Annotated in this window: 50 protein-coding genes, 1 tRNA gene and 1 pseudogene (2 of these 52 only partly in view); 19 read left to right on the top strand and 33 right to left on the bottom strand. The window is 63.5% G+C overall.

Annotated features, from left to right (window positions below; translation table 11 throughout):
* Window positions 1-814, bottom strand: the 5' portion of a protein-coding gene (gene hisS / locus AC1VWL_RS01995) for a histidine--tRNA ligase (RefSeq protein ID WP_482985542.1). The gene continues 596 nt to the left of window position 1, outside the view; only the first 814 of its 1,410 coding nucleotides appear in the window; its start codon is at window positions 812-814; its stop codon lies off the left edge, out of view.
* A gap of 112 nt (window positions 815-926) precedes the next feature.
* On the opposite strand from hisS, the gene AC1VWL_RS01990 reads away from it, so the two are divergent.
* Window positions 927-1,685, top strand: a complete 759-nt coding sequence (locus tag AC1VWL_RS01990; protein ID WP_482985541.1) for a Crp/Fnr family transcriptional regulator — start codon at window positions 927-929, stop codon at window positions 1,683-1,685.
* A gap of 152 nt (window positions 1,686-1,837) precedes the next feature.
* Here the strand turns inward: AC1VWL_RS01990 and thrC are convergent, their stop codons facing one another.
* The 13 genes from thrC to kdsA all read right to left on the bottom strand — a co-directional run bounded on the left by thrC (window position 1,838) and on the right by kdsA (window position 15,983).
* Window positions 1,838-3,133 (bottom strand): threonine synthase, encoded by a 1,296-nt coding sequence (gene thrC / locus AC1VWL_RS01985; RefSeq protein WP_482985540.1) that lies wholly within the window; start codon window positions 3,131-3,133, stop codon window positions 1,838-1,840.
* 103 nt (window positions 3,134-3,236) lie between these two features.
* Window positions 3,237-4,172, bottom strand: a complete 936-nt coding sequence (locus tag AC1VWL_RS01980; protein WP_482985539.1) for a homoserine kinase — start codon at window positions 4,170-4,172, stop codon at window positions 3,237-3,239.
* 5 nt (window positions 4,173-4,177) lie between these two features.
* Entirely contained in the window at window positions 4,178-6,682 is a 2,505-nt protein-coding gene (gene thrA / locus AC1VWL_RS01975) for a bifunctional aspartate kinase/homoserine dehydrogenase I (protein WP_296250602.1), read from the bottom strand.
* A 492-nt stretch (window positions 6,683-7,174) separates the two neighbouring features.
* Window positions 7,175-8,119 carry a DMT family transporter gene (locus tag AC1VWL_RS01970; RefSeq protein ID WP_482985538.1) on the bottom strand — a complete coding sequence of 315 codons (945 nt, stop codon included), beginning with the start codon at window positions 8,117-8,119 and terminating at the stop codon, window positions 7,175-7,177.
* A gap of 88 nt (window positions 8,120-8,207) precedes the next feature.
* The gene (locus tag AC1VWL_RS01965; protein WP_482985537.1) at window positions 8,208-8,948 is read right to left on the bottom strand and encodes a helix-turn-helix domain-containing protein; all 741 of its coding nucleotides are present in this window, start codon (window positions 8,946-8,948) and stop codon (window positions 8,208-8,210) included.
* Window positions 8,949-9,001: 53 nt separating this feature from the next.
* Window positions 9,002-9,078 (bottom strand) — tRNA-Arg (locus AC1VWL_RS01960).
* Between the two features lie 89 nt (window positions 9,079-9,167).
* A complete protein-coding gene (locus tag AC1VWL_RS01955; protein ID WP_482985536.1) occupies window positions 9,168-10,148 on the bottom strand; it encodes a Csu type fimbrial protein in 981 nt (326 codons plus the stop codon).
* Window positions 10,145-12,472: a fimbria/pilus outer membrane usher protein gene (locus tag AC1VWL_RS01950; RefSeq protein ID WP_482985535.1), complete on the bottom strand. Its 2,328-nt coding sequence runs from the start codon at window positions 12,470-12,472 to the stop codon at window positions 10,145-10,147. The genes AC1VWL_RS01955 and AC1VWL_RS01950 overlap by 4 nt, the downstream gene beginning before the upstream one ends.
* A 119-nt stretch (window positions 12,473-12,591) precedes the next feature.
* Entirely contained in the window at window positions 12,592-13,362 is a 771-nt protein-coding gene (locus tag AC1VWL_RS01945; protein WP_482985534.1) for a fimbrial biogenesis chaperone, read from the bottom strand.
* A 21-nt stretch (window positions 13,363-13,383) separates the two neighbouring features.
* Window positions 13,384-13,857, bottom strand: a complete 474-nt coding sequence (locus tag AC1VWL_RS01940; RefSeq protein WP_482985533.1) for a Csu type fimbrial protein — start codon at window positions 13,855-13,857, stop codon at window positions 13,384-13,386.
* Window positions 13,858-13,871: 14 nt separating this feature from the next.
* On the bottom strand, window positions 13,872-14,405 hold the full coding sequence (locus AC1VWL_RS01935) for a Csu type fimbrial protein (protein ID WP_482985532.1): 534 nt from the start codon (window positions 14,403-14,405) through the stop codon (window positions 13,872-13,874).
* Between the two features lie 84 nt (window positions 14,406-14,489).
* Window positions 14,490-15,026, bottom strand: coding sequence for a Csu type fimbrial protein (locus AC1VWL_RS01930; RefSeq protein ID WP_482985531.1), 537 nt, complete (start codon window positions 15,024-15,026; stop codon window positions 14,490-14,492).
* 111 nt (window positions 15,027-15,137) lie between these two features.
* Window positions 15,138-15,983 carry a 3-deoxy-8-phosphooctulonate synthase gene (gene kdsA / locus AC1VWL_RS01925; protein ID WP_282269007.1) on the bottom strand — a complete coding sequence of 282 codons (846 nt, stop codon included), beginning with the start codon at window positions 15,981-15,983 and terminating at the stop codon, window positions 15,138-15,140.
* A 265-nt stretch (window positions 15,984-16,248) separates the two neighbouring features.
* Between kdsA and amaB the strand changes: the two genes are divergently transcribed.
* The 6 genes from amaB to AC1VWL_RS01895 all read left to right on the top strand — a co-directional run bounded on the left by amaB (window position 16,249) and on the right by AC1VWL_RS01895 (window position 22,002).
* Window positions 16,249-17,781: an L-piperidine-6-carboxylate dehydrogenase gene (gene amaB, locus AC1VWL_RS01920; RefSeq protein ID WP_482985530.1), complete on the top strand. Its 1,533-nt coding sequence runs from the start codon at window positions 16,249-16,251 to the stop codon at window positions 17,779-17,781.
* A 126-nt stretch (window positions 17,782-17,907) separates the two neighbouring features.
* A complete protein-coding gene (locus AC1VWL_RS01915) occupies window positions 17,908-18,204 on the top strand; it encodes a DUF4190 domain-containing protein (RefSeq protein ID WP_282269011.1) in 297 nt (98 codons plus the stop codon).
* Window positions 18,205-18,211: 7 nt separating this feature from the next.
* Window positions 18,212-18,982 (top strand): class I SAM-dependent methyltransferase, encoded by a 771-nt coding sequence (locus tag AC1VWL_RS01910; RefSeq protein WP_482985529.1) that lies wholly within the window; start codon window positions 18,212-18,214, stop codon window positions 18,980-18,982.
* Window positions 18,983-18,986: 4 nt separating this feature from the next.
* Window positions 18,987-20,042 (top strand): quinone-dependent dihydroorotate dehydrogenase, encoded by a 1,056-nt coding sequence (locus tag AC1VWL_RS01905; protein WP_482985528.1) that lies wholly within the window; start codon window positions 18,987-18,989, stop codon window positions 20,040-20,042.
* Window positions 20,039-21,082, top strand: a complete 1,044-nt coding sequence (gene murB, locus AC1VWL_RS01900; RefSeq protein ID WP_482985527.1) for a UDP-N-acetylmuramate dehydrogenase — start codon at window positions 20,039-20,041, stop codon at window positions 21,080-21,082. Before AC1VWL_RS01905 ends, murB begins: the two co-directional genes overlap by 4 nt.
* Before the next feature lie 32 nt (window positions 21,083-21,114).
* Window positions 21,115-22,002 (top strand): DMT family transporter, encoded by an 888-nt coding sequence (locus AC1VWL_RS01895; protein WP_482985550.1) that lies wholly within the window; start codon window positions 21,115-21,117, stop codon window positions 22,000-22,002.
* A gap of 17 nt (window positions 22,003-22,019) precedes the next feature.
* Here the strand turns inward: AC1VWL_RS01895 and AC1VWL_RS01890 are convergent, their stop codons facing one another.
* Window positions 22,020-22,739 (bottom strand): LrgB family protein, encoded by a 720-nt coding sequence (locus AC1VWL_RS01890; protein WP_296250633.1) that lies wholly within the window; start codon window positions 22,737-22,739, stop codon window positions 22,020-22,022.
* Entirely contained in the window at window positions 22,729-23,136 is a 408-nt protein-coding gene (locus AC1VWL_RS01885) for a CidA/LrgA family protein (protein WP_296250635.1), read from the bottom strand. Before AC1VWL_RS01885 ends, AC1VWL_RS01890 begins: the two co-directional genes overlap by 11 nt.
* Window positions 23,137-23,218: 82 nt before the next feature.
* On the opposite strand from AC1VWL_RS01885, the gene AC1VWL_RS01880 reads away from it, so the two are divergent.
* The gene (locus AC1VWL_RS01880) at window positions 23,219-24,106 is read left to right on the top strand and encodes a LysR family transcriptional regulator (RefSeq protein ID WP_482985526.1); all 888 of its coding nucleotides are present in this window, start codon (window positions 23,219-23,221) and stop codon (window positions 24,104-24,106) included.
* Between the two features lie 3 nt (window positions 24,107-24,109).
* Here the strand turns inward: AC1VWL_RS01880 and AC1VWL_RS01875 are convergent, their stop codons facing one another.
* Window positions 24,110-26,170: a putative bifunctional diguanylate cyclase/phosphodiesterase gene (locus AC1VWL_RS01875; protein WP_482985525.1), complete on the bottom strand. Its 2,061-nt coding sequence runs from the start codon at window positions 26,168-26,170 to the stop codon at window positions 24,110-24,112.
* 832 nt (window positions 26,171-27,002) lie between these two features.
* On the opposite strand from AC1VWL_RS01875, the gene AC1VWL_RS01870 reads away from it, so the two are divergent.
* From AC1VWL_RS01870 to AC1VWL_RS01845, 6 genes and pseudogenes are all read left to right on the top strand, one after another.
* Entirely contained in the window at window positions 27,003-27,167 is a 165-nt protein-coding gene (locus AC1VWL_RS01870) for a hypothetical protein (protein WP_482985524.1), read from the top strand.
* 252 nt (window positions 27,168-27,419) lie between these two features.
* Window positions 27,420-27,962: a fimbrial protein gene (locus AC1VWL_RS01865; protein ID WP_482985523.1), complete on the top strand. Its 543-nt coding sequence runs from the start codon at window positions 27,420-27,422 to the stop codon at window positions 27,960-27,962.
* A 9-nt stretch (window positions 27,963-27,971) separates the two neighbouring features.
* Window positions 27,972-28,772, top strand: a complete 801-nt coding sequence (locus AC1VWL_RS01860) for a fimbrial biogenesis chaperone (RefSeq protein WP_482985522.1) — start codon at window positions 27,972-27,974, stop codon at window positions 28,770-28,772.
* A 73-nt stretch (window positions 28,773-28,845) separates the two neighbouring features.
* Window positions 28,846-31,425 (top strand): fimbria/pilus outer membrane usher protein, encoded by a 2,580-nt coding sequence (locus tag AC1VWL_RS01855; protein WP_482985521.1) that lies wholly within the window; start codon window positions 28,846-28,848, stop codon window positions 31,423-31,425.
* A complete protein-coding gene (locus AC1VWL_RS01850; protein WP_482985520.1) occupies window positions 31,422-32,474 on the top strand; it encodes a fimbrial protein in 1,053 nt (350 codons plus the stop codon). The genes AC1VWL_RS01855 and AC1VWL_RS01850 overlap by 4 nt, the downstream gene beginning before the upstream one ends.
* Window positions 32,475-32,566: 92 nt before the next feature.
* Window positions 32,567-32,680: pseudogene (locus AC1VWL_RS01845) on the top strand (IS5/IS1182 family transposase); the annotation flags it as partial.
* Between the two features lie 183 nt (window positions 32,681-32,863).
* Here AC1VWL_RS01845 and AC1VWL_RS01840 read toward each other — a convergent pair.
* Window positions 32,864-33,307 carry a helix-turn-helix domain-containing protein gene (locus AC1VWL_RS01840; protein ID WP_482985519.1) on the bottom strand — a complete coding sequence of 148 codons (444 nt, stop codon included), beginning with the start codon at window positions 33,305-33,307 and terminating at the stop codon, window positions 32,864-32,866.
* Window positions 33,308-33,385: 78 nt separating this feature from the next.
* Between AC1VWL_RS01840 and AC1VWL_RS01835 the strand changes: the two genes are divergently transcribed.
* Both AC1VWL_RS01835 and AC1VWL_RS01830 read left to right on the top strand, forming a co-directional pair.
* Window positions 33,386-33,877 carry a DUF2938 domain-containing protein gene (locus AC1VWL_RS01835; protein ID WP_482985518.1) on the top strand — a complete coding sequence of 164 codons (492 nt, stop codon included), beginning with the start codon at window positions 33,386-33,388 and terminating at the stop codon, window positions 33,875-33,877.
* A gap of 1 nt (window position 33,878) precedes the next feature.
* Entirely contained in the window at window positions 33,879-34,682 is an 804-nt protein-coding gene (locus AC1VWL_RS01830) for a class I SAM-dependent methyltransferase (protein ID WP_482985517.1), read from the top strand.
* Window positions 34,683-34,960: 278 nt separating this feature from the next.
* On the opposite strand, the gene guaA is transcribed toward AC1VWL_RS01830, so the two are convergent.
* The 12 genes from guaA to ndk all read right to left on the bottom strand — a co-directional run bounded on the left by guaA (window position 34,961) and on the right by ndk (window position 49,537).
* A complete protein-coding gene (gene guaA, locus AC1VWL_RS01825) occupies window positions 34,961-36,526 on the bottom strand; it encodes a glutamine-hydrolyzing GMP synthase (protein WP_482985516.1) in 1,566 nt (521 codons plus the stop codon).
* A 104-nt stretch (window positions 36,527-36,630) separates the two neighbouring features.
* Window positions 36,631-38,088, bottom strand: coding sequence for an IMP dehydrogenase (guaB, locus tag AC1VWL_RS01820; RefSeq protein ID WP_482985515.1), 1,458 nt, complete (start codon window positions 38,086-38,088; stop codon window positions 36,631-36,633).
* A gap of 356 nt (window positions 38,089-38,444) precedes the next feature.
* Window positions 38,445-39,344: a bifunctional methylenetetrahydrofolate dehydrogenase/methenyltetrahydrofolate cyclohydrolase FolD gene (gene folD / locus AC1VWL_RS01815; protein ID WP_482985514.1), complete on the bottom strand. Its 900-nt coding sequence runs from the start codon at window positions 39,342-39,344 to the stop codon at window positions 38,445-38,447.
* 62 nt (window positions 39,345-39,406) lie between these two features.
* Window positions 39,407-41,266 (bottom strand): monovalent cation:proton antiporter-2 (CPA2) family protein, encoded by a 1,860-nt coding sequence (locus AC1VWL_RS01810; protein WP_482985513.1) that lies wholly within the window; start codon window positions 41,264-41,266, stop codon window positions 39,407-39,409.
* 80 nt (window positions 41,267-41,346) lie between these two features.
* On the bottom strand, window positions 41,347-42,504 hold the full coding sequence (moeB, locus tag AC1VWL_RS01805) for a molybdopterin-synthase adenylyltransferase MoeB (RefSeq protein ID WP_482985512.1): 1,158 nt from the start codon (window positions 42,502-42,504) through the stop codon (window positions 41,347-41,349).
* A gap of 453 nt (window positions 42,505-42,957) precedes the next feature.
* The gene (gene der / locus AC1VWL_RS01800; RefSeq protein WP_481614893.1) at window positions 42,958-44,358 is read right to left on the bottom strand and encodes a ribosome biogenesis GTPase Der; all 1,401 of its coding nucleotides are present in this window, start codon (window positions 44,356-44,358) and stop codon (window positions 42,958-42,960) included.
* Window positions 44,359-44,370: 12 nt separating this feature from the next.
* Entirely contained in the window at window positions 44,371-45,567 is a 1,197-nt protein-coding gene (gene bamB / locus AC1VWL_RS01795) for an outer membrane protein assembly factor BamB (RefSeq protein WP_482985511.1), read from the bottom strand.
* Window positions 45,567-46,208 carry a YfgM family protein gene (locus AC1VWL_RS01790; protein ID WP_481614891.1) on the bottom strand — a complete coding sequence of 214 codons (642 nt, stop codon included), beginning with the start codon at window positions 46,206-46,208 and terminating at the stop codon, window positions 45,567-45,569. The genes bamB and AC1VWL_RS01790 overlap by 1 nt, the downstream gene beginning before the upstream one ends.
* Window positions 46,209-46,263: 55 nt before the next feature.
* A complete protein-coding gene (locus AC1VWL_RS01785; RefSeq protein ID WP_481614890.1) occupies window positions 46,264-47,106 on the bottom strand; it encodes a helix-turn-helix domain-containing protein in 843 nt (280 codons plus the stop codon).
* Between the two features lie 6 nt (window positions 47,107-47,112).
* Complete coding sequence (pilW, locus tag AC1VWL_RS01780; RefSeq protein WP_481614897.1) at window positions 47,113-47,880, bottom strand: type IV pilus biogenesis/stability protein PilW; 768 nt, start codon at window positions 47,878-47,880, stop codon at window positions 47,113-47,115.
* A 10-nt stretch (window positions 47,881-47,890) separates the two neighbouring features.
* Window positions 47,891-49,096 (bottom strand): dual-specificity RNA methyltransferase RlmN, encoded by a 1,206-nt coding sequence (rlmN, locus tag AC1VWL_RS01775; protein WP_282267646.1) that lies wholly within the window; start codon window positions 49,094-49,096, stop codon window positions 47,891-47,893.
* A 15-nt stretch (window positions 49,097-49,111) separates the two neighbouring features.
* Window positions 49,112-49,537 (bottom strand): nucleoside-diphosphate kinase, encoded by a 426-nt coding sequence (gene ndk, locus AC1VWL_RS01770; protein ID WP_057628193.1) that lies wholly within the window; start codon window positions 49,535-49,537, stop codon window positions 49,112-49,114.
* Window positions 49,538-49,746: 209 nt separating this feature from the next.
* Here ndk and AC1VWL_RS01765 point away from each other — a divergent pair, with 209 nt between their 5' ends.
* The 3 genes from AC1VWL_RS01765 to AC1VWL_RS01755 all read left to right on the top strand — a co-directional run bounded on the left by AC1VWL_RS01765 (window position 49,747) and on the right by AC1VWL_RS01755 (window position 54,095).
* Complete coding sequence (locus AC1VWL_RS01765; RefSeq protein WP_282267645.1) at window positions 49,747-50,400, top strand: TetR/AcrR family transcriptional regulator; 654 nt, start codon at window positions 49,747-49,749, stop codon at window positions 50,398-50,400.
* Between the two features lie 34 nt (window positions 50,401-50,434).
* Window positions 50,435-52,807, top strand: a complete 2,373-nt coding sequence (locus AC1VWL_RS01760; RefSeq protein ID WP_282267644.1) for a 3-hydroxyacyl-CoA dehydrogenase/enoyl-CoA hydratase family protein — start codon at window positions 50,435-50,437, stop codon at window positions 52,805-52,807.
* A 79-nt stretch (window positions 52,808-52,886) separates the two neighbouring features.
* Window positions 52,887-54,095 (top strand): acetyl-CoA C-acyltransferase, encoded by a 1,209-nt coding sequence (locus tag AC1VWL_RS01755; protein WP_481614889.1) that lies wholly within the window; start codon window positions 52,887-52,889, stop codon window positions 54,093-54,095.
* A gap of 159 nt (window positions 54,096-54,254) precedes the next feature.
* Here AC1VWL_RS01755 and galU read toward each other — a convergent pair whose 3' ends face one another.
* The 3 genes in view from galU to AC1VWL_RS01740 are tightly spaced (at most 14 nt apart) and all read right to left on the bottom strand, a layout consistent with a single transcriptional unit that may run on beyond the window.
* On the bottom strand, window positions 54,255-55,133 hold the full coding sequence (galU, locus tag AC1VWL_RS01750; protein WP_482985510.1) for a UTP--glucose-1-phosphate uridylyltransferase GalU: 879 nt from the start codon (window positions 55,131-55,133) through the stop codon (window positions 54,255-54,257).
* Window positions 55,133-57,049 (bottom strand): polysaccharide biosynthesis protein, encoded by a 1,917-nt coding sequence (locus AC1VWL_RS01745; RefSeq protein ID WP_482985509.1) that lies wholly within the window; start codon window positions 57,047-57,049, stop codon window positions 55,133-55,135. Before AC1VWL_RS01745 ends, galU begins: the two co-directional genes overlap by 1 nt.
* 14 nt (window positions 57,050-57,063) lie before the next feature.
* A protein-coding gene (locus AC1VWL_RS01740; protein ID WP_482985508.1) for an MraY family glycosyltransferase crosses the window boundary here: on the bottom strand, window positions 57,064-57,671 show its 3' portion. It continues 343 nt past the right edge of the window; the window shows 608 of its 951 coding nt (coding positions 344-951); its start codon lies off the right edge, out of view; its stop codon occupies window positions 57,064-57,066.

The raw sequence follows: 57,671 nt of genomic DNA, 5'->3' as shown, positions 1-57,671 counted from the left end.
CGGCTGCACCGGTACGCAGCGATTCGCTGGCCGAGTCGCCTGCAGCAGCCAACACCGCGTCGATCTGCGCCAACGCGTCCGCGTGCGAGTTCGAACGGACCTCGACGAAAGCCAGGATGCGTTCGACTGCCTCGGCGGGCAGGCCGAAATCCGGGCCAACCAGGGTTTCACGCACATAGTCCGGGCCACGCTTGTCGAGCTTGTCGACCTCGCGCAGCACCAGCGCCTGCTGCCCGGCATCCACAACGCCCTGCGCTTCGAAGAAACCACGCATCAGCTTGCGGTTGTTCAGCTGAACGGCGAAGTTGCCGATGCGCAGCTCCGAGAACACTGCATAGATGACTGCCAGCACCTCCGCGTCGTAACGGATGCTCAACGTGTCCTTGCCGATCACATCGACGTCGCACTGGTAGAACTCGCGGAAGCGGCCACGCTGGGCACGTTCGCCACGGTAAACGCGCTGCATCTGGTAGCGACGGAACGGGAAACTCAGGTCGTGTTCGTGCTCGGCCACATAACGGGCCAGCGGAACGGTCAGGTCGAAGCGCAGCGCCATCTCCGGCAGGCCACCCTTGTCGGCCGACTCGGCAGCATTGGCCAGCGCACCGGTGGACTGCACGAAGTACACCTGGCGCTCGGTCTCGCCGCCGGACTTTGTCAGCAGCACATCGGACAGCTCGAACACCGGGGTTTCCACCGGCAGGAACCCGAAGCGCTCGTAGTTGCGGCGGATGACGTCCAGCATGCGCTGGAACGCGATCTGCTCGCGCGGCAACAATTCCATGATGCCGGGCGGGGTACGGGGCTTGATCACGGGCAAAACTCCTGCAACTCAATAGGGGGAACGGTCGCCAATTCTAGCCGCACACCGCCCGTCTGGCCGCATGAAGTACAATTTGGGGCACCCTCCCCCCCCTGCTGTAGACATGTCCCGGCCAGCCCAAGGCACCGAGCAATACCCCGTTTCGTCTATTGCCCCCGAAGGCAATGGCGGGCGCGAGTGCCTGCAGTGCTCGGTCCGCCACCTGTCGGTGTGCTCGGCCCTGTCCTGTGATGAGGTACATGCGCTGGAGCAGATTACCGTCTCCACGCCAGTCGCCATGGGCACTACGCTGGCACGTGCCGGTGAGCCGCGCGCTTATGTCTATACAGTAACCGAGGGTGCGCTGCGTCTGGTGCGCACCCTGGCCGACGGCCGCCGCCAGGTGAACGGCTTCGTACTGCCGGGCGATTATCTGGGCCTGAGCGGTAGCGACCACCATCGCTACGATATCGAGGCGATTGCCGACAGCCGGGTCTGCCGGGTGCCGACCACGCAGATGCGCGATCTGCGCCAGCGTTACCCGCACCTGGAACGCAAGCTGCTGCAACGCGCCTGCCAGGAGCTGGACGCAGCTCAGGACAATGCACTTGCACTGGCCCGCCTGCAGCCGCCGGAGCGGCTGGCTGACTTCCTGCTGCGCCTGGCTGCCCGCGAGGCAACCTTGAATGGCCGCAGCAGCAACCGGGTCTCCTTGCCGATGGGCCGCGGCGATATCGCCGACCATCTTGGCCTGACCATGGAGACGGTGAGCCGTACCTTTACCAAGTTGCGCCAGCAGGGCCTGATCGCCCTGCCCCACCTGAATGTGGTGGAGATCCTGGATTTCGCCGAACTGCAACAGCTGGCCAACGACGAGTTCTGACGCTCCATCTGTAGAGCCGAGCCATGCTCGGCTGAGGCGTTATCAGTGACGCCCTTGCCGAGCGTGGCTCGGCACTACATGAATAGACGCCGCCGCTCCTACAACCGGTTGTATCGGCAGAGCCTCTGCCGAGCATGGCTCGGCACTACCTCTTACAGCAGCTTTTCGCGCAGGGCCGGGTAATCCGGTGCGCAGGGTTCGGCGTGGGCGGGACGCTTCAACAGCTCAGCCAGCGCAGGCGGCACTTCGACTTCACGACCGATCAGCGGTTCGACCACCGATTCAAATTTAGCCGGGTGTGCGGTCGCTGCCACTGCCCAATGTTGATCCGACGCTGCACTGCCATTGGCACGCAGCTGCTCCAGGACCTGCACCGCCGTGGCGGTATGCGGACAGAACACTTCGCCATAGGCGCCATAACGGCGAGCAATGGTCTCGCGGATGGTGGCATCGTCCACCGCCTGTGAGGTAAAGGCAGCGCGCAGTGCTGCATCATCGCCCTTGTACAGCCAGCGCAGTCGTTCAAAATTACTCGGGGCACCCACGTCCATCGCATTGGCAAGCGTGGCGACACTGGCCTTCGGCGCGTAGTCACCGCCATTGAAGTAGTCAGGCAATACACGGTTGGCATTGGTCGCCAGCACGATACGCCCCAACGGCACACCCAGCGCCCGGGCCATCACTGCCGCCATCGCGTTGCCAAGGTTCCCGGTGGGAATGACGAAATTCAGCAGTGAACCATGCGCGGCCTGATGGCTCAGCGCCGCGTGTGCGTAATAGCTCATCTGCGGCAACAAGCGGCCGAGGCTGATGCTGTTGGCCGAGCTCAATGGCACCCGTGCCTGCAGATCGGTATCGCCCAGCGCCTGCTTGGCCATGGCCTGGCAATCGTCGAACGACCCGGCCACGCGCAGTGCGCGGATATTGCCGCCCAGGCAGCCGAGCTGATGCGCCTGACGCGGCGATACGCGCCCATCCGGGTACAGCACCACGACTTGAAGGTTGGGCTGATTGTGGAACGCTGCAGCGACAGCAGCACCGGTGTCGCCAGACGTTGCGACCACGATGGTCAGCGGACGCTCCTGCCCTGCGCGCAAGCGCGACAGGCTCGCAGCAAGGAAGCGCGCACCGAAATCCTTGAACGCCGCAGTGGGACCGTGGAACAGCTCCAGCACATGATCATTGCGGGTCGCCAAGGCCCGCAGTGGCGCCGGGAAGTCGAAGGCTTCGCTGCAGATCTTCGGTAATTCGGATGCCAGGGCGTCGTCCGCGAAGAAGGGTTGCAGCAGCTCGGTAGCGGTCGCGGCGAGGGTATCTCCAGGCTGTAGATTACGTGCCGCTGGCATCTGCCCGGGTACGTAGAGTCCACCATCGGGTGCCAAGCCGGCGGCAATGGCCTGGCTCAATGTGGCGGCGGGAGAAGCATTGCGGGTGGAGATGAAATTCATTCGGAGATCCGGAAAATGGTTGGTGTGGTGCGCTGGACTCAATGACCGCGCAAGCGTCCCCCTCACCCCAACCCCTCTCCCGGCGGGAGAGGGGCTTGAACGCTCAGAGCAGTCTGGCGCCGGGGCTGTTGATCGGGCTTACCCAGCTTTGGCTGTCGAAACCTGCCGCAGCGAAGGCTGCCTGCACCTTGGGCGCGGCAGCCAATGCAGCGTCACGGTCTTCAAACCAGGCAAAGACACTGGGGCCTGCACCGGAGATGCTTGCGCCCATCGCGCCTGCAGCCAGTGCGGCGGCCTTGACCGCGTCGAAGCCGACAATCAGGGGCGCACGCCGCGGCTCGACCAGAACGTCGGCCAAGCCCGCCCGCACCAGGCCCGCATCGCCGGCATGGCAACCGGCCAGTACCAGGGCCAGATTGCTGCTCTGCGCGACAAACTCCTTCAATGCATAGCTGCCCTGCAACGCCTCCCGTGCGCGCCGCGTTTCCAGCAACGCCTCCGGATGCACCAGCAGGCTATGCCAATGCGCAGGCACCGGCACCGGCACCAATCGCTCCAAGGTAGAGAGCACCAAACCACCGAGGAACATCGGGCCAAGGTTGTCGCCGTGGCGGCTGCCACTGGCGACCGCTTCGCCTTCCAATGAGTACCGGTAAAGCTGCTCACGGCTCAGCGGCACATCGAGCAAGGCATTGGCAGCGATCAAGGCCGCCACACAGGACGCAGCCGAGCCGCCCATGCCCGAGCTCAGTGGTATGCCCTTGTCGATCTCCAGTTCGAAACCGAACGGCAGCGCCAGCGCCTCGCGCAAGGCAATCAGCGCCGCACCTGCGGTATTGCTGGGCGCATCCAGGGGCAACTCCACCGCCGAACCGCGAATAGCGACGATGCGCACTTCCGGCGCATCAATGCGACGTACCGTTACCGTGTCGCCAACGTCAGGCACCGCATAGCCCAGCAGATCAAAGCCGACCGCCACATTGGCCACCGACGCCGGCGAGAATGCCCGCGCCTGGCGCGCCACGGAACTGTTCAACACGCCGCTCACAATCGCGCTCCCTCGCCAGCCGCCACTCGCAGCACATCGGCAAACACGCCGGCCGCCGTCACTTCCGGGCCAGCACCCGGGCCCTGCACCACCAGGGGGTTGTCGCAATAACGACGGGTGGTGAACTGCACCACGTTGTCGGTCAGGCGCAGGTTTGCGAAGGCATGCTCACCGGGCAGCTCCACAAGGCCAACGCTGGGCTGCTGCCCCGGTTTGAACTGGGCGACATAGCGCAGCACATTGCCACGCGCACGCGCATCGGCCAGGCGTTGCGCGAAGCCCGCGTCCACTTCATGCAGGCGTGCCATGAAATCGTCGACGCTCGCGCCCTGCAATGCAGCGGGCACCAGGCTTTCCACCGCCACGTCTTCCAGGCTCAACTCATACCCGGCTTCGCGGGCGAGGATCACCAGCTTGCGGGCCACATCCACGCCGGACAGGTCGTCACGCGGATCCGGCTCGGTGTAGCCCATGCCACGCGCCTGCGTTACCAGCTCGGAGAACGGCACGCTGCCATCGTATTTGTTGAACAACCAGGCCAGCGTGCCGGAGAAAATACCGGCGATCGCCGTCACGTCATCACCGGTATCGACCAGATCGCGCAGCGTGGTGATCACCGGCAGACCCGCGCCCACCGTGGCTTCATAGCGGAAGCGTGCGCCGGTAGACGCCGCCGCCTCGCGGATCGCCTGGTAGCGCGCCAGCGGACCGGAGCCAGCCTGCTTGTTCGGGGTGACCACATGGATGCCAGCGGCCAACCAGCCGGCATAGCGATCGGCGACTTCGGCACTGCCACTGCAATCGATGATCAGCGTATGCGGAAGACGCGCCGACAACAGGTGCTCGGTGAACAGATCAAGATCATTCGGCAGCGCTGCCGAGTCGAATGCGGCCTTCCAGTTGCCGTGCATGCCACGCTGGTCGAGCACCATGCGGTTGCGCGAGGCGACCGCACGCAGACGCAGATCCAGCTTGGCCCTGGCCAGCAGCGCCGCTTCGGACGCATACAACTGCTCAAGCAAGGCTGCACCGACATTGCCCGGCCCGATCACGCCGACCGAGAAGGTCTGTGGCGACAACCAGAAGCCGGCGTGCGCGGCGCGCAGCGCCTTGGTCGCATCGCAGGCTTCGATCGCGACCGAGATATTGCGTTCGGACGAGCCCTGCGCGATGGCCAGGATATTGACCTGTGCGCGACCCAGCGATTCGAACAGACGTGCGGCAACGCCCGGCTGGCCGGCCATGCCATCACCCACCGCTGCAAGCACGCTCACCCCGCTGGTGAGCTGCACGCGCTGCACCTGGCCCGCTGCCAACTCGTGCGAGAACGCCTGGGTCAGTGCGTCACGGGCGAACTCCGCCTCGGCCTGTTTCACCACGCAGCAGATCGAATGTTCCGAGGAACCCTGCGAGATCATCACCACCGACACATGCGCGTTGCGCAGCGCCGAGAACACGCGTTCGGCGGTACCTGGCACACCGATCAGGCCGGTACCTTCGACATTCAATACCGCAAGGTCCGCACTCAGGGTCAGGCCCTTGATCGGACCACTGCTGGAGCTGTCGGCAGTGATGCGGGTACCCGGATGATCCGGATGGAAGGTGTTGCGGATGATGATCGGCAGACCGCGCTCGATGGCCGGCGACATGGTCTGCGGATGCACCACCTTGGCACCGAAGTAAGCCAGTTCGCAGGCTTCGTCATAGCTCAGTGCGTCCAGTTGCACTGCTTCCGGAACCACCCGCGGGTCAGCCGAGAGCACGCCATCGACGTCGGTCCAGATATGCAGTTCGTCGGCGGCAAACAAGGCGGCAAAGATGGCGCCGGAGAAATCACTGCCATTGCGCCCCAAGGTGGTGATGTTGCCCTTGCGGTCGCGGGCGACAAAACCGGTAACCACCAGCCGCTGCGCCGGATGCGATTCGCGCCACAACGCCAGCTTGGCAGCGCTGGACTTCCAATCGACATCAACGCCAAGCTCGCCATGGTTGACCACCAGGACGTCGCGCGCATCCAGGATGTCGGCGTCTTCGCCCAAGGCCTGCAGGTGATGACCCAACAGGTGGGCCGAGAACACTTCGCCCAGGCCCTGCACGCGGTCCAGCACTTCCTGCGGCAACTCACCAATCACGGCCAACGCCGCCAGAATCTCGCGCAGACGCTCGAAACGCGCATCCAGCCACTCGATGGTCAGCCCGGAGTGCTCTCCCAGCAGCGCCACGGCGGCACCACGATGGCGCGCCCGCAACTCATGCCAACGGTCGTCCCAAGCCGGATCGGCTGCAGCCGCCGCCTTGGCCAGACCGATCAGCGCGTCGGTCACGCCCTTCATCGCCGACACCACGGTCACCTGCACGGTCTCGTCGCGGGCCAGCAACAGCTGCGCCACATGACGGTAACGTTCGGCATCGGCCACCGAAGTGCCGCCGAATTTGTGCACGACAGTGCGAACGGCAGCGTTCGCGGCGGAATCGGCGGGAGAAGCAGCAACTGACGACATCGGAAGAACCTCGGCTGGAGGCCCCGACACGCATCTTGATGGGGTTCCCCCGCATCCTGATCCGGGTGCGGGGCCGTGGTTTTCGGAAATTACGCGAAGACGACGGGCCGCACCGGGCTAATGGTGACGGTAATAGTGGTGGTGGTAATGGCGCCGCCGAACCCGGGCACGCGCACCTGGCCGCCGGTAGGCGACTGCAGGAGGCTGACGAGGGGCTGCGGGCTGTTCATGGCCTTCAAGAGACAACAGCCGGGATCAGGCTGTCAAGTGCTGCGTTGCAAAAACACAGATAAAGGCAACGTCGCCAAACCTGCAGCTAAAAGTTGCAAATGTCATCAAGCGCGAACGTCGCGCATTTAACTGACAAGCAGCGCGCAACAGCTGGTTCACTGCTGCGGGCGCTGCCTGCGGAACGTGCAGGCCAACTATCGCCCGCAAGCAATCGAAAGCAGCATCTCAGTCCTGCTTTCGCCACCTGACTGCGCAGGATTCTCAGGCCGAAGCTGCCGTTACCGCCTTCGGCCGGTGCGCCGCGGCGCTCCACACCACGCCGACCAGCAGGCACAGCGCAGCAACAATCTCGATTGCCACTGGCCAGCGCTGCTGCCACAGGAAGCCGTAGAGCAGCCCGAACAAGGTCTCGAACACGATCATCTGACCACCCAGGGTCAACGGCAGCGCGCGGCTGGCGCGGTTCCAGCAGGCATTGCCCAGGATCGAGGCAAACACCGCCACCGCAGCGGCCATCGCCCAGAAGCCCGCCCATTCACGTCCCGAATGTCCCGCTGCGCCGTCGGCAAAGGCGACCGGTGCCAGCAGCAAGGCCAGACCGCCGGTTGCCACGCCCGTCAGCAGCGACCAGTCGTGTCCGGATACATCGGGCACCTTGGCCAACCAACGGGTATTGCCCACCGAATAGGCCGTCCACGACAACAGCGCGCCGACCCCGCACAGCAGCCCGATCAAGCGCTGGCCCGGGTTGCCCTGGACATGGGTGGAGCCCATGGCTTCGACTCCCATCAGCACCACCCCCGCCACGCACAGCACCAGTGCCGGGGCCAGCCGGATCAGCGGGACAGCGCCTGGCTCGCGCGCACCAACCACCGCTACCAACACCGGCACCATGCCAACGATCAGCGCCGCCGCCGCGCCGCCACTCCATTGCACGCATAGCGACAGCAGCACGAAATAGATCAGATTGCCGAGCAGGCTCAACCAGGTGAGCGCCGTCCATTCGACCTTGCCAATGTGGGCGCGCAGCGCCGGCCAGCGCGGCACCAGCAATACGATCGCGATCAGCCCATAGACCAGATACCGCGCCGCAGCCAACTGCAACGGGGAGAAATCCGACAATACTGCGGGCGCAAGGAACACCAGGCCCCACAGCGCACCCGAGGCAACACCATTGGCGATACCGCCCGCCATCCGATCTTTCATCAAACCACCCACGTCCTCAGCACCCGCCACAGTTTCCGACCACTGCAGCCCTGTGTATTGACCCAGGCTTCGCCGCTTTTTGCCAAGGCTACGCCTGCAACTGCCGCCGGTAGCGTCCCGGGGTGATGCCAAGTTCGCGGCGCATGGCCCGGGTGAGCGCACTCTGGTCGGAGTAGCCAGCCTGCTGTGCAATCCGTGCCAGTGGTAGTAGACCTTCGGCGATCCGCTGCTGCGCCCATTCCAGGCGTTGGCGGTGCAGCCACTGGACAGGGCTGCAGTCCAGTTCACGACGGAACGCTGCGTGCAGTGCGGTCAGGCCCAACCCCGCCTCATTCGCCATGCGCGCCAGCGACCAGTCCTGCCCTGGGGCGAGACGGATCCGCTCGCACAAGGCCTGCAGTCGCCCATCGCGGCGTTGCCGGCCCTGCGCGAGAACCGCATCCAGCAGCAATGGCAGCACCTGCCGCGTCAAGGCCGGCGCCAACTGCGTCCGCCCCTCCGCCGCCTGCTCCACATAGGCCAGCAGATGCCTCGCCGCCGGCGGCAGGACAAAGAATGGGCGTTGCAGCCCGGCTTCCAGCTGCGCGTCGTCCAGCCGCGATGCATCGCAGTCCACGATCAGGAAACGGTTGCGCCCCTGCGCCTGCTGCACATGCAAGGCACCGGGCGCGACAAACGCCGCACGCTGCAGGTCCAGCCACCCACCGCGACCCTCCACCTCAAGCTCCAGCATGCCGTGCAGCGGCAGGACCAATTGCACGTGCGCATGCCGATGGCCATGACCGGTACAGCCATAGCTGCGGAAGCTCAGGGAATCGTCTGCATGCATAGCGGGCACCGCGGAACAGGCAGTGCGGCGCTGGGCCGTCGGCCATGCGAGGGTGGTGGCCCCGACACGATTCGAACGTGCGACCTGTCCCTTAGGAGGGGACCGCTCTATCCAACTGAGCTACGGAGCCGAATACGCAAGGATACAACCAAGCGTGAACATGGACAAAGTCCTGATATCGTCCTGATCTTCGCAAACGGCACAGTCGACGCTGCCGGTTCAGAAAGCAATGTCGACCAGAACGGTATCCACGTAGCGTCCCACAGGCACCGGGGCCTGATCCGCATAGACCTTCGCGTTGTAGTTGAAGACCTGCCTGCCCACGCCCGCACCGGGGCCCGGATTGACATCAGCGCCGGCGCTGGAGCGCCGCTCGGTGTCCACGCTGCCCCACCGTATACCGCTGACACCCTGGAACAGATCGTAGGCCAGCAGCTCCCCCTGCGCCGAACGCATGTTGCGCCGTGCCGCCGCCAGGTTCTGCCCGTCCCCCAGGCCGACGCTGTAGGCACTGCCTTTGGTGCAGGTAACCGAGATGCTGCCGTTGACCACGGCAAATGCCGAGGGAAGCGCTGCAGTACCGAAATCCAGATCCGGCGCAGCGATACTGCAGTCGTTCTGCACCACCAGGTTGACCGGGACTGTCGTCACGCCACTGCCGGTGTCATATGACGAGCAGACCCCGCCACCCGAGCTGGCCGTACAGTAACGCCACTCCCAGGCCAGGGTCGCGGTGTCCTCGTAATTGCCTGCGGCGACATTGCTGCCGCCGGCTGCCGCCAGATACAACGGCATCGCCTTGCCGCTTGCACTCTGCAACAACCCCAGTGCGTCGATTACACCCTGCCCAACCAGGTCCAATGGCACCGCAGGGATCAATGCTGCGCCGTTGTTCCTGTCCGCCGAGGCGTACAGCTGGTAGCTCAGTAAATCCCCGGTCGGTCCCAGCAAGCCAGCGTTGGCAGAACTGAAGGTCACGCGGAAATAGGTGTCCTGCGCCTCCCAGGGTTGCAGGACCTGGCCGCTGCATTCGATGCCTGCGTCACGCGTGGAGGTCGTCTGCGCCGCGGCACCCAGGGCAACGGAGCCCACTGCCCCGAAATCCGCGGATTTTGCATTACCCGTTGAACACGCCGCCGCGGCCTGCCCCGTTCCCGCACACAGCAGGAACAACCCCACCACACGCGCCAGCCCGCTCATCGGCACACCAGGGGGGCAGGCACCATCACCGCCGCGTCGTCGTCATCGGCCTTGAACATCGCCACGCAACTCTCTCCACTGGCCTGCATCACCTGAAGATGATTGACCTCGTCCAGACGCTCCAGATACACCAGCCCGTCCCAGCCAACCACCGTATGCACCCCGCTTTCCACATGCTGCACGCGCGTGCCCATCGGCAGCACCGCCCCCTGTGCATCGGTGAGGACCACACTGGCGGCGCGGGAACGGACAACCGGGAACTCCAATAGATAGCCACTGCGCGCACGCACCATCACCCGTGCCTCCACCAGCGCACTGCGCACATCCGCTGACGATCCCAGCAGGTCGATCTCGTACTTGCCCGGATAGTAGGCGCTGGTCCATGGCACCAGCAGATGCCCGCTAGCGCCGGTTCGGCCGACCTCCTGGTTTTCGTAGCGCACGGGGATCCCTGCCTGGCCCTTGGTACTGACCACCACGAATGCGTCGTCCACGCGGTTACCGGCAAACATCCGCCCATCCATCCATACCGCCGAGCCGCTGACATCGGCCCAACGGGTTATGTTGGAACGGCTGCCGTAGGTGCCTGCCTGCACCTGCAGCAGGTCACCGCGCCAGGTCGCATCCAGCTGACGGTAGTCCTCGGCACCGCCATGCGCATAGCCAAGGTTGTAACCGAAGCCGCCGCTCGTGGGCGCCTGGCGCCCATAGTTCACGCGTTCAACCCAGTCCCCGTTGTTGTCGCGCTCGGCGGACAACGCCAGCGTGGCCCGCCCGCCCATCGGCACCATCAGCTGCGCCATCGCCGCCCAGCCATGGGCATCAAGATCACGGTTGGCCGACATATACAGGCTCATCCCTGACCGCGACGAACGGGTCCAGGACAGATTGAGCAATCGGCTGCGCGAGTCGTCCGAATTGCGGACATCGAAATAGCCAAGACCCGCGCTGCCCCATGTACCCATACGGAGGCTGGCGGTCGCCTGCTGGCTGCCGCGACTGGTACGCAGCGTCTGGGCATTGATCGCGCCCAGATCCGCATAGCCGGCCTGCCGCTGCATGCGCTGATAACTAAAGCTGTAGCGGGGAGCGTTGAACTGGTAGCCAAACGCGAGCTGGCGGGCCTGTCGTCCATTGAAGTGGCTCTGGCTCACTGCCGCGTTCACAACACCGGCGTTGGCCACGCGCAGGTTGGCACCGGCGCCGGCCAACGATAGCTGCCGTGCGGCTTCGGCGTGCCCTTCCAGAGTCAGCCAGTCCACCACGCCGTAGCGCAGTGTGGCGCTGCCCGCCGCCTTGCCGTAGCTGAAATTGCGGATGCCGTAGTCTTCGCGCAGATTGCCTGCTGCCACCGAGAAATCGACCAGCCCCGGCTGCAGCAGCCGGGTGCTGACGTAGAACGGCAGGGTCGTCGAGACCTGCCGGCCCAATGCGTCAGTAGTGACCACCACCGCTTCGCCGGCGCCGTTGATCAGCGGAATATTGGTCAGCGTATAGGGGCCAGGGCTCAGCTGCGTACTGGAGGACTTATAGCCATTGACGAACAGGTCCAGCGCGGTCGGCACGGCCACCTCGCCGGCAAATTGCGGCAACGGATAGGTCACAAGATCCGGCCGCACGCTGAAATCACGTGAGAACTGCACGCCGCCCAGCCGCACCGAGCTGCTCCACGGCAACGCTGCGGTGATCACATCACCGGCTTCATAGGTCAGCAGCCGGGTCTCGTCGGAGTAGCGCCAGGTGGTGTCGTAGCGCAGATACCCTTCCTGCTGCCCCTTGCCGCCGCTGACGATGTGGCGGAACTGCCCTGTATTGGTCAGGCTGCCAGCAGCACCGAAGACACGCAGCTCGTTCCAGGCTGCAAGGTAGCTGCCGCCAAGGTCGACGTCACTTGCGTAGATGTCGTAGTTGATCATCGCACCCGGGCTTGCCTGCGCCGCCATGCGCGGTGCCGTGGCGCGATAGCTGATGGTCTGCGTGGCCAACCACGCAGGCGGCACCTCCAGCACCAGCCGCAGCAGTGCCCGGTCGTAATGCGCGTGCAGGCCAGGCACATCTTCCAGCGCAATGTCATCTGTGGCCGGATGTGGCAGGTTGATACCGGCACCGGCCAATGCCGCCGCGCTGGCATGGAGTCGCCCACCCCGCTCCTCAACCACAATCTGCCGGCCCGTTTCCACTTGGTTGACCACCAGATCCAGATGCAATGGAAGCGGTGCGGCGTCCTGTGCATCGAACGCTGGCAGCGGCAACCCCACCGCTGCAGCCGGCAATACCGGCACCACGCTCAATGCCAGCAGGTGCATCCACAGACCTTGCCGCACGGCGCGTGACAACCGCCCGCACGGCGGTGCAGCCCGCTGGCAGCCGTTCGTCGCCCCGCCCCCTGTACGCCCAAGCGCCACGCGACTGACGCTTCGCTCATTCAACATCATGCGAACCATCACTCAAGGACAAGGCGTTGCGGCTGCTGCGCGCCATTGACGCGCACCAACAGCACTGCGGGATGGCCTTCTGCTGCTGGCAGTGGCCAGCGCATGCTTGCACCCGGCAACACGTAGCCCATCAAACCGTCGTGCAACAGCTGCTGCCTGCCGCCCTGTTCGATGGAGGCTTCGGTCAACCGCGCGTGTATTGGTCCGTCATTGCGAACCTGCAGGTAAGCCTTGCCGTCCACGCTGACTTGCTGCACCCCGAGCTGCGGACGCACCTGCGCGCCGCTTGCATCGCGTACCCCTTGACCCGCATCGCCGGCTGTCAGGCCCGCACCATAGACAAACAACGGAATGACATAGCGCATATTGAAACGCACCCCGGGTGCGGCAGCGGCATCGGTCGCCACCGTTGTCGGGATCTCGTCGATCATCACCCGGAATGCCTGCTGCTGACCTGCAGGCGTCGGCGTCAGGCGGGTGATACGTACCAACTGCTTCTGCCCGGGCTCGATCTGTGCGATCTGCGGGATGCCGATCACCTGGCGTTGGTTCTGGTACTGGTCATCAAAATCCTGTTGCGACCACGCCAGCACACGCACCTGCAGGCTGATCGGGCTATCGCCCTTGTTCTCCAGCCACAACGCCGTGCTCTGCCGACCCTCTGCCAGCACCGGATCCACCGGCCAGATCAGCACCGAACTTGCGGCACGCGCGCCATCAACCGACAACATCGACGCAGCGAGCACAACGGCCACCGCCAGATACCTAATGAACAACATTCATCCCCCTGAGAACCGCACTTACCAGATCAATTGAACCTGCAACACATCGCTGTAAATACCTGCGGGCGAGTGCGCTGGCACGCTCAACTCCGCATGGATGGGCAGCGTCACCACGCCTGCGCCGCCCAGCGGCACGGGCACGGATTGATCTATCGGCAGCAGCACGCCTCTGGCTGCGTCGCTGAACAATTGATAGGGGATGCGCTCACCACCGCCGTCGCGCTGCAGCTGGCGGCCGTGCTGTCCGCCGTCCACCTGCATCGACAATTGCATGCCCGGTGTACACCTGATCTGCACCGTGCTGGACAAGCTGGCAGCAGCGGGCTCGGTGTTCAGCGCAGCCCGCGTTCCGTAATCAAGTGTCCCCCACTGGCCGGCGGCCACCTCGCAGCCGCCAACGACCTCCGCACTGACCTGCATGTCGGCGCGGGGCGCAGCGATCACCTCACCGGTCAATGCAGCCAGATATGCAACCACCAGAACCGGAAGCATCCACCGCCGCACGATCAAAAGGACAGTTCCACCAAAATGCTGTCCGTGTACGTCCCTGGCGTCAGCCCTGCCTTGCCAACTGCCTTGCCATACAGATTGATTGTCTGAGCAGCACCGGTACTGGTGGGCAAGGTAATCGTGCCATTGATCGGCAGAACAGTGCTTAGACCGGAATCAGTGTAAATGTCATAGGGAACAAAGCTGCCCGCCCCATTCGACAACGCCCGCGTGCCGCCGGAGGACTGCCCATCATTGCTGCCTGCCTGGATCCGCATCACCGGAATGGCACCACTCGAGCACAGTATCGACATGGTGCCACCACCACCTGCAAGCACCTGCGCTCCGGCCTGGGTGAAAAGCGCCGTTTGCGTACCGAAATTCAAGGCACCAAAATTTACATTGGTTGATGCGGTCGAGCCATTCACCTGGCAGGAGCTGATCAGCACCAATGAAGAATTGATCCGGCCGGTGACGGTGCCAGCCTGTGCCATCGAAGCGAACAACAAGCCGCCAGCGAACAGTGCAACGCGGATGTTCCTGTATTTCATTCGAACTCCCCATTTGAGCGGCAATACAGGCAGCCGTGCGCCACCTGCGATCTGCCTACCCTAGCGGACCTGCGTAAGAGCAAATCAGAACGACAGTTCGACAGCTATCGAATCGGTATAGGTGCCTGGCGGCAAGCCCGCTGCCGCCGAGACTTTGCCGTAGAGATTCAAGGTCTGTGCCGCGCCATTGCTGACCGCCAGGTTGATGACTCCTTCTATCGGCAACAGATTGTTGAAACCGGCATCCGTGTACAGGTCATAGCCGACATAGTGACCCGCACCATCGTGCAATGCCCTGCTGCCTGTCGATGCCTGACCGTCATTGCGGCCCGCCCGCATCTTGAGCACCGGAACGAATCCTGCCGCACAGCGGATGCTCATGGCGCCCCCATCAGGTTTCAACACCTGGGTACCGGCCGGCTGCATCAACGCACTGGTGGCCCCGAAGTTCAACGAACCAAAATCGAGGTTGGAACTGGCGGTCGTTCCGTTGACCTCACATGCAGGCACCACCGTCAATGAACTGTGTATCTGCCCACTGACCCCGGGCGCAGCATGACCTGCGGAGCTCAGCAGGAGTCCGCACAGCGCCAAGCCCAAACTGCTTTTCAAATGATGCATCGACCCCTCTTCCATCCGTGTGCCACAAACGTGCCTGCATGAAACACTACGGACGTAAGAGAGGGGCCTGCTTGAGGCCGGGGCTGCGCAGCAGCCACCGGCCCGGGCGGATCACGCGATGTCCAGCACCGGGAACGCCTTGACCATATCGTCCAGCGCCTTGATCTGCGCCAGGAAAGGCTCCAGCACATCCAACGGCAATGCACTTGGACCATCGCAGCGCGCGTTATCCGGGTCCGGATGTGCCTCAAGGAACAGGCCAGCAATTCCTACTGCCATGCCAGCGCGGGCAAGTTCGACGACCTGGCGACGACGGCCACCGGAGGCTTCGCTGCCAGCGTCGCGGCGCTGCAGACTGTGGGTGACGTCGAAGATCGCCGGCAGGCCGCCGGTGGCTTCGATCATCTCGCGGAAGCCAAGCATGTCCACGACCAGGTTGTCGTAGCCGAACTGGGCACCACGTTCGCACAGGATGATCTGCTCGTTGCCCGCCTCGCGGATCTTGCTGACGATGTGCTTGATCTGGGTCGGGCTGAGGAACTGCGGCTTCTTGATGTTGACCGCACGGCCGGTGCGGGCGATGGCCGTGACCAGATCGGTCTGGCGGGCCAGGAAGGCCGGAATCTGCAGCACGTCGACCACTTCTGCGACCGGCGCGGCCTGCGCCACTTCATGCACGTCGGTGATCACCGGCACGCCAAAGCGCTGTTTGACCTGCTCGAAGATGCGCAGCCCCTCTTCCAGGCCAACGCCACGGAAGGAGGTGATCGAGGAGCGGTTAGCCTTGTCGAACGAGGCCTTGAACACGTACGGGATGCCCAGCTTGCGGGTGACCTCCACGTAGCGCTCGGCGGCATAGAGGGTGGAATCCAGGTCCTCCAGCACATTCAGCCCACCAAACAGCACGAAGGGCAGCTTGTTGCCAACCACTACCCCGTCCGAAATCGTCACGTTCATCTGTCTATCCTGTTCAAGCAGGGGAAACCCCTATCAAGGGTGGCGAATATGGCTGAAAACGGCCGCCAGCAACAGGGTTGGCAGCCACGGCCGAGGCAACGCCCATCATCCGCACAGCCCCTGCCGCCGGCACAGCCTGCCCCATCAACCCGACCAAGCCGCACGGGGCCAATCGGTTCACTCTGATACTATGTGGCACTCACTCCGTCGCCCCCACCCGCAGTTTCCGACGGCGCCAAAATAACGTTAAGAAACAGGAGTTTGAATGTCTTCCGAGCTGCTCAAGGCCTTGGCGCTGGATGCCACCAACGCTGGCACCTACATGGGCAACGGGGAATGGTCCGCCGCCACCGGCGCGGGCGTCCTCAAGCCGCAGAACCCGACCACCGGCGAAGTGATCGCCGAGGTCCAGGCGACGACCGAAGTTGACTACGAAACCGTCATCGCCCGCGCGCAGGAAGCCTACAAGGTATGGCGCACCACCCCGGCACCGCGCCGCGGCGAAGCCGTGCGTCTGTGCGGTGAAGCACTGCGCAAGCACAAGGACGCGCTGGGCTCGCTGGTCGCGCTGGAAATGGGCAAGTCCAAGCCGGAAGGCGACGGTGAAGTGCAGGAGATGATCGACATCGCCGACTTCGCACTGGGCCAGAGCCGCATGCTGTACGGCTACACCATGCATTCCGAGCGCCCCGGCCACCGCATGTACGAGCAGTACCACCCGCTGGGTCTGGTCGGCATCATCTCGGCCTTCAACTTCCCGGTGGCGGTGTGGAGCTGGAATGCGTTCCTGGCTGCCATCTGTGGCGACATCTGCATCTGGAAGCCGTCCAACAAGACCCCGCTGACCGCCATTGCAACGATGAAGATCTGCAATGAGGCGCTGAAGGACGGCGGCTTCCCGGACCTGTTCTTCCTGATCAACGATGCCGGCACCGCGCTGTCGGAGAAGATGGTCGACGATCGCCGCGTGCCGCTGATCTCGTTCACCGGTTCCACCCAGGTCGGCCGCACCGTCAACCAGAAGGTTGCCCAGCGTCTGGGCCGCTGCCTGCTGGAACTGGGCGGCAACAACGCCATCATCATGGACGAGACCGCCGACCAGAAGCTGGCCGTGCCGGGCATCGTGTTCGGCGCCGTCGGCACCGCCGGCCAGCGCTGCACCACCACTCGCCGCCTGATCGTGCATGAATCCATCTACGACAACGTGCTGGCCACGCTGATCAAGGCCTACAAGCAGGTCGAAGGCAAGATCGGTGACCCGACCGACGCCGCCAACCTGATGGGCCCGTTGAACAGCCCGGAAGCCGTGCAGCAGTTCCTGGCCTCGATCGCCAAGGCCAAGGCTGCCGGTGGCACCGTCGAGACCGGCGGCACCGCCATCGACCGCGCTGGCAACTTCGTGCTGCCAGCGATTGTCACCGGTCTGAAGAACAGCGATGAAATCGTCCAGCACGAGACCTTCGCGCCGATCCTGTACGTGATGAAGTACAGCACGCTGGACGAAGCCATCGACATGCAGAACGGCGTGCCGCAGGGCCTGTCCTCGTCGATCTTCACCCAGAACCTGAAGACCGCCGAAAAGTTCCTGTCGGCTGCCGGCAGCGACTGCGGCATCGCCAACATCAACATCGGCACGTCCGGTGCGGAGATCGGTGGCGCTTTCGGTGGCGAAAAGGACACCGGCGGTGGTCGCGAGTCCGGTTCGGATGCATGGAAGGTCTATATGCGCCGCCAGACCAACACCATCAACTACTCCGACTCGCTGCCGCTGGCCCAGGGCATCAAGTTCGATCTTTGATGGTGCCTGCCCTGGCTTTGGTCGGGGCGTTGAATCGGGAGAGTTCCCAGCTGTAAAGCTGCCCTCACCCCAACCCCTCTCCCGCGTGCGGGAGAGGGGCTTTCTACAGCTGAAACGGAGTTCCCGATGAGCATTCCTGCACCTCGCCAGACCAGCAGCTACGCCGTGATCAGCCTGGTCGCCGGCATCCTTGGCTGGACCTTGTTGCCCGCCATCGGCAGCATCTGCGCCATCATCTTCGGCCATATGGCACGTGGCGAAATCCGCCGCAGCAACGGTCAACTGGAAGGCGATGGCCTGGCCGTGGCTGGGCTGGTGCTGGGCTGGCTGGCCACCGCGCTGTGGCTGATCGGCATCATCTGTTTCATCGCCATCCTGGTGTTCTTCGGTGGCCTGGCTGGCCTCGCGGCGATGCACTCCTGAGGCCGGCATGGGGCAATCCGATTCAACCCAACGTTTCAGCAGCCGGGTAGCAGACTATGTGCGCTATCGCCCGGGCTATCCGTCCACGCTGCTGGAATGGCTGCACCACGATATCGGCCTGCCCCGCTCTGCCCTGGTCGCCGATATCGGTTCCGGCACCGGTATCTCCAGCGAGCTGTTCCTGGCTGCAGGCCATCCGCTGATCGCGGTTGAGCCCAATGCCGCAATGCGCGCCGCCGCTGAACAATGGCTGCTGCCCGGATATCCGCAGCTGCAGTCCGTCGCCGGCACCGCCGAGGCCACCACCCTGGCCGACCACAGCGTTGATCTGGTCGCGGCCGCGCAGGCATTCCACTGGTTCGATACCAATGCGGTACGCCGCGAATGGATGCGCATCCTGCGTCCGGGCGGACTGGCCCTGGTGTACTGGAACTCACGCCTGCTCGATGCCTCGCCGTTCCTCGCCGGCTACGAGCAGCTGCTGCTGGACTACGGCACCGACTACACCGAGGTCGCCGAGCGCTACCAGGACGACCAGACCATGCGCGACTGGTTCGGCGATGGGCTGCTCGGTCTGGTCCACCTGCCGAATGTGCAGCACCTGGACTACGACGGCCTGCGCGGCCGGTTGCTGTCCTCCTCGTACGCGCCACAAGCCGGCCACGAACGTCACGTCCCGATGCTGGAGGCCCTGCAGCGCCTGTTTGATGCGCATGCGGTCGATGGCAAGGTTGCCTTTGAGTACCAAACCCGCGCCTTTGTTGGCACGCTGAACTGAGCTTATGTATTCCATTGCCCGCCCCTTCCTGTTCACCCTTGATGCCGAGCGCGCGCACGGCTTGGGCCTGTCCGCGCTGGATCTTGCCTGGCGCACCGGCACCACGCCGCTGATTGCCGGCCGCATCAAGCCGCTTCCCACCCCGGCGTTCGGCCTGAGCTTTCCCAACCCGGTTGGTCTGGCCGCTGGCCTGGACAAGAACGGCGAGCACATCGAAGCCCTGTTTGCATTGGGCTTCGGCTATGTCGAGATCGGCACCATCACCCCGCGCCCGCAGGCCGGCAGCCCCAAGCCACGCCTGTTCCGGCTACCTCGGCACAACGCCATCATCAACCGCATGGGTTTCAACAACCTCGGCGTTGATGCACTGGTGAAGAACGTGGAGGCGGTCAAGCACCGTCCCGGCCCGCTCGGCATCAACATCGGCAAGAACAAGGACACGCCCAACGAGGACGCGCTGTCCGATTACCTGACCTGCATGGAAAAGGTCTATCCGCTGGCCGACTACATCACCGTCAACATCTCCTCACCCAATACCGCAGGCCTGCGTGAGCTGCAGGAAGAGCAGGCATTGCGGCGACTGGTTGGCGGCCTGCGCGAGGCGCAGGAGCAACTGGCGGCCAAGCACGGCAAGCGCGTGCCGATGCTGGTCAAGGTGGCGCCGGACCTGAGTGACCGCGACATCGATGCCGCCGCCCGCGTACTCGGCGAGCTGGGCGTGGATGGCGTCATCGCCACCAACACTACCATCGGCCGGCCCACGGTCGAAGCGGATCCACTGTCCAAGGAAATCGGTGGCCTGTCCGGCGCGCCCTTGCTCGGCCAATCCACCCTGGTCTTGCGGCGCCTGCGTGCGCGCCTGCCCGAGTCGGTACCGTTGATCGGCGTCGGCGGCATCAGTTCGGGCGCGGATGCTGTCGCCAAGATGGCAGCTGGCGCGACCCTGGTGCAGTGCTATAGCGGGCTGATCTTCCAGGGCCCAGGCCTGATCGGCGACTGCGTGAATGCCATCCGTCGCCGTCGCGAATCCCCGTCGGGAGGCGCCGTCGCTCCGCTATGACGAATGCCGCCCCAGCTTGGTCGTTGACCGAGAACGCTCCACTGCGCCACCTCAACACCTTCCATGTCGACGCCTGTGCACCGCGCATGTTGCGTATCGCCGATCCCATCGCCCTGCCTGAAGCGTTGGCCGCCATCGGTGCGGCAGACCTGCTGGTGCTTGGCAGCGGCAGCAACGTGCTGCTGGCCGCCAATCCGGAAGATGTGGTGCTGGTGTTCGACAACCGCGAGATCAACGCGCTGGAACACCGCGCCGACCACACCATCGTCCGCGCAGGCGCTGGCGTGATCTGGCACGAACTGGTGATGTGGTCCTTGAACGAAGGCCTGTCCGGCCTTGAGAACCTGGCACTGATCCCCGGCACTGTCGGCGCCGCGCCAATCCAGAACATCGGTGCCTATGGCGCCCAGGTCGGTGAGTTCATCCAGGTCGTCGAGGCCTGGGACCGGCAGGAACAGGTCTGGGTGCGCCTGGACCAGGAAGCCTGCCGCTTCGGCTACCGCGACAGCCTGTTCAAGCATGAGGCTGATCGCTACCTGATCACCGCCGTCGAGTTCCGTCTGCCACTGCTGCACGAGCTGCAGCTGGACTATGCCGGCATCCGCGAGGAGCTGCAGACCATGGGAATTGAATTCCCGGTCTCGGCCGACGTGGCCAATGCCGTCATCGCCATCCGTCAACGCAAGCTGCCTGACCCGGATGTACTCGGCAATGCCGGCAGCTTCTTCAAGAACCCGATCCTGCCGCTGGAACAGATCGACGTGCTGCTGCAGTACTACCCCGAGCTGCCCGTGTTCCCCGGCAACGATGTACGCAATCGCAAGGTATCGGCGGCATGGATGATCGAGCAGGCCGGCTTCAAGGGCCAGCGCGACGGTGATGCCGGCGTTTCGCCCAACCACGCCCTGGTGCTGGTCAACCATGGCAATGCCACCGGCGCCGAGCTGCTGGCGTTTGCGCGGCGCGTATCGGCGGCCGTGCTGGAGATGTTCGGCGTACCGATTGAACCCGAACCAAGGCTGGTTGGCGCCCGCTGGTGAATACTGCCTTGGCTGCACCCCGCTCCACCGCAATGCGCGCTGCCGTGCTGATGTTCGGCAGCGCCATGGCTTTCGGCCTGATGGCCATCGCCATCCGCCTGGCAACCGCCTACGTTCCCACACAGGAAGTGGCGTTCTTCCGCAACAGTTTCGGCCTGCTGGCGCTGTTGCCGATGCTGCTGCGGCCGGGCCACGCGCCGTTGCGCACCCAGCAATTGCCGCGCTACTTCCTGCGCAGCGCGATTGGCCTTGCCTCGATGTTGTGTGGCTTCTGGGCCATCGGCCACCTGCCGCTGTCGCAGGCCATCTCCCTGTCCTACTCCACGCCGTTGTTTGTCACCATCGCCGCCGTGCTGTGGCTGGGTGAGAAGGTCCGCTTCCGCCGCTGGGCGGCGGTGATTGTCGGCTTCATCGGGGTGTTGGTGATCGTCCGTCCAGGCGCCCACAGCTTCGAACTCGGCAGCCTGATCGCGGTGCTGGCCGCCGTGCTCAGCGCGCTGGTCGCGATCCAGATCAAGCAGCTCACCCGCGTCGACAGCCCGGATACCGTGGTGTTCTACACCTATGTGTTCTGGGTGCCGCTGTCGTTGATTCCGGCATTGTTCGTCTGGGTCTGGCCCAGCGGTATCGCCTGGCTGTGGCTGGTGGCGACCGGCGTGATGGGCACACTGGGCCAGTTGCTGTGGACCCGCGCGCTCAAGCTGGGCGAAGTTTCTGCTCTGACCCCGATCAGCTTCACCCAGCTGCCCTTGGTGGTAGTCATGGGCTGGCTGTTGTTCGGTGAAACACTGGACCGCTGGACCGTGATCGGCGCCCTGATCATCCTCGGTGCCAACGCTTACATCGCCCACCGCGAAGCGGTACTGGCGCGTCGGCAAGACACCCTGCAGAACGCCCGGGCCGGCGACACTCCGGCCTGACTTGAGCCCAGCCGTCGTCAGCGCTGCAGCAGCATCACCAGCAAGGGCGCGACGGCCACGTTCAACACACCGGCCATCACCATCACCAGCCCGGCGATTGCCCCCTCGCTCTCGCCCAGCTCGCGCGCCTTGGCCACGCCCATGCCGTGCGCACCCATGCCAAACAGTGCACCACGCGCCATCGCACTGCGCACCGGCAGCAGCTTGAGCAGCGCCTGCCCGCACAGCGAACCGCAGACGCCGGTGATGATCACGAACACCGCAGTCAGCCCTGGGATGCCACCGATGCGCCCGGATACGTCCATCGCAAACGGTGTGGTGACCGAGCGCGGCGCCAGGCTCAGGCGCAGCTCCGGCGACAGGTGCAGAGCCGTGGCCATCGCCCACGCAGCGACGATCGCCACCCCGCTACCGACCAACACACCTGCACCCAGCACCTTCCAATGCCGCGCAATCAACGCCCGCTGCTGATGGATGGGCACCGCGAACGCAACCGTCGCCGGCCCCAGCATTGCCACCAGCCAATGCGTGCCACGCAGGTAGTCGTGGTAGTTGGCGTGCAGCACCAACGCAAGACCCAGCAGGACCAATGGCGCAGTGATCAACGGTGACGCCCACGCCTTGCCGCTGCGCAGATACAACTGCTTGGCCAGCAGGTAGACCGCCACCGTCAGCACGGCCCAGAACACCGGCCACAGCAATTGCCCCGGTTGTTGGATCAGCGCCTCAAGCTTCATGGCGCAGGCTCCACCGCAGCAACAGTTCGACGGTCACCGCCGTGCTTGCCATCACCAGCAAGGTGCCGGCCACCACCACCAGCAACAGTTTCAGTCCAAGCCAACCCAACATCTGCCGGTTATCGAGCAGGATCATCGCCGCCGGCACGAAGAACAACAGCATTTCCGCCAGCAGCCACTGCGCACCACGCGCGAACGAGCGCGGCGACAACCAGCGCATCGCGAAGGCCAGCAGCAGCACCAACAAGCCAACGATGCCGGCGGGTACCGGCACGCCCAGGCGCTGCATCAGCGCCTGCGCCAGCAGCCAGATCACCACCAGCACGCCGATCTGCAAGCCGGCGCTACGGCGCAACCCACGTCGCAGTCCGAGTTGGCCGCGACGCAATGACGACATCAAGGTTTCCATTCCTCCTATGTACGCCGGGCTTATCTATAAATAAAATGAATTGATTGCATCCACGGGATTCCATTTAAGAATGGATATCAGGCAGCTACGCATGTTGGTGGAAGTGGTCCGCCATGACGGTTTTTCAGCGGCCGCCGAAGCGGTATTCGCGACCCAGCCAACCATCAGCAAGGCCATCCGCCAGTTGGAGGATGAGCTGGGTGAAGTGCTGCTGCAGCGCTCCCGCAACGGGGTACGGCTTACCCCGGCCGGGCAGATCGTCTACCGCCGCGCCCTGGCCCTGCTCGGTGAGCGCGAAGACATGTTGCGCGAACTGGAAGAACTGCGCGATCTGCAGCGTGGCGAACTGCACCTGGGCCTGGCCTCGCTGGGCAGCGACATCCTGTTCGCGCCGGTGTTTGCACGCTTCCGCCAGCTCCATCCGCAGATCGAGTTGCGTGTACTCGAACGCGGCAGCGAGGCACTTGAGGAAAGCCTGCGCGCCGGCGAGATCGAGCTGGCCGCCAGCCTGCTGCCGGTCGCCGATGACCTCGACTGGCAACCGGTGCGCACCGAACCGCTGGTCGCGCTGCTGCCGCGCCAGCACCCATTGGCGGGCTCGGCCACCCTGCAACTGCAGGATCTGGCAGAGGTGCCTTTTGTGCTGTTCGAGAAGGGCTTCCTGCTGAACCGCCACATCATCCAGGCCTGCCAGGTTCGCGGCTTCAGCCCGCGCGAAGTCACCCGCAGCGGCCAACCGGACTTCATCGTCGCGCTGGTCGCGGCGGGTCTGGGCGTGGCCCTGCTGCCACGCATGATCGCCAACGCCCGCCCGCGTGCGGACGTCGTGATCGTGCCGCTGGATGAGCCGGAGCTGGACTGGAAAATGGTGCTGGCCTGGCGTCGCGGCGGCTATCTGTCTGCCGCCGCGCAGGCCTGGCTGCGGCTGGTGGAGGCGCAGCACGGCCAGGCCGATTGATACTTACGCCGTCGACAGCTTCGGCGCCCCCTGCAGGCGCTGCGCCACCTGCGCAGCGTCGACCGCACGGTCATACAGGAAACCCTGGCCAATCCGGTAACCGGCCTCGATCAGGATCTGCCGCTGGCTGGCGTTCTCCACCCCCTCGGCAACCAGATCAAGGCGCAAGCTCGGCCCAAGCTTGCCGACCGCTTCGACTATCGCGCGGATCGATGGCTCGGCCACCATGCGGGCGACGAAGCTGCGATCGATCTTGAGCACATCAATCGGGTAGTCGCGCAGGTGCGCCAATGAGGAATGCCCGGTACCAAAATCGTCCAGTGCGATCCGCATGCCGGCGTCCTTCAACAGACCCAGCGCACGGGCGACGAAAGCTGAGCCACGATCGGTCAGTACCTGCTCGGTGATCTCCAGCTCGATCAACACCGGGTCGACGGCAAACCGCTGCAGTTTCTCCAGCAGGATCTCGGCAAAGTCGTCACGGAGGAACTCCACCGGCGCCGCATTGATTGCGATCGGCAACACCTGCAGGCCCTGCGCCTGCCACGCACGGATATCCGCCAGTACCTGCAGATGCATGGCCTCGGCCAGACGGGAAGCGAGCTCATAGTCGCGAAACGCTTCATCAAGCTGGCAGTCTTCGCCGATGCCCTTGTCTTCGACGCAAGGCCAACGCAGCAACGCCTCGTAACCGACGACGCGACCATCCTGCAGGTTCACCTTCGGCTGGTAATGCGGCACCACGCCACCGTCGCGTACCAACTGGCGCGCCATCAACCGCTGATTCGCCGCCTCCTCGGCGATGGCCATCAACCGCCGACTGTACAAACGCACGCCACCGCGCCCGTTGGCCTTGAGATCATTCAACGCGGTGTCGGCTGCTTTCAACAGTTCCGCCGGATCACTGGCATCGCGTGGATACATGGCGCAGCCGATACTCATCCCGGTATTGATCACCTGCCCGGCAAAGGTCACCGAGCTTTCCGCCAGCAAGCTGATGCCTTCGGCAACCTGCAGCAACTCGGCCTCACCGGTAATGTGTTCCAGCACCACCGCAAACTCATCGCCACCCAGGCGCGTGACCAGGGTCGTGTCGGAAACGTGCGCCGCAACCCGCCTGGCCAGCACCCGCAGCAGGTGATCGCCAGCCGAATGCCCCAACGTGTCGTTGACGTGCTTGAAGTGATCCAGGTCGATGATCATCAACCCAAGGGTTCCATTGCACTCACGCTGGCGCTGCAAGCTCAGCCGCAGCCTGCGATTGAACGAGCGCCGATTTGGCAAGCCGGTCAACTCATCGATTTCGCAGGCGATCCGCAGCCGCCGTTCGGCGTGCTGCTGTCGGCTGACATCACGCGAGACACACAGGATGCCGTTCACCTGTCCTTGCCCGTCAAACATCGGGGTGAGGACGTTGTCCCAGAACTGCGTAAGCGCGCCTTCGCTGCCGGTCTGGCCCGCAAAGCGCGCCGCCCGCCCACCCGCGGCCTGCGCCAATGCTCGCCGTCCCTTGTTGCGAAAAGCCGCAGGCAACAGATCGGCCCACTGCATTCCGAACCTGCGCTCGTCCTGCGGCAGCCCGAACGCCACGCAGCCGGAGCGATTCATGTGCCGCACCGTGCCGTCGCTGTTTATCACCTGGATGCAGTCCATGCTGGCATCCAGCATCCGGTCCTGCAGATCCAGGCTCTGCTCCAGAGAATGACGCAGGCGACGCCTGGCACTGATATCCGTCATTGTCACCGCCTGCAACGGAACCTCCGCTGCGGGGCTCCCCAGGCGCACCTCGAACCAGTGTTCGATGCCGGCCTCATCCTGCAGACGACATTCAAATGCGGGCGCATGCCCATGCAGCAGGAACTCGCGCCAGCCCGCTATCGCCAGCGCACGCTCATCGGCATGCACACGCTCAAGCCAATCACGTGAACTTCCCAGCGCCGCATCATTGCCGAAGAACTCACGCCAACGCAGATTGGCCTGCACGGGCACGCCATCGTGAACCATCGCAGCCATCTGCGGCAACGCGTCCAACACTGCCTGCAACTGCACATACAAATCCGTCAATCTCCCCCTCCCTGGTGACGGTTCAACAGCCTCGTCCCAAAGCATTGCACTTCCCCCTGATGCATTGCCTCCACCGATCACGCAGCACCATCATGCAGTACAGCAGGCGTGGTTGAAGTGAAAACCGTGTGTACGCCGTGATGAAGGAAAACGATTACATCGAAGTGACAGATCGCAATCGCAGCCCTCATTCCAGGGGTGGTCGGATACAGCGGACAGTTACGCTCCCGAGATCACAATTCGGCCCGCCGCCGCCCTGGCAGCGAGAGGACAGCTGACAATCGTACGGTTAGTGCGTAAAGCATCGCCCAACCACAACATGGCGGATGAGACCACTTCCGAGCGATGTGTTCATTCCAGAAGACGCCCGCCGCAGCGCCTGTTCATTTCAAACCAGGACCACACTGCGCTCAGGTCTGTTTCACGTTTTCGAGCCTGTCATGACTTGTGCGGCTGGCCGCATTCCCCCTTCAAACAGGGATAGTCGAAGCGATTCCAGGTGCGGTCCCGAAGCAGATCAGCGCAAGCCCTCCGCAGCGTCATCACTTATCGCCGTCCACGCTCTGGGAAATACCTACAGCCTGGATCAGCCGAGAAACATAATATTTTCGGCTCGGTTCGAAGCTTCAGGGCATATCAGCATCATCAATCACAAGCGTTCAATGCACGGCCGGAGAGTCCACTGTCAGCTTCGCTGGCAGCTCCAGGCCCGGCAGATAGCACCCCCCCAAACCACAGCGAAACACTCCGCCAACGCGCGACGCCCGTGCTCGCACACACCGTGCATGCGCTCTGAGCAGCATGCACCACGCAAACCAGATTCCATCGTGAGTTGACGATCAACTCCGCGCAGCCGCTGTTCAACCTGCTGACGTTCCGCCTGCAGAAACTCCACCACGTCGCCACCACCGCGACAGCACGGGTATCTCGGTGCGCGTTGCGCAGCCCCGGCAGCAGCGAAGTCGCCACCGGCACCGGCGTTTTCTCCACCGCATAGTTGTTTCACCACCGCGCTTGCTCGCAGCACCTGGAGTAAGTCCCTCCCAACCACTCATGCAGAAATTCGCATGACCCAACCACCGCGCCTGCGTCAGCGGCGTGCAGGTACTGGCAGCACCGTGTGGCAGTCCTAATCCCGCGTCACTTTGATCATTCATCAACTACGCCGCAGGCATCACAGCGGTCAAGAAGGACGCCGTCGCAGACATACAAACGGCGTTGATACCCCCTCATCAAACAGGAGAGCCAAATGAATTCCACTTACAGCAAGATCGCCACCACCACCGCACTGGCACTGTCCTGCCTGATGGCAACGGCAGCGCAGGCAGCATCGGGCTCGATCACCTTCAAGGGTGAGATCGTGCAGTCCACCTGTGACGTCACTACGGCAAGCATCGACCAGACCGTCACCATCGGCAAGTATCCGACCTCCTTGTTCAAGAAGATCGGCGATGTCTCTGCCCCCAAGAGCTTCAGCATCGGTCTGCAGAACTGCGCCGCCGGCACCTACACCCTGCGCTTTGATGGCATTGCTCCCCCGGGCCATCCGGAGTTGCTGGCGGTCAGTACCGCCACTGGCGTCGGTATCGAAATCCTCGACAACACCGACAAGGTCTTCCCGATCAATCAGGACATCAAGGACCCTGCCGTCGTTTCCGTCGTCACCACCGATCCCTCCGGCAACGACGGTACCGCCACGGTCAACCTGAAGGCACGCTACAAGTCCTTCGCAGACACTGTGGGCGCAGGCGCGGCTGACGCAAGTTCAACGTTCTCCATCGAGTACCGCTAAGCAGACCCAGTGCTGTCGGAAACGCCCGACAGCACTGTTGCCCACTTGTCCTTCTTGGTAGCAAACAGCCTTCCAATGTACTCATACACCCTCCCGCTCCATCGTCATGCCCTGACCCTGCTGGCAGGACTGCTGCTCGTCATTGCCGGCGGCCTTCAAACCGCATCCGCTGCGGTGCACGTGGAGACCACCCGCGTCATCTACAACGGCAGCAATGCATCGGCTGCGCTTGCCCTGACAAATCGCAGCACGCTGCCCTACATGGTGCAAGCATGGATCGACGACGGCGAAACCATGTCTGAGGGCAAAACCCTGCCGCTGCTGTTGACCCCGCCGTTGATGCAGTTGTCTGCAGGCGAACAGGCCGTGCTCCGTGCGATCTATTCGGGTAACGGCCTGCCGCAGGACAGAGAGTCGCTTTTTTGGATCAATGTGCAGGAAATACCACCGCGCACTGAAGCCAGCAACGTACTGCAGGTTGCCATCCGCACCCGTATCAAGCTGTTCTATCGCCCTGCCGCAATCGAAACCAGTCTGGACGAAACAGCGCGTGCGCTGCAATGGCGCCTGGTGGACAACCAGCTGCAGGTGACAAACCCCGGCCCCCTGCATATCACCTTTGCCGACCTGCAAGGCAAGCCAACGGCGGGGCCCGACAAGAAAGTCGATCTGGACATGCTTGCACCAGGCCAGTCGACCAGCATTCCTGCCGCAGCGCTTGATCTGGGCCACAGCAGCCGGCTGCGCTTCTCCTACATCGATGACTTCGGCGGCACGACCGAGCTTGCAGACGTCATCTTGACGCGCTGACGCCCCGTCAGAGAGCCCAACCATGCTTCGCATATTCCGCGCCCCCCTGCGAAGGGACAGTCTTGTCCCTCGATTGGCACCGCTCGCCGTCGCACTCAACACCCTGGGTATGGGCAATGCGGCAGCGGCATCGCAATTCAACCTCGACTTCCTGCGCGGTGCGCAGAGTGAAGACGATGTTGCAATGCTGTCCAACCCGGGCTCGGTGTTGCCCGGCACGTACCTGTTCTCGGTCTATCTCAATGGCGACGAAATCGCGCGCGAAGACATTCCGTTCGAACGCATGCCCAACGGCGAGGTCCAGCCCTGCCTGTCGAGCGCAGACCTGCACTCCTGGAACATCCGCGTACCCAGCCACGATAAGCCGACAGACGCGCAGTCCCACTGTGAAGCGGTACCAGCCCTGCTCCCCGGAAGCAGGCTCAGCTACAACGGCAACCAGCAGCGACTGGACCTGCAAGTACCGCAGGTCCATCTGCGTATCCTGCCGCGCGGCTATATCCGCCGGTCGCTGCGCGACCAAGGCATCAATGCCCTGTTGCTCGAATACGCCATCAACGGTTCACACGACCGGCAGGACCATGCCGGCGCGAGCAACTACCTGTTCGCATCGATCAACAGCGGACTGAACCTGGGCATGTGGCGCGTGCGCCATAGTGCAAACCTCAATCGCAGCGCTATCGGCAGCACGCAATGGCGCTCCCGGAGTCTACGCGCCGAGACCGACCTTGGCTCTCAACGCAGCAGGCTGCTCCTCGGCGACACCTATACGGCGTACGGCATTTTCGACAGCGTGCGTTTCCGTGGCGCAAGGCTCGCCAACGATGACGACATGCTCGCCTTCAGCCAGCGCAGCTACGCACCGGTTGTACGCGGCATGGCGGCAAACGGTGGCCGCGTCGAGGTACGACAGGATGGCCACCTTATCCACACCATCAACGTTGCGCCCGGTCCGTTCGAGATCAAGGACATCGTTCCCAACCGCATGAGTGGGCAGCTGGAAGTGTCGGTGGTTGCTGCTGATGGTTCGGTACAACGCCACCGACAGGCATTCTCCGCCGTTGAGACGATGCTCCGACCAGGCCTGACCCACTATGAAGTCAGCGCAGGCAACCTGCGCAACGGTCAGGAACACTACCAGCCTGGGTTTGTCCAGGCAACGCTCGCGCGCGGCCTGCGCTCGAGTGCAACGCCTTACGGCGGAGTACTGCTGGCCGAGAACTACCAATCCATCGCCTTGGGCGTGGCGTATGACCTGGGCAGTTTCGGCTCTGCATCGATCGACATCAGTCATGCCGGCACGCAACTTGCCGCCGGTGGCAGCCGCAGCGGCCAGAGCTATCGCTTCCTCTACTCCAAGTCCTTGAACACGCATGGCACCGAGTTCCGCCTTGTCGGCCACCGTTACTCAACGTCGGGCTACTACGACTTCAGCGATGCCGCCAACGAGCGCGAGCAATGGCGCAATGACCATTACGAACGCTGGGAGCAGGATCCGGACAACGGCGACAGCCCCTCGCTTGGCACGCCAGATGCGCATCCACCTGCACGGCAACTGATAACCAGTACGCGATACCAGAACAAGCGCAACCACCTTGAGGTCGCCGTGGAGCAACGCATTCTTGACGACTATTCGCTCAACCTCAGCTACAACAGCCAGAACTACTGGGGATCAGACACAAACGAGCGCAATCTTCACCTGGGCTTCAACGGTCGCCTGGGCACGTCCAGCTACAGCCTCTATTTTCGTGACACGCGCAGCCGTCATGGTCGCAGTGACCGCAGTCTCGGACTGTCGGTCACCGTCCCGCTTGGCCGCATGCGCGACGTGCGCGCCAATGCCAGCACAACCTATGGGCACTCCCTTCGCACAGGCGCGAACTACCAGACCGGGATCAACGGCACGGCCCTGCATGACGAGATGCTCAGATACGGCTTCAACCTTGGACGCTCCGATCGCGGCAGCTCCACTGCGCTGAATGCTGCCTACACCGGCAGCAAGGGGGACCTCAGCTTTGGCGCCACCCGGGCCCACAGCTACCGACAGATCAACTGGGGTGCCAGTGGTGCCTTGGTAGTCCATGGTGGAGGCCTTACGTTGACGCAGTCGTTGCAGTCGAGCAACGTACTCGTGCACGCCACCGACGGTGTCGGCATCAGCCTGGAGAACCAGGCCGGAATCCGCTTGGACCGCCGCGGCTATGGCGTCATCTCTGGCATGGCCGCCTATCGCAACAACCGCGTGGCCTTGCGTAGCGACCAGCTCGGCGGCGACATCGATGCCAGCAGGATCAACGGAACGGTGATACCAACGCGCGGCGCATTGGTGCGCATGCGTTTCGATACGCGCCGCGGCAGCAACCTGATGATCCACTCCCTGCTCAGCAACGGCAAGCGCATACCGATGGGCGCTGGCGTGTTCGACAAAGGAGGACAAAAGCGCGGCGTGGCCGGCCCCGACGGCGCATTGTTCGTCAGTGGCGTGCGTCCAGACGACAGCCTGTTGGTGCGTTGGGGGCAGGAAACCTACCAGGCATGCGAGCTGCACCTGGCCTCGCTGCACCTACCTGTCACCCCCAGTCAAAAGCAGGGCTACCGCCATGTGGACCTGCAATGCAGCCAATCGGCAGTGCAACCCCGAGAGCGACCATGACCTATCTGATTCGAAATCTGTCCCTGCTGCTGATGCTGCTCGTGCCGCAGGCCGCGGCGGCAATGTCCTGCAAGGAGTCACTTTCCGGGACCGTGCACCAGCAGATAAACCTGCAAAACGACATCACCATTTCGCGAAATGATGCCCTGCGTGGCAGGCTGTTGTGGCGCTCGGAGCAATACAGCATCAGCTTGCACTGCCTGGACGCGCGGTCCACGCCCGAAGGTGAGCATGCTTACATTTACTGGGACCCAGATAACTCCATCGCCCAGATCCATCCTTCCATCGAGGTTGGGGTGACCATCGGCAACACCGACTACCGCATCAGCGGCAGTTCGGCACGAATACTGCTTGGCGCAGCCACCCGGCCACCGGCAAACCGCCCCAACTGCAGGAAAGACTGGAACCCCTCCAAGGCAGCACGATGCATCCCCCCCATGCACATGGGCATCACGTTCTCGATTTACATCAAGGCAACCGGCGTCCCACCACCAGCCAGTGGCGTGATCGACAGCAACCGTACCTACGATCTGTTCCAGGTCGACGGTGACGGCGGCTTGAACGCCACTCCCCACTCCACCTATCGCGCGGGAATAGGTGGCCTGGCCCACATCCGCTTCGTCGCCTGCAATCCGGAGATCCGGATCATGGGCAACGCAGGCAGCACCATCGATTTCGGAAAAATCGTCAGATCCACCATCCATCTTGGCGAAACCAACAAGATGACCTTCTGGATCATGGTCGACATGACCCATGCAAATGCCGGCAACCAGTGCAGCCAGCATATGTTGATGGCGACCTTCGATACGGCAAACAAGGTATATGAGGGCATCGTCATCATGCCGCGCAGCAACGACAACTTTGGCATCGTGCTGTCTGACCCCAAGAGTACCGAACGCTATATACAGATGAAGAAATCCATTCCCCTCGGCACGACAAACAGCGGCATGACACTCCACGAGTTTCAGGCCGCCATGTTCTGGATGGATGAGAAGCCGGCGTTGGGTCCCTTCGCGGCAACGGCCACGGTGAACGTCACTTTCCGGTGATGTCTGGCCACGCTTGAGGCGTCAACGAGCTATCGGCCAGTCCCACAGGACCCGAACCCGCTGTCCGACCATGCCGGGATGTTTACTCTTGCAAAGGGAAATGGAAGCGCAAGAAGCACGGCACCGAACGCTGGCGGCAGTGGCGCAAGGTGCACGTTGCTATTGACGCGCAAGCACTGGAGACTAAAGCCGTCGAAGTCACCGATACGCATACCTGCGGTCCGCGAGAGCCAAATGGGTGCGGGTTGGCGCCGGTGATGCCCTTCGTGTTCTCCACGTGGATCGGCCTATCCCTGAGCCGTGGCGGCGGCGACACGGCTTCGCCATCGACAACCAACCGCAGCCACTACGGTCCCCCGCAGACCAACCTCACTTCGATCAGCACCAGCTCAGGTGCCAACTCGGGCACCACCCTTGCCCGGCTTCAAGCCGGTTACCTCCGGCTTCAACCGCCCAGCGGCAGCCGCCTTGAGCAAGCGCCGGAAAGTCGGGCATTCGGCGTGGTTCACCGCAGGGCATGCTGCTGCATGACGCAGACCCTGGCTCATCGCCCGCAAGCGCTTTACGGTTGCATCGATCTCGTCGGCCTTGGCCAGCAGCAGCGTCCGATCAACCTGCGGGGCTCCGTGCGGCGACAGCATGGCCTGGATCTCATCCAGCGACAGCCCGCCGGCCTGACCCAAGGCAATCAGAGCCAATTGGTCCAGTACGTCAGCCGCAAAGTGCCGCCGCCCACCCGCACCGCGATTTGCCACGATCAGGCCCTTGTTTTCGTAGAACCGCAACGTTGAGGACGGAAGCCCCGTTCGCCTGGCGACTTCGGCGATGTCCATCGCAGACCCTTGACTTGAAGTTGACTTCAACTTTTAGCATGTCTCGGGAGACAGATGGGTCATTGCAGAGGAACCGACATGACGTGGATGGATGTACTGCGGATGGTAGTGGTTGGAATCGGGGCAACCATCGTGATGGATGCCTGGACCCAGACCCTCAAACGGCTGGGCGCGGCCACACTCGACTACGCACTGCTCGGGCGCTGGGCCGGGCACCTGCGCGCGGGCACCGTCGCCCACGCCAACATCAGACATGCGGCGACAATACCCGGTGAGCGACTGCTTGGCTGGGTCATCCACTACGCCGTTGGCATCGCTTTCGCAGCCTTGCTGTTGGCGACTCAAGGCCCGTCCTGGCTGCATCGCCCCACCTTGCTACCCGCCTTGGCCGTAGGCGCAGCGACCGTAGCGGCACCGCTATTGGTGATGCAGCCTGCGATGGGTGCAGGGTTCATGGCATCGAAGACGCCAACGCCGCTGCAGAACTGCCTGCGCAGCCTGGCCACGCATACCGTGTTCGGACTGGGGCTGTATCTTTCGGCTACGCTGATGATGTTCTTTGAGACCTGATATGACGACCAACGAAATCCGCTTTCGCGATGGCGCTGCGTATGAGCGCTACATGGGTGCATGGAGCCAGCTTGCCGGCGAAGTATTCCTCGATTGGCTAGCCCCAGCTCCACAGCAGCAATGGTTGGATGTGGGCTGTGGCAACGGCGCTTTCACCCAGATGATCTCCGAACGCAGCGCGCCGGCGTCGCTGCACGGTGTGGATCCATCCCGCGAACAGCTCGCCTATGCGCAAGCCCAACCAGCGCTGCAGGCAGCAGTGTTTGAACAAGGTGATGCGATGGCCCTGCCCTGCCCGGCTTCTGCCTTCGATATCGCCGTGATGCCGCTGGTGATTTTCTTTGTCCCGGAGCCCGCTCGCGGTGTGGCTGAAATGGCACGCGTGGTTCGTCCGGGCGGCAGCGTCGCCGCGTACGCCTGGGACATGCCGGGTGGCGGATTCCCCTATGAGATGTTGCTGGCAGAGATGCGCGGGCTTGGCCATACCGTTCCGTCGCCACCCAGCCCTGAAGCATCGCGAATCGAGGTATTGCAGCAGTTGTGGAGCGACGCGGGCCTGGAAGCGATTGAAACCCGCGAAATCGACGTGTCCCGCACCTTCGCCGACTTCGAGGATTTCTGGTCCACGGCGCTCGGTGCGCCCAGCGTCGGCTCGACGCTCGCGGCAATGACCGCCGAGGAGCGCGCCTTGCTGAAGGCTCGGATCAGCGTCCGCCTGGCAGCGGACACTGAAGGACGCATCACTTGCCATGCTCGCGCCAATGCCGTGAAGGGTCGAGTGCCGGACCAGACTTGCCCAGGGTGACGCAATTCCCGCATCGCGCTCAATGCAGCTGTCCTCAGGCAAAGCGCTGGCCTGTGGGAGCGGCGTAAGCCGCGAAGCTGACGCTGTTCGAGCTCTCCGGGCACCCGTGCCATCTTGATGATGTAGGTGCTTCGCGGCTTACGCCGCTCCCACAAAAGAAAAATCCGATGCCAGAGGTCTGGCATCGGATTCCGGGTTGCTCATTGAACAGCACTACGCGCTACACGGGCGTTTGACTTGCTAGCGCCAGTTGCTACCGCGCCGTATCAGATACCCGATCACTCCCACTCGATCGTCGCAGGCGGCTTGCCGGAGATGTCGTAGACCACGCGCGAGACGCCACGCAGTTCATTGATGATGCGGTTGGAGACGCGGCCGAGGAAGTCGTACGGCAGGTGCGCCCAATGCGCGGTCATGAAGTCGATGGTCTCCACTGCACGCAGTGCAATCACCCACTCATAGGCACGTGCATCGCCAACCACGCCCACCGACTTGACCGGCAGGAACACGGCGAAGGCCTGGCTGGTCTTGTCGTACAGATCGGCGGCACGCAGTTCCTCGATGAAGATCGCATCGGCCTTGCCCAGCAGTTCAGCGTATTCGCGCTTCACTTCGCCGAGGATGCGCACGCCCAGGCCCGGACCCGGGAACGGATGACGATAGACCATCGCGCGCGGCAGGCCGAGTTCGACGCCGAGGCGACGCACTTCGTCCTTGAACAGCTCACGCAGCGGCTCGACCAGCTTGAGCTTCATGTCTTCCGGCAGGCCGCCCACGTTGTGATGGCTCTTGATGACGTGGGCCTTGCCGGTCTTGCTGCCGGCCGACTCGATCACGTCCGGATAGATCGTGCCCTGCGCCAGCCACTTGGCGTTGCTGAGCTTGTTCGACTCTTCATCGAAGATCTCGACGAACAGGTTACCGATGATCTTGCGCTTGGCTTCCGGATCGCTGACGCCTTCCAGTGCCTTGAAGTAACGGTCGGCGGCATTCACGCGCACGACCTTGACGCCCATGTTCTCGGCCATCATCTGCATGACCTGGTCGCCTTCCTGGAAGCGCAGCAGGCCGGTGTCGACGAACACGCAGGTCAGCTGGGTGCCGATGGCCTTGTGCAGCAGCGCTGCGACCACCGAGGAATCAACGCCACCGGACAGGCCGAGGATCACTTCATCGCCGCCAACCTGCTCACGCACGCGGGCGATCTGGTCGTCGATGATGTTGGCCGCGGTCCACAGCGTGGCGCAGCCGCAGATATCGGTGACGAAGCGCTTCAGCAGCGCCGAGCCCTGCTTGGTATGGGTCACTTCCGGGTGGAACTGCACGCCGTACCAACGCTTGTCTTCGTTGGCCATCGCGGCCACCGGGATGCGGTCGGTAACGGCGGTGATGGCGAAGCCCGGCGGCACATGGGTGACGTGGTCGCCGTGGCTCATCCACACGTCCAGGCGCGGCTCGCCATTGTGGTCGGACAGGCCGCCCAGCAGTGCGTCGTTGCCGAGCAGCTTCACTTCGGCGTGGCCGAACTCGCGCTGGTCAGCGGCTTCGGTGCCGCCGCCCAACTGCTTGGCCATGGTCTGCAGGCCGTAGCAGATGCCCAGCAGCGGAAGGCCGCTGTCGAACACTTCCTGCGGCGCGGCCGGCGCACCGGGCAGCGTGGTGGTTTCCGGGCCGCCGGACAGGATGATGCCCTTGGCACCAAAGGCGGCGATCTCGGCCGGATCGTGGTCCCATGCCCAGATTTCGCAGTAGACGCCGAACTCGCGGATGCGGCGCGCGATCAGCTGCGTGTACTGTGCGCCGAAATCGAGGATGAGGATCTTGTCGTTATGGATGTTGGTCATAAAGCCCGGCAAGTGATCAATGAAAACGGGAGTCGATGCAAAACGAATGGCGGATAGAGAAAGAGGAACGGGACCAGGTCCACGTTCCTCTTCTGCTTACCGCATCAAGCGCGGTAGTTCGGCGGCTCTTTGGTGATCTGCACGTCGTGGACGTGGCTCTCACGTTGGCCGGCACCGCTGATCTTGACGAAGTTCGGCTTGGTGCGCATTTCTTCGATGGTGGCGCAGCCCACATAGCCCATGGTCGCGCGCAGGCCACCGATAAGCTGGTGGATGATGCCGCCAACCGGGCCGCGATACGGCACACGGCCTTCGATGCCTTCCGGCACCAGCTTGTCGGCGGTAGCGGCGTCCTGGAAGTAGCGGTCCTTGGACCCCTTCTCCATCGCGGCCAGCGAACCCATGCCACGGTAGCTCTTGTAGGAGCGGCCCTGGAACAGTTCGGTTTCGCCCGGCGATTCCTCGGTACCTGCGAGCAGGCCGCCGATCATCACCGTCGACGCACCGGCGGCCAGCGCCTTGCCGATGTCACCGGAGTAACGGATGCCACCGTCGGCGATCAGCGGGATGCGATCCTGCAGCGCCTCGGCAACCAGGTCGATCGCGGTGACCTGCGGCACGCCAACACCAGCGACAACGCGCGTGGTGCAGATCGAGCCCGGGCCGATACCGACCTTGACCGCATCGGCGCCACAATCCAGCAATGCCAGAGCAGCGTCGCCGGTGCAGATGTTGCCGCCGATGACCTGTACGTTCGGGAAGTTCTTCTTCACCCAGCGCACGCGGTCCAGCACGCCCTGCGAGTGGCCGTGCGCGGTATCCACCACCAGCACGTCCACGCCGGCGGCGACCAGCGCCTCGACGCGGCGGTCGGTGTCACCACCAACGCCGACCGCAGCACCAACCAGCAGGCGCGTTGCGGCGTCCTTGGCAGCGTTGGGGTTGTCGCTCTTCTTCTGGATGTCCTTGACCGTGATCAGGCCGCGCAGTTCGAACGCGTCGTTGACCACCAGGACTTTCTCGATGCGGTTCTTGTGCAGCAGCGACAGCACTTCGTCCGAGGCCGCGCCTTCCTTCACCGTGACCAGGCGATCCTTCTTGGTCATGATGTGGCGGACCGGATCGTCCAGCTCGGTCTCGAAGCGCATGTCACGGTGGGTGACGATGCCGGCCAGCAGGCCATCGCTGCCAACCACCGGCACGCCGGAGATGTTGTGCGCCTGGGTCAGGGCCAACACGTCACGGATGGTGGTTTCCGGACCAACGGTGATCGGGTCGCGGATGACGCCGGACTCGAACTTCTTGACCTTGGCCACTTCGGCAGCTTGCTGCTCGACGGTCAGGTTCTTGTGCAGGATGCCAATGCCGCCGATCTGGGCCATGGCAATGGCCAAGCGGGCTTCAGTGACGGTATCCATGGCGGCCGAGACAATCGGCAACTTCAACCGCAGGTCGCGCGTCAGCCGCGTGCCAAGGTCAACGTCCTTAGGCAGAACGATGGAGTGAGCGGGGACGAGGGAAACGTCATCGTACGTTAGTGCTTCAGCCTGGATGCGCAGCATCGGCGTGCCCGGTAGATGTGGGGAAGCGCGACATTTTACCCTTATTTGCCGGCCGATGTCAGGGGGCAAGTGCGACGCAGTGTCGCGCTGGCGGGGAGGTGTTCAGGGATCCGGGGCGCCCTGTAGTGGGGGGGCCGGGGCGGGGTCGTGGCTGGGGTCGCGGACCCCCACCGCCCGCGCGCGGGCCGCGCCAAATGCCCGCCCGCACAGGCGCGCCCGCGGCCGGCGGCGGCTGGCTCCCTCCGCTCCCCCCCCCCCCCCCGCCCCGCCCCCCCCCACTACCTGCCCCCCCCCTTCGGCCCCCCCTGGGGGGGGGCCGGGGAGGGGTAGCTTTAAAGCTCAAAAGTTCTAAAGCCTTAGAACTTCAAACCCTCGGCGCTGGCCTCGGCCGCCTCGATCGTGTTCTGCATCAGCGTGGCCACCGTCATCGGGCCAACGCCACCCGGCACCGGGGTGATCCAGCTGGCGCGCTGCGCTGCCGCTTCAAAACCGACGTCACCGACCAGTCGACCATCTTCCAGGCGGTTGATGCCGACATCGATCACCACCGCGCCCGGCTTCACCCATTCACCCGGGATCAGCTGCGGAATGCCTACTGCGACGACCAGGATGTCGGCGTTGCGCACTGCCTGCTCCAGCACGTCCTTGGGGGTGAACTTGTGGCAGCTGGTCACCGTGCAACCGGCTATCAGCAGCTCCAGCCCCATCGGCCGACCGACATGGTTGCTGACACCAACGATGGTGGCATTGCGGCCACGCACCGGTTGATCGGTATGCCCGAGCAGCGTGGTGATGCCACGCGGCGTGCACGGGCGCAGGCCGAACTCGCGCAGCACCAGGTGGCCCACGTTCTGCGGGTGGAAACCATCCACGTCCTTGCGCGGGTCGATGCGCTGGATCAGGCGGTTGGCATCGGGGATGCCCGGCAGCGGCAGCTGGATCAGGATGCCGTGGATCTTGGGATCAGCGTTGAGCTGATCGATCAGCTCCAGCAACTGGGCCTCACTGGTGCCTTCCGGCAGATCGTAGTCGAAGGCTTCGATACCGACCTTCTCGGCCGCGCGACGCTTGTTGCGCACGTACACCGAAGACGCCGGGTCACCACCCACCAGCACCACTGCCAGGCCGGGCCGGGCACCGCCAGCTGCCAGGCGGGCGTCGACGCGCACCTTCAAATCGTCGAGCAGTTCCTCGGCGATGCGGCGGCCATCAAGGATGCGGGAGGTCTGCGTGGAGGCGTCGGCGAGGACAGTCATGGGGCATGGCGGTGAACACGGGGGCAGCTATTGTCCCTGATTCCGGCCACCGCCACACCTTGTCATGGCCCTGTCGCCCCGCCTGAATCGGCGGCGGCCGCCTCCCCTGCCCCGGCAATGGCGTCAGGATTGAGCGGACGCGCTTCACGCCGCGGGGTCGTGAACGGCGTCGGCGTCGGTGCACCGGGCGTATTGCGGTACATCAGCCCGGTATCAGCCTGCAGCCCGCCGCCGGCCATTTCCAGCTCGAAGCGCTCGGCGTCACGGCGGCGGATCTCGCGCGCAACCACGTCGGCTTCGTCTTCGTCCACGCCCAGTTGCATCAGTGCCGCGCGCCCGAATTCCACCGCCGATTCGAATGTTTCGCGGATCTGGAAATCCACCCCGGCGTGTATCAACGACAGCGAATGCTCACGGTCGAACGAGCGCACCAGCAGCTTGGCCAGCGGGAACTCATGACGCACCAGCTCGACGATGCGATCCGCGGCAGCACGATCATCGACGCAGACCGCAATCGCGCGTGCGGTTTCGGCACCGGAGGCGCGCAGCACGTCCAATCGCGTGCCATCGCCGTAATAGATCTTGAACCCGAATCGGGTGGCGCTGCGGATCATGTCGATATCGTTGTCGATGATGGTGACGTCCACATCGCGCGCCAGCAGCGATTGGCTGGACACCTGGCCGAAGCGCCCGAAGCCGATCACCAGCACGCTCCCCGTGAGCCCGTCAGCCGCATCCACATCGTCGACGGAGACCTGTCCTTCCTTTACCAGCAACCGATACACCAGCATGCACAGCGGCGTCAGTGCCATCGACAACACCACCACCGCGGTGAGGTTGGCATTGACCTTGGCATCGATCACGCCGGTAGTCGCGGCGGCGGCAAACAACACGAAGGCGAACTCGCCGCCCTGCGCCATCAGCACGCCGCGATCCAGCGCCTGCCGATGATCACTGCCCATCACCCGCGCCACGCCGTAAATGCAGATTGCCTTGGCCAGCATCATTGCCGGCACCAGCAACGCGATCACCTTCCAGTTGGCCGCCACCACCGACAGATCCAGGGCCATGCCCACGCTGAGGAAGAACAGGCCAAGCAGGATGCCGCGGAACGGCTCGATATCCGCTTCGATCTGATGCCGGAAGGTGGATTCGGACAGCAGCACGCCGGCCAGGAACGCACCCATCGCCATCGACAGCCCACCGAGCTGCATCAACAGCGCCGCCCCCAATACCACCAGCAACGCTGCCGCTGTCATCACTTCGCGCGCCTTGGCGGCAGCAAGGATGCGGAACAAGGGATTGAGCAGATAGCGCCCGACCAGCACCAGGCCAACAATGGCGCCGGCGCCAATGGCGATGCTCGCCCAACGCGAACCTTCGTGCGCCCCGATCTGCGCCGGTGCCATCCACGCCACCACCGCAAGCAGCGGCACGATCAGCAGGTCTTCAAACAACAGGATGGAAACAATCTTCTGCCCGGATGGCAGGGTCAGGTCACCACGCTCACCCAACAGCTGCATCACCACCGCGGTGGAGGTCAGCACAAAACCAGCGGCGGCAATGAAGGCGATCTGCGGGCGGTAGCCGAACAGGATCGCGACGCCGGTCAGCACCAGCGCACAGGTCACGATCTGCGCCGTACCCAGGCCAAAGATCTCGCCGCGCAGGCTCCAAAGATGTGACGGCCGCATTTCCAGGCCGATCACGAACAGGAACATCACCACGCCCAACTCGGCCACATGCAGGATGGCCTGCGGATCGGAGAACCAGCCGAAGCCGAACGGGCCGATGGCCAGGCCAGCGACGAAGTACCCCAGCACCGAGCCCAGGCCGAGGCGCCTGAACAAGGGCACAGCCACCACCGCAGCGCCCAACAGGGCAACTACCTTTACCAATTCCTGCGAGGATTCCGCTGCCATGCCACATCACCTTGTAATCGTCCAGGTGAACGATAAAGCAAAAAAGCTGCAGAACCGATCAGCGCCTACGGCATTTCACCTCATGGCGAATGCGAACAGAACGCTGCGTAGTCGATATATCCGGGGAATGGCGCGTCTGGGGCACACAACGGACAGGCCGGGTCGGCAAGCACGCGGGTTTCGCGGAAGCGCATCTGCAGGGCATCGAAACGCAGCAGACGCCCGGTCAACGGTTCGCCGATATCCAGCAGCAGCTTCAACACCTCGGTCGCCTGCATCATCCCCGCCAGCCCCGGCAACACGCCCAGCACGCCGGCCTCGGAACAGTTGGGCGCGAATTCAGGCGGTGGCGGCTCCGGGAACAGGCAGCGGTAGCACGGTGCGACACCGCGCTGGCGACCCGCGTCGAACACACTGACCTGCCCATCGAAGCGTTCGATCGCGGCGTAGACCAAGGGCTTGGCGTGCTTGATGCAGGCATCGTTGAGCAGGTAGCGCAGCGGGAAGTTGTCAGAGCCATCCAGCACCACGTCCACATCCTGCAACAAGGCATCGATGTTGGCCGAGGTGACGCGCTCAGCGACCGCCTCCACCTCGATGCGCGGGTTCAGCGCCAACAGCCGCTGCCGCGCGGAATCCACCTTGGCCGTGCCCAAGGCGGATTCGGTATGGATGATCTGCCGCTGCAGGTTGCTGCGCTCGACCACGTCGTCATCGACAATCCGCAGCCTGCCTACCCCCGCTGCAGCCAGGTAGAACGCTGCCGGCGCACCCAAGCCACCTGCACCAAGCACCAGCACCCGGGATTGCTGCAAGCGGCGTTGGCCAGCTTCGCCCACCTGCGGCAGCAGCAAGTGCCGCGAGTAACGGTCGTAGAAATCGCGCTCACCGGCATCCAGCATCGGCTGAACCAAGGGCAGACCTGCTGTCCGCCAGGCGACAGTGCCGCCACTTACCGAAGCCAGATTGGTGTAGCCGGCGTCCTGCAGCGCCTGCACGGCGTCCGCCGAGCGCTTGCCGCTTTGGCAGATCAGCAGGATTTCGCGGTCGGGGGCTGGCAGGTGCGACGCAGGACTGGCCAGCAGCGCTGCCTTAGCGACGCCGATGGCACCTTCGGCCATGCCACCTGCCCGCTCGTGCGCCTCGCGCACGTCGATCAGCAATGCACCATCTGCGTGGCGGAGACAGGCCTGTTCGGGGGTCAGTTCGCGGATGCTCATGGCTGGATTATCGGTCAAACGGGAAAGAAGAGAGAAATCGGCTTTTTGGCTTTTTTTGACTTTTTAGCTCGTCATTCCCGCGCAGGCGGGAATCGCTCTTGCTTGGGATCTTGCTTGGGATCTTGCTAAAGCCCTTGCTTGAGCACCTTGCCCCCCTGCCGGGCCCCTACCATCCCAATTGCCTCCACGCCACTTCAAAGGCAAGAGCAGGAGCGATTCCCGCCTACGCGGGAATGACGAGTCACTACCAGTGAGGAGCCATAGCCACGACCGCGGCCAGGGCCAGATCAAGGGCCAAAGCAAACTCCAAGGCCAGAGCGATTCCCGCCTACGCGGGAATGACGAAATCATTTATTGGGAACCTCGCCCGTACCGAACGCACTCCCACTCAATGCATCAAAAACAAAAGCGGCCTTTCGGCCGCTTTCGTCTACACCACTCAGTAGGCTTGAACCGCGTTCCGGGCCTGAATCACTTCCTGCCCTTGACGTGCTTCATCAGACGCCGCTTGGCCTTGACCTGGCGATCCGTCAGCACATTCTTCTTGCCTTCGTACGGGTTGGCACCCTCACGGAACAGGAAGGTCACAGGCGTACCCACCAGCTTGAAGCGCTTGCGGAAGAAGTTCTCCAGATAGCGCTTATACGAATCCGGCAGTTCCTTCAGGCGCGTACCATGCACGATGAAGGTCGGCGGATTGCTGCCACCCGGATGCACATAACGCAGCTTGGAGACGTGACCACGGATGCTCGGCGGCGGGTTGGTCTCATAGGCGATTTCCAGCGCCTTGTTGACCTCGGCCGTGCTGAACTCGTGCGTCGCCGAGGCATGTGCACGGTGAATCGCCTTGAACAACTCGCGCAGGCCCGAACCATGCAGCGCGGAAATCCGCACGTTCTCGGCCCACGGCACGAAGCCCAGCTTAAGCGACAACAGGGTTTCAGCTTGCTGCTTGTCGTACTCGCTCAAGCCGTCCCACTTGTTGATCGCAATGACCAGGGCACGGCCGGCATCCAGCACCGCACCCAGCACGCTGGCGTCCTGATCGGTCACGCCTTCGTGGGCGTCCAGCATCAGCACCGCCACCTGGCACTGCTCGATCGAGCGCAGCGTTTTGACCACGCTGAACTTTTCCACCACTTCGTCCACGCGCGACTTGCGACGCAGGCCGGCGGTGTCGATCAAGCGGTACAGCTGATCGTCGCGCTCCAGATCCACCGCGATCGAATCGCGGGTGGTGCCGGGCACTTCCGAGGCGATCATCCGCTCCTCACCGAGGATGCGGTTCACCAACGTCGACTTGCCCACATTGGGGCGGCCAACGAAGGCGATGCGGATGCGGTTCGGATCGTTGTCCAGGGTCTCGGCCGTGCCTTCTTCCGGCAAGCGACCAACAACCTCTTCAACCAGATCATCGATACCCTGCCGGTGCGCGGCAGAGACAGTCAGCATCTCGCTGAAGCCATAGCGGGAGAACTCCGAACGAACGGCATGTTCGTCCGTACCGTCGATCTTGTTGATCAACAGCAAGGTAGGCCGCGCAAGCTTGCGCAGCCAAGACAGGATCTCGTCATCCAGGGCCGACGTGCCATCACGCGCGTCAACAACAAATACGATCAGATCCGCCTCACCGGCGGCGGCTCGGGCTTGGCGCGCAGTGGCGCCAGCCAGCCCTTCCTCTTCACCGGCGATACCACCGGTATCGACGATCAGGAAGGGATTGTCCTCATCTAGACGGCAAACACCGTAGTTGCGATCGCGGGTAACACCCGGCTGGTCATGCACCAGCGCATCGCGCGTACGGGTCAACAGATTGAAAATGGTGGACTTACCGACGTTCGGTCGTCCAACCAGGGCGACCAAAGGCAGCATCGCTATGACTCCTTATTGGGCCAACCGGAATGCGGTCAGCTTTCCATCAACGTTCTGCACCAGCAGGATGCCGTCAGCGACGACCGGCTGCGCCAGCAGAGCATCACCACCGCTCTTCTCACGCGCTGCCAGTTCGCCATCGCTCAACCGCAGCCAATGCAGATATCCCTTGTAGTCCCCCACCACGGCATAGTCACCCTGGATGGCGGCACCGGTCAGCGAGCGGCGCGCCAGCGCCTGCTGTGACCACATTGCCGAGCCGGAGGTCTTGTCCAGCCCGTACACCACACCCTTGCCATCGGTGACCACGACATTGCCCGAGGACACCGCAACACCACCGCCACCGCCGTGGTCACGCGACCACATCGGGCGACCGGTCGGGCCTTCAATGGCCATGGTCTCGTTCTTGAAGCTGGTCACAAACAGCGTATTGCCTTCCAGCACCGGCGCACCATCGATGTCAGCCATGCGTTCCAGCTCGGTACGGCCTTCCGGCGTACCCACCATCTGTTCCCACAACGGGCGACCATCCTGCATCGCCAGCGCGGCGAGAGTACCGTCGTCGTTGCCGATGAACAGCACGCCCGGGCCGGTCACCACCGGCGCGTTGCCACGCACGGTCAAGGACGGCAATTCCTGCGAGTTGAACCAGCGCTGTTCGCCGGTGGCAGCGTCCAGCGCGGTGGTGCGGCCGTCATTGCTGCGCACGAACACCAGGCCCTGGGCCACGGCCGGCGCGGCGATCACTTCACCGGTGACCTTGGACTTCCACTTTTCGCTGCCATTGGCCGCGTCCAGCGCAATTACCTGCCCGTCCAGCGTGCCGATCACCACCAGGCCGTCACCAACGCCCGGGCCACCGGAAAGACGCAGCTTGGGCTTCTTCTTTTCCTTGGCCGGGCTGTATTCCCAGACTTGCTTGCCGGTCTGCAGGTCGAGCGCGTGAACGCCCCCCTGCACCGCCGCCGCGTATACGCGGCCGTCAGCCACGATCGGCGCCTGGCGCAGGCCGATACGGCCCTCGCCCTTGCCGACGTTCGCCGACCAGATCTTGTCGACCTTGACGCTGGCCTCGAACTTGGTCAGCTCAGCAGGCTCCAGCGCCTTCTTGGCCTCCGCGTCCTTGCCCGCGAACCAACCCTTGACCGTCGAACAACCGGTCAATGCCACTGCCATCAAGGCAACGCCTGCAACTTGCTTGAACTTCATCAATTCTTCTCCGCTGCAGGATCAGCCACGGTGCCGCCGGCGTCCATCAATTTGGTTTCCAGCAAGCGGCGCTGCGGTGCAGCCACGTCCAGCTTGGCCAGCGCTTGGGTGTACAGCTCGCGCGCTTCATCACGCTTGTTCTGCGCCATCAGGGCGTCAGCACGGATCTCCAGACCCGCGCTGTCGTCAGCCTTGCCCAGCAGGGTCGCTGCGTCCTGTGGCTTACCGGTTTCAATCAACAGGCGCGCAATGCGCTGGTCGATCAAGGCCTTGAACTCACCCTCGGTCTTGAGCGCACGCAGGGTCTTGATCGCGTCCTCGTACTTGCCCGCCTCGACCTGGGCCTTGGCCAGTTCCAGCGATGCCAGGTCAGCATAGATGCTGGCCTTGCCACCACCCAACGCCGCAACCTCCTTGGCCGCCTCGTCCAGATTCTTGGACTGCAGGCTGCGAGAGACGGCTTCGTAACGGACGTTGGCCTCGGCAAGCTTGCCGACCTGCTCTTTCTGCCACCACTGCCAACCGGCAATAGCACCAATGCCGAGAACTACTCCGCCGATAATCCCGGCGCCATTCTTGCGCAGCCACGTGCGGACACGTTCGCTTTGTTCGTGCTCGTCGAGCAGGTCGTCAATCGCCATGCGTACTCTCGCTCACCCTGGCGGGGAGCCTTGTTGTTTTGTTCAACGCCTGGTTTCAGTGCGAAACCGGCGCCACGGAGCCTTCAGAGGATACCGTAAAGCGGGCCACATTGCCGCGCTTGTACGGCGCCAGGTCGACGTTACCCGTCGCCTGCTGAACCTCGACCTCGGCCGCATTGCCCAGCACCATGCGCCCCACCTGACCTGCGGTGAAGCTGCGGCTCTCACCGGCGCGTATCAAGGCTTTTTCGACGGTGGTGCCATCCGGAGCGGAGATCTCCACCCAGCTGTCGCCCTTGAAATTCAGGGTCAGTGCCGACGGAGCAGCAGCCGCCGCCGGCCGCGCCATGGGAGCCATCGAGGCGATGTAAGGACCGGTATCTGCAACCGGTGCCGCTGCCGGCGCCTGAACAGGCGCGACCGACTGCCCGACGGCAGCGGCGACAGGAGCCGGTACCGCATCCAGCGAAGCGGTGCTGGGCGGGGCGCTATTGGAACTGCCACTGATCACATACCAGACCGGCACCGCCAGTACCGCCGTGATCACCACGTACACGGCACGACGCCCGATATTCTCGGCCGCACGCTTCAACCGCGGGGTGTGGGTATGACTGACCAGCTTGGGCGGCTCGACCGGCGCGATCCGCGCCTGTTCCAGCAAGCCCCCAAGGTCGACCTTCAACAGGCGCGCGTAACTGCGCAGCTGACCACGCACGAACACCGATGCACCCAAGCGCGACCATTCTTCGGCTTCCAGCGCGGCAACCACCTGCTGCGGCATGCGCAACTGGGCGGCAACCTGGTCCAACGACAAACCGGCGGCCTCACGCGCCCTGCGCAGCTGCTCACCACAACCCACTACACCATCTAAAGCATTTACACCCGGATCGTTGATCACAATGCGTCAGCCTTGGGGATTCGAGGTTGCTGGCGAAGGAAACTCTTCGCGCAACCGCTGCTGGAACCGACCGGCAGCCGTCCTGTCGCCGAGTCGCTCTTCAATCTGAATGGCAAGTTGTAACACGGAAACCGTGGCCGGCGCAGCCGCCAAACGCCGCTGGTAGAAGGCCCTGGCCTCAAAATAGCGACCGTGCAGCACTTCATTGCGGGTCATGGCCTCCAGCGCATAAGCATTGTCCGGCGCCAATCCCAGTGCCTGGCGAAGATTGTCCTCGGCCCGTTCACGCTGCCCCGCATCCAGGGCGCAGCCGCCAGCATTGGCCAGGGCATCTGCGCGCCCGTCATAGTTCGGATCAGCCAAGGCCCGATCAAACCAGACCAGAGCCTCTGCCGGGTGGCCGCTGCCACACAACCAAGCTCCGTAATTATTGAGTACATCGCCCTGCTGCGGAGCGAGCTCGGCTGCCTTGCGGTACAGCACACCTGCCGCCTCGGCGTTGCCTTTCTGCCCCTCAATCACCGCCTGCATGGTGTAAGCGTCAGGCGATCCGGACTCCAGCTTCTGTGCTGAGCGCGCAAACTGCAGGGCTTCGTCCAGCTGCCCGCGCCCGAAGCGATCACCGGAAAGGCGCAGAAGCTCCTGGTAACGCATCCGCTTGTGCGCGGTCTTGTCCTGCTTGACGCTGTAATCCGGCGCCATGATCTGCGGGCGTTCGATCGTGAGCTTGTCCCGCACGCACCCTGCACTGAGCGCGAGCAGGACCAACAGCAGCAGCCAGCGATCAGGCGACCGCATCCCCGCCTTCCTGTTCCTGCAGCAGGCGATTGAACTCGGCCTGGCGACGGGTACGATCCATCACCTGGCCCTTGAGCTGGCCGCAGGCGGCATCGATGTCGTCACCACGGGTGCGGCGAACCATGGTCAACACCTGTGAATCCAGCAGGATCTTCTGGAATGCACGGATCTGCTCCTCGTCCGAGCGCTCATAGCGCGTACCCGGGAACGGGTTGAACGGAATCAGATTGACCTTGCCCGAATCCTTGGCCTGCACGGCGTTATCGAACTGGCGCATCAGCCGTGCCAGCTGGCGGGCGTGCTCAGGCTGATCGTTGATGCCCTTCATCAAGGTGTATTCAAAAGTCACCGAGTCGCGCTTCTTGTTGCCGCGCAGGTAACGCGCGCACGAAGCCATCAGCTCGGCAATCGGGTATTTCTTGTTGAGCGGCACCAGCGTTTCGCGCAGCTCGTCGTTTGGCGCATGCAGCGACACCGCCAGCGACACATCGCTCTCGACCGACAGCCGATCGATCTGCGGCACCAGGCCCGAGGTGGACAAGGTCACCCGCTTGTTGGCCAGGCCGTAGCCCAGGTCATCGCGCATGATGCTCATGGCGCGGATGACGTTGTCGAAATTCATCAACGGCTCGCCCATGCCCATCATCACCACATTGGTGAGACGGCGCATCTGGTGCGGCACGTTGCCCAGGTGGCGCGCTGCAACCCACACCTGGCCGATGATCTCGGCGGTGGTCAGGTTGCGATTGAAGCCCTGGGTAGCAGTTGAACAGAAGGTGCAGTTCAAACCGCAGCCGACCTGCGAAGACACGCACAGCGTGCCGCGGGTCTTGTCGGGGATGTAGACGGTTTCGATTGCGTTCTTGCCATCCACGCCCATCGCCAGCAGCCACTTGTGGGTGCCGTCGTTCGAGGGTTTGTCGAACACGATGTTCGGGACGACGACCTCGGCATGCTGCTGCAGCTTGGCGCGCAGCGACTTGCCGAGGTCGGTCATCTGGTCGAAATCGGTGACGTAGCGATGGTGGATCCACTTCATCACCTGATGGGCACGGAACTTCTGCTCGCCGAGGGTTTCGACGAAGAACTTTTCCAGGCCCGCGCGATCAAGGTCGAGCAGGTTCTGCTTGCCAGCGGTGGCTGCCGTTTTCGGCAACGGCTGGATGGCGGGTGTCTGTACGACCTCGTTCACGACTTCAACCTCTGATTAACGCGAAACCACTTCGGTGGCAGCAAAGAAGTAAGCCACTTCGTTGGCTGCGTTCTCGACCGAATCCGAACCGTGGGCAGCGTTGGCGTCGATCGAATCAGCGAAATCAGCGCGGATGGTGCCCGGCGCTGCGTCCTTCGGATTGGTGGCGCCCAGCAGGTCGCGGTGGGCCAGGACGGCGTTCTCGCCTTCCAGGGCCTGGATCATCACCGGGCCGGAGATCATGAACTCGACCAGCGCGTTGAAGAACGGACGCTCGCGGTGCACGGCGTAGAAGCCTTCAGCTTCACGGCGCGACAGCTGCTTGTACTTTGCAGCGACAACCTTCAGGCCAGCCTTTTCAAAGCGGGCGTAGATTTCACCGATCACGTTCTTGGCAACGGCGTCGGGCTTGATGATGGAAAGAGTGCGCTCGAGCGCCATGGAATTTCTCCGGTAGTGGGCCGGTCGGCCCGAGGGTACATGAAAAAACCCGCGTGCGGACGCGGGCTTAGCCTGAATTGCGGTGGCTAATTCTACCGGGTGACCCCGACGTTTGCACAGCGGCAGATGAATGATGTTGCGCCGCAGCATGACCCAGGCGGGCGGCCGGGCGTAGGATCCAAACAATCGTTTGATTGATTGAGCCAGCCATGGGCAAACCCGCCAGCTTCTCCACCAAGGACCGCATCCTCGGCGCGGCCGAGGAACTGTTCGCCCAGTACGGCTTTGCCGGCACCTCGCTGCGCCAGGTGACCAGTCACGCCGATGTAAACATTGCTGCGGTCAACTACCACTTCGGGTCCAAGGACAACCTGGTCAATGAAGTGTTCCGCCGTCGCATGGACGAGATGACCGCCGCCCGCCTGGGCCAGCTGCAGCTGGCACGCAGCAGCCAGCCCGGCGATCTGCGTGCGGTACTGGCAGCCTTCGTCGAGCCCGCCCTGGCCTTGGCCCAGGACCGCCAGAGCGGCGGCGCCTTCGTCCGCGTCATCGCCCGCGCCTATGCGGAGAAAAACGACAACCTGCGCAAGTTCCTGTCCGACCACTACGGCCATGTGCTGCGCGAGTTCGGCAAGGCCATCGACGCCTGCATCCCGGGCCTGAGCAAGGAAGAGCTGTACTGGCGCCTGGACTTCCTGGCCGGTTCGCTGACCTATGCCATGGCCGATTTCGGGCTGATCAAGCGTCCGCACAACATCAGCGAGGCCGAGCACCGCAGCAAGGCCGCGCAGGAATTGATCCATTTCGCCGAAGCCGGGTTCCGCGCCAGCGTGCGCAATCCGACCTCCCCCGTCGTTCCCTGATCCAACCGTCATCGCAGACCAAAGGTTTATCGATATGTCCAATTCCCTGCTTGTCCGCCGCGCCGCCGTACTTGGCGCAGGCGTCATGGGTGCGCAGATCGCCGCCCACCTGACCAATGCCGGCGTCGACACCGTGCTGTTCGACCTGGCCGCCAAGGAAGGTCCTGCCGACGGCATCGTGCTCAAGGCCATTGCCAACCTCGGCAAGCTGAGCCCGGCCCCGCTGGCCAGCAAGGCGCTGGCCGAAGCCATCACCCCGGCCAATTACGACTCCGGGCTGGAGCAACTGCGCGACTGCGACCTGATCATCGAAGCCATCGCCGAACGGATGGACTGGAAGCAGGACCTGTACAAGAAGATCGCGCCGTTCGTGAACGAACACGCGGTGCTGGCCTCCAACACCTCGGGGCTGGGCATCAACAAGCTGGCCGACGTGCTGCCGGAAGAACTCCGCCACCGCTTCAGCGGCGTGCATTTCTTCAACCCGCCGCGCTACATGCACCTGGCCGAGCTGATCCCGGCCAAGACCACCGACAAGTCGGTGCTGGAAGGCCTGGAAACCTTCCTGACCACCAACCTTGGCAAGGGCGTGGTCTATGCCAAGGACACCCCGAACTTCATCGGCAACCGCATCGGCGTGTTCTCGATCCTGTCGACCATCCACCACACCCAGCAGTTCGGCCTGGGCTTTGACGAAGTGGACGGCTTGACCGGGCCACTGGTCGGCCGCCCGAAGTCGGCTACGTATCGCACCTCCGACGTGGTCGGCCTGGACACCATGGCCCACGTCATCAAGACCATGGGCGACACCCTGCCCGACGACCCGTGGCACAAGTACTTCAACGCGCCGGCATGGCTGGGTGCGCTGATCGGCAAGGGTGCATTGGGCCAGAAGACCGGCGCCGGCATCTTCCGCAAAGTCGGCAAGGACATCATGGTCGTCGACCTTGAGAAGCAGGACTACCGTCCGGCCGACCGCGTCGCCGCACCGGAAGTGGTCGAGATCCTGAAGATCAAGAACCCGGCCGAAAAGTTCGCCAAGCTGCGCGAAAGCCAGCACCCGCACGCACAGTTCCTGTGGGCGACGTTCCGCGACCTGTTCCACTACAGCGCCTACCACCTGGCCGACATCGCCGAAACCGCACGCGACGTCGATCTGGCGATCCGCTGGGGTTACGGCTGGTCCTTGGGCCCGTTCGAGACCTGGCAGGCTGCCGGTTGGAAGCAGGTGGCGCAGTGGATCGCCGACGACATCGCGGCCGGCAAGAGCATGAGCAATGCCCCGCTGCCGGCCTGGGTGCTGGACGGCCGTGACGGCGTGCATGCCGCAGAAGGCAGCTACAGCCCGTCGCAGAATGCATTGGTGCCGCGCTCGTCACTGCCGGTGTACCAGCGCCAGCGCTTCCCGGATGCGCTGCTGGGCGAGAAATTCGCGCAGGGCGAAACCGTGTTCGAGAACGACGGCATCCGTCTGTGGACCGACGGCGATGGCATCGGCGTCATCAGCTTCAAGACCAAGATGAACACCGTCTCCGACCAGGTCCTGGACGGCATCCAGCACGCGATTGCCTTGTCCGAGAAGCAGTTCAAGGGCGTGGTGATCTGGCAGAACAAGGAGCCCTTCTCCGCCGGTGCCGATCTGTCCGGCGCACTGGGCGCCTTGAAGGCCGGCAAGTTCGCCGAGTTCGAGGCGATGGTTGCCAACTTCCAGCGCACCAGCCAGCGCATCAAGTACGCCACCGTGCCGGTAGTCACCGCGGTGCGCGGCCTGGCGCTGGGCGGCGGCTGCGAATTCCAGATGCACGCGGCCAAGTCGGTTGCGGCGCTGGAGAGCTACATCGGCCTGGTGGAAGCCGGCGTTGGCCTGCTGCCGGCCGGTGGCGGCCTGAAGGAAATTGCCGTGCGCGCCTCGCAGGCGGCCGGTCCGGACGGCGACGTGTTCGCCGAGCTGAAAAAGACCTTCGAAACCGTCGCCATGGCCAAGGTCTCCAACTCGGCGGTCAACGCCAAGGAGCTGGGCCTGATGCGCGGCACCGACAAGGTCGTGTTCAACAGCTTCGAGCTGCTGCACATCGCCAAGGCCGAAGTCACCGCGCTGGCCGAAGGCGGCTACCGTCCGCCGATGCCGGCACGCCGCATCCGCGTGGCCGGCGACGTTGGCATTGCCACCTTCAAGATGATGCTGGTCAACATGCTGGAAGGCCGCTTCATCAGCCCCTACGACTACGAGATCGCCGAGCGCATCGCCACCGTGCTGTGCGGCGGCAAGGTCGACCGCAACAGCGTGGTCGACGAAGAGTGGCTGCTGACCCTGGAGCGCAAGCACTTCGTCGAACTGGCCCAGCAGGAAAAGACCCAGGCCCGTATCGCGCACATGCTGACCACCGGCAAGCCGCTGCGGAACTGAGTGAGCGTGCTTCGGGGCGGCGCTGCCAGCGCTGCCCCCGCCCGCCCTCACGCTCACACCTATTGAAGAGATCACTGCAATGACCAAGCAAATCCAGGACGCCTACATCGTCGCCGCCACCCGCACCCCGGTTGGCAAGGCGCCCAAGGGCATGTTCCGCAACACCCGTCCGGACGACATGCTCGCCCACGTGCTCCGTTCCGTGGTCGCACAGGCCCCGGGCGTGGACGTCAACCGCATCGATGACGCCATCATCGGCTGCGCCATGCCTGAAGCCGAGCAAGGCATGAACGTGGCGCGCATCGGCGTGCTGCTGGCCGGCCTGCCCAACACCATCGCCGCGCAGACGGTGAACCGCTTCTGCTCGTCCGGCCTGCAAGCCGTGGCGATGGCCGCTGACCAGATCCGTCTGGGCAACAGCGACCTGATGCTGGCCGGCGGCACCGAGTCGATGTCGATGGTGCCGATGATGGGCAACAAGATCGCGATGGCACCGAGCGTGTTCGACAACGACCACGTCGCCATCGCCTACGGCATGGGCATCACCGCCGAGAAGGTCGCCGAGGAATGGAAGGTCTCGCGCGAAGAACAGGACGCATTCGCCCTGGCCTCGCACCAGAAGGCCATCGCCGCGATCCAGAACGGCGAGTTCAAGGACGAGATCAGCCCCTACGACATCGTCTCGCACCTGCCTGACGTGGCCGATGGCAAGCGCATCATCACCCGCACCAAGCTGGCCGACACCGACGAAGGCCCGCGCCTGGATTCGTCCGCAGAAGGCCTGGCCAAGCTGCGCCCGGTGTTCCGCAACGGCCAGTTCGGCGGTTCGGTCACTGCAGGCAATTCCTCGCAGATGAGCGATGGTGCCGGTGCGGTGCTGCTGGCCTCCGAGCAGGCGATCAAGGACTACGGACTGACCCCGCTGGCCCGCTTCGTCAGCTTCTCGGTCGCCGGCGTGCGCCCGGAAGTGATGGGCATCGGCCCGATCGCGGCGATCCCGAAGGCACTGAAGCAGGCTGGCCTGAGCCAGGACCAGTTGGACTGGATCGAGCTCAATGAAGCTTTTGCCGCACAGTCGCTGGCGGTCATCCGTGACTGCGGCCTGGACCCGTCCAAGGTCAATCCGCTGGGCGGCGCCATCGCCCTGGGCCACCCGCTGGGCGCCACCGGCGCGATCCGTACCGCCACCCTGCTGCACGGCCTGCGCCGTCGCCAGCAGAAGTACGGCATGGTCACTATGTGCATTGGCACCGGCATGGGCGCGGCGGGTATTTTCGAGTCGCTGTAAGCGATCTGCTGCGCTGTTGATTGAAGAAGGCGGCCTGAAGGCCGCCTTCTTTTTGCATGGTTCATCGCGATGCGCCAGAAACAGAAAAGCAGCCTTGCGGCTGCTTCTCCACTTCATTGGGCTGACAGATGGCGTCAGCCTGCAGAATACTCCCGGCGCTTACTCCGCCAGCATCTTCTGCATCGCCGCTCGAGCCGGCCCTGCCAGCTTCTCGTTCTCCAACGCGAAGCGCACGGTCGCCTCGATCAGGCCCAGATGGGTGCCGCAGTCAAAACGCGTACCTTCAAAGCGATACGCATCTACCTGCTCGGTCTTGAGCAGCTGCGCGATCGCATCGGTCAGCTGGATCTCGCCACCTGCGCCGGTGCCGGTGGCCTCCAGCAACTCGAAGATCTTCGGGCTGAGTACATAGCGGCCAACCACTGCCAGGTCACTCGGCGCGTCCTCCGGCTTCGGCTTTTCGACGATCTGGCTGATATGCCCCTTGCGACCATCGAACTTGTCGGTGGCAACGATGCCGTAGCTACCGGTCTTGTCGTGCGGCACGTCTTCCACCGCAATGACGCTGGCGCCGGTGGCAGCGTTGAGATCGGCCATCTGCTTGAGCGCGCCGTCGCCGCGGTTCCAGATCAGGTCGTCCGGCAACAGCACCGCGAACGGCTCATCACCAACGATCGCTTTGGCACACAGCACGGCATGGCCAAGACCAAGCGCTTCGGTCTGGGTCACGAACACCGCACGCACGCCCTTGGGCAAAACGTGCCGAATCAGCTCCAGCTGCTCCCGCTTGCCAGCGCGCTCCAGCTTCTGCTCCAGTTCGTAGGCCTTGTCGAAGTAGTCAGCGACCGCATGTTTGTAGCGGTTGGTGATGAAGATCAACGTATCGCAACCGGCCTCGATCGCCTCATCAACCGCGTACTGGATCAACGGCCGATCAATGATCGGCAGCATTTCCTTCGGCACGGTTTTAGTGGCTGGCAGGAAGCGCGTTCCAAGTCCGGCAACGGGGAATACCGCTTTTTTGATTCGACCGTGCATCAGTGACTTCTTCCACCTTCTTTGGAGTTGGGAAACGGAACAATATTGCCCCCCGCCGACTGTTCCGTCACGTCTTCGGCAGACATGAATTCGGGAATCGTTGCCGAAAGGATAGTGCGCATCGCCTCCACATCATAGGCTGCAACAGCCTTCCGGAGTGCCGCCACGTTGTTCAATACCAGCTCTGGAGAGAACTCGCGCACCCCTGCGGCCATTACTTTCGGATGCGCGGTCGGCTGGCAGTTCTCGTCGGCGTAGAACAAGCTCTCGTGCAGTTTCTCCCCCGGGCGCAAGCCGGTGTAGACGATCGGAACATCGATCCCGGGCTGCTTGCCCGCCAGCCGGATCATCTGCTCGGCAAGGTGGCGGATGAACACCGGCTCGCCCATGTCCAACATGTAGATCGCCCCACGTGAAGACGAAGCCGCCGCCTGCAGAATCAACAGACAGGCCTCCGGAATCGTCATGAAATAGCGACTTACATCGGGATGGGTGACGGTAATCGGGCCGCCCTTGCGGATCTGCTCACGGAACATCGGCACCACGCTCCCCACCGAGCCCAGCACATTGCCGAAACGAACGGTGACAAAGCGGGTGTGGGCGCTGCGCCGGTTCAAGCTCTGGCAGATCATCTCGGCGTAGCGCTTGGTTGCGCCCAAAGCATTGGCCGGATCAACCGCCTTGTCGGTCGAAATGAAGACGAAGTTCTCAACCCGCGACTCAATGCAGGCGGTGGCAACGCATTCGGTCGACAAGGTGTTGTTGCGCACTGCTTCGCGCAACTGCGCCTCCAACAACGGCACTTGCTTGTAAGCCGCAGCATGGAACACAGTATCGGGGTTGTAGCTATGCAGCGCGTGGCGGATCACTGCAGGATCGCCGCAATCGCCTAGCACACCATGAACGTCCAGATCCGGGAAGCTCCTGCTCAGCTCCGCCTGGATATTGATCATCAGCAGCTCGCTGATTTCCAGGACCACGATGCGCGATACGCCATGCCGCGCACATTGACGACAAAGCTCCGAACCAATGGAACCACCACCACCAGTCACCAGCACGGTACGCCCGCGCAGCCAGCTGCGCAGCAGCTCCCAATCCGGCAGGATGGGCTTGCGCCCAAGCAGGTCTTCGATGGCGACTTCCTTGAGCTGACCTGGCAGCGAGCTGCCTTCCAGAATATCGGTCAATCGCGGAACCGTGCGGAACGGCAAACCGGTGCTCTCACAAAGTGCTACCACCCGCTGCATGCCCGCGGCATCAAGCGTGGGAATTGCAATGACCAGCAGTTTGGCGCTGGTCTCCTTGGCAACCACCGCAACCTCGTCCAAGGTGCCGAGAATTGCCGCGCCGTGCAACCAAGCGCCCTGCAGGTGCGGGGAGTCATCCAGCAATCCCACCGGCTCATAGTCGCCGGACCGACGCAGGTCCTTGATCAGTGACTCGGCAGCCTGACCGGCCCCCAATACCAGCACGCGCCGTGCGCGGGCATCCGAATGCTGTGCCTGGTAGTCCTTCCATGCTCGGTAAAGCAGGCGGGGACCACCCAGCATCGCAGACAACGCGAAGGGGTAAACCACCAACACGGATATTGGAATACCTTCCAGACGGCGATAGGAAAACACCATGACTATCGCCAGCAGCCCGATGAAGCTGGCCTTGAAGATATTGATCAGGTCGGCAACCGACGCAAATCGCCACAGGCCCCGGTACAGCCCAACCTTCCAGAACGCGACCGCCTGGATCGCAATGACCGCCGCAACATCGAGCGAAAGCCAGGGGTGAACGGGACCGGCATCCAGCAAGGCAAAGCGTGCCATCAACAGTAACTGCCAACACAACCAGACCATCACCAGGTCGTGAAGCATTACCGCATAGCGTGGACCACCGCCAACAAAGCGCTCGAACCAAGACGCCATAAAGAACTCTGTCCTTAATTAAGTGCCTTCGCACGCAAAAGGGCCCATGCCAGTGCCGTAGCACCCAGCCAGGTAACACCCCCTGCCCACCCCCAACCTAGGGGAAGCCTTGAAAATTGCGCTGCAAGTGTAAGCCCCACAAGGCTGAAGAGCGAATACCCCAGCGTAACAGCTGCGTGACTGTATTCACGCTTCACAAAGCGTTGATACAGATGCTGGGTATGTGGCTGCATCCATTGCTCGCCTTTCAGCATTCGTGAAAACAACGTGAAGCCCGAATCCGCCAGAAATACCGCCGGCAACATCAACCACAGTACCGGTGCCCTGTCGGTAACACTCAGCCCAAGCGCCAGCAGACCGGCCACCAGATAGCCAAGCGCGCCACTACCCACGTCCCCCATGAAAATCCGAGCCCGGGGAAAGTTGAATGGCAGGAATCCCGCACAACCTGCTGCCAGCACCCACCCGGACAGCGCATAGGGCGCCGGCAGCATCCATGCCGCCCCCAGCCCGACCAGGATGGCCTGGGTAGTAGCCAAGCCATTGATGCCATCCATGAAGTTCCAGATGTTCACCAGCGACACGGCCAGTCCAAAACAAAACACGGCCTTCACCAGACTCC

Source organism: Stenotrophomonas sp. STEN063, from assembly GCF_056854515.1.
This window is presented reverse-complemented; position numbering and strand designations above follow the sequence as displayed.

Bases quoted from the DNA above. Each gene is read 5' to 3' on its own strand.
- AC1VWL_RS01990 (WP_482985541.1), top strand. From the start codon at position 927: ATGTCCCGGCCAGCCCAAGGCACCGAGCAATACCCCGTTTCGTCTATT.
- thrC (WP_482985540.1), bottom strand. From the start codon at position 3,133: ATGAATTTCATCTCCACCCGCAATGCTTCTCCCGCCGCCACATTGAGC.
- thrA (WP_296250602.1), bottom strand. From the start codon at position 6,682: ATGTCGTCAGTTGCTGCTTCTCCCGCCGATTCCGCCGCGAACGCTGCC.
- AC1VWL_RS01970 (WP_482985538.1), bottom strand. From the start codon at position 8,119: ATGAAAGATCGGATGGCGGGCGGTATCGCCAATGGTGTTGCCTCGGGT.
- AC1VWL_RS01965 (WP_482985537.1), bottom strand. From the start codon at position 8,948: ATGCATGCAGACGATTCCCTGAGCTTCCGCAGCTATGGCTGTACCGGT.
- AC1VWL_RS01955 (WP_482985536.1), bottom strand. From the start codon at position 10,148: ATGAGCGGGCTGGCGCGTGTGGTGGGGTTGTTCCTGCTGTGTGCGGGA.
- AC1VWL_RS01945 (WP_482985534.1), bottom strand. From the start codon at position 13,362: ATGTTGTTCATTAGGTATCTGGCGGTGGCCGTTGTGCTCGCTGCGTCG.
- AC1VWL_RS01940 (WP_482985533.1), bottom strand. From the start codon at position 13,857: ATGCTTCCGGTTCTGGTGGTTGCATATCTGGCTGCATTGACCGGTGAG.
- AC1VWL_RS01935 (WP_482985532.1), bottom strand. From the start codon at position 14,405: ATGAAATACAGGAACATCCGCGTTGCACTGTTCGCTGGCGGCTTGTTG.
- AC1VWL_RS01930 (WP_482985531.1), bottom strand. From the start codon at position 15,026: ATGCATCATTTGAAAAGCAGTTTGGGCTTGGCGCTGTGCGGACTCCTG.
- kdsA (WP_282269007.1), bottom strand. From the start codon at position 15,983: ATGAACGTGACGATTTCGGACGGGGTAGTGGTTGGCAACAAGCTGCCC.
- amaB (WP_482985530.1), top strand. From the start codon at position 16,249: ATGTCTTCCGAGCTGCTCAAGGCCTTGGCGCTGGATGCCACCAACGCT.
- AC1VWL_RS01915 (WP_282269011.1), top strand. From the start codon at position 17,908: ATGAGCATTCCTGCACCTCGCCAGACCAGCAGCTACGCCGTGATCAGC.
- AC1VWL_RS01910 (WP_482985529.1), top strand. From the start codon at position 18,212: ATGGGGCAATCCGATTCAACCCAACGTTTCAGCAGCCGGGTAGCAGAC.
- AC1VWL_RS01905 (WP_482985528.1), top strand. From the start codon at position 18,987: ATGTATTCCATTGCCCGCCCCTTCCTGTTCACCCTTGATGCCGAGCGC.
- murB (WP_482985527.1), top strand. From the start codon at position 20,039: ATGACGAATGCCGCCCCAGCTTGGTCGTTGACCGAGAACGCTCCACTG.
- AC1VWL_RS01895 (WP_482985550.1), top strand. From the start codon at position 21,115: ATGCGCGCTGCCGTGCTGATGTTCGGCAGCGCCATGGCTTTCGGCCTG.
- AC1VWL_RS01890 (WP_296250633.1), bottom strand. From the start codon at position 22,739: ATGAAGCTTGAGGCGCTGATCCAACAACCGGGGCAATTGCTGTGGCCG.
- AC1VWL_RS01885 (WP_296250635.1), bottom strand. From the start codon at position 23,136: ATGTCGTCATTGCGTCGCGGCCAACTCGGACTGCGACGTGGGTTGCGC.
- AC1VWL_RS01880 (WP_482985526.1), top strand. From the start codon at position 23,219: ATGGATATCAGGCAGCTACGCATGTTGGTGGAAGTGGTCCGCCATGAC.
- AC1VWL_RS01865 (WP_482985523.1), top strand. From the start codon at position 27,420: ATGAATTCCACTTACAGCAAGATCGCCACCACCACCGCACTGGCACTG.
- AC1VWL_RS01850 (WP_482985520.1), top strand. From the start codon at position 31,422: ATGACCTATCTGATTCGAAATCTGTCCCTGCTGCTGATGCTGCTCGTG.
- AC1VWL_RS01840 (WP_482985519.1), bottom strand. From the start codon at position 33,307: ATGGACATCGCCGAAGTCGCCAGGCGAACGGGGCTTCCGTCCTCAACG.
- AC1VWL_RS01835 (WP_482985518.1), top strand. From the start codon at position 33,386: ATGACGTGGATGGATGTACTGCGGATGGTAGTGGTTGGAATCGGGGCA.
- AC1VWL_RS01830 (WP_482985517.1), top strand. From the start codon at position 33,879: ATGACGACCAACGAAATCCGCTTTCGCGATGGCGCTGCGTATGAGCGC.
- guaA (WP_482985516.1), bottom strand. From the start codon at position 36,526: ATGACCAACATCCATAACGACAAGATCCTCATCCTCGATTTCGGCGCA.
- guaB (WP_482985515.1), bottom strand. From the start codon at position 38,088: ATGCTGCGCATCCAGGCTGAAGCACTAACGTACGATGACGTTTCCCTC.
- folD (WP_482985514.1), bottom strand. From the start codon at position 39,344: ATGACTGTCCTCGCCGACGCCTCCACGCAGACCTCCCGCATCCTTGAT.
- AC1VWL_RS01810 (WP_482985513.1), bottom strand. From the start codon at position 41,266: ATGGCAGCGGAATCCTCGCAGGAATTGGTAAAGGTAGTTGCCCTGTTG.
- der (WP_481614893.1), bottom strand. From the start codon at position 44,358: ATGCTGCCTTTGGTCGCCCTGGTTGGACGACCGAACGTCGGTAAGTCC.
- bamB (WP_482985511.1), bottom strand. From the start codon at position 45,567: ATGAAGTTCAAGCAAGTTGCAGGCGTTGCCTTGATGGCAGTGGCATTG.
- AC1VWL_RS01790 (WP_481614891.1), bottom strand. From the start codon at position 46,208: ATGGCGATTGACGACCTGCTCGACGAGCACGAACAAAGCGAACGTGTC.
- ndk (WP_057628193.1), bottom strand. From the start codon at position 49,537: ATGGCGCTCGAGCGCACTCTTTCCATCATCAAGCCCGACGCCGTTGCC.
- AC1VWL_RS01765 (WP_282267645.1), top strand. From the start codon at position 49,747: ATGGGCAAACCCGCCAGCTTCTCCACCAAGGACCGCATCCTCGGCGCG.
- AC1VWL_RS01760 (WP_282267644.1), top strand. From the start codon at position 50,435: ATGTCCAATTCCCTGCTTGTCCGCCGCGCCGCCGTACTTGGCGCAGGC.
- AC1VWL_RS01755 (WP_481614889.1), top strand. From the start codon at position 52,887: ATGACCAAGCAAATCCAGGACGCCTACATCGTCGCCGCCACCCGCACC.
- galU (WP_482985510.1), bottom strand. From the start codon at position 55,133: ATGCACGGTCGAATCAAAAAAGCGGTATTCCCCGTTGCCGGACTTGGA.
- AC1VWL_RS01745 (WP_482985509.1), bottom strand. From the start codon at position 57,049: ATGGCGTCTTGGTTCGAGCGCTTTGTTGGCGGTGGTCCACGCTATGCG.